This is a genomic window from Planctomycetota bacterium (genome assembly GCA_033763975.1).
Classification (GTDB): Bacteria; Planctomycetota; Phycisphaerae; order Phycisphaerales; family UBA1924; genus RI-211.
This window is the reverse complement of sequence record JANRJM010000013.1, coordinates 1-57,671: the sequence shown is the minus strand read 5'-3', so window position 1 is coordinate 57,671 and position 57,671 is coordinate 1. Positions and strand designations below refer to the sequence as shown.

Sequence of the window (57,671 nt, the reverse complement as noted above, 5' to 3'; positions counted from 1 at the left end):
GTGATCGTGCGGACCTCGCCCAGCAGCCCGAGCCCCGCGAGGCGCCCGGCCGCGAGCGTAACGATGAGCGCGCCGCCCTCGATCTCGGCGTGCAGCACGCGCACGCCCGCGCGGTCGGCCACGCTGCGGGCGCTGGCGAGCACCGTGCCCCGCACGCGTTCGTCGGCGAGCGCGGCCGCGTCGAGCGCGTGCATCAGCACCGTGCAGACCTCGCCCCCCGAGGCGATGACCTCGCCGATGTCGTGCGCACCGAGGACGATGTCGGCGGCCCCGGCCAGGTCCGGGGCGTCGGCGCCCTCGCCGATCCGCAGGCAGCGGTGGGGGGCCAGCCCCGCGCGACGCCCGGACTCGACGTCGCGGGGGGCGTCGCCGATGAGCCACGACCCGCCGAGGTCGAGTCCGAGTTCGCGGGCCGCCGCCAGGATCATGCCGGGCGCGGGCTTGCGCCAGTCGTGCTCGGCGTGGAAGCGTGCGACGGGCGCGGGCGCGTTCGTGCCGGCCTCCCCGGGGCCCGGGGCGTTCTTCGCGGAGCCGAACGGGTCGGGGTGGAAGGGGCAGACGTAGACGGCGTCGAGTTCGACGCCCGCGTCGGCCCGCACCAGGTCGCGGAGGCGGTCGTTGACGCGTTCAACGTCGGCGAGCGTGGCCCCGCCGCGGGCGACGCTGCCCTGGTTGGAGATCACGACCAACGCGAATCCGCCCGCCGCGAGGCGCGAGAGGCCCTCGCCCACGCCCGGGAGCAGGCGAACGCGTGCGGGGTCGACGAGGTCGCCGGGGCGCGCGGGCGGGGGCGGCGGCGGCAAGGCCGTGCACTCGACGAGCGTGTCGTCGCGATCGAGGAAGACGCACGGGCGCATTCCCAATGGTACGAAGAAGAGCACAGGGCCACAGGGCCGAAGCGCCGGAGGACCACAGCGCCACAGTGCCACAGGGCCGAAGCGCCGCTGCGCCAAAGCGCCACAGGGCCGGAGGGCCGGACGGCACAGGAGACTTGCGGGGCGTTGGCCCTCGGCCTGTCGATAATCACCCGATGCGCTCCCGCGCTCCTGCCTCCATCTCGACCACCGCTCCCGCGGCAGCCCCCACCTCCGCGCCGTCGCGCCCGGGTTCGCGTGTGGGCGGGCAAGCGGGCGCCCGCGCGGGCGGCGTGCTTGCGTTGGGGTGCCTCGCGCTGGCGTGCGTGCTGGTGCCCCTGTGGGGAAGCGTCGAGCGTGCGCGGGTGAGCGAGGCGGTCGCGCAGGCGCCCGTCGCGCCGCCGTCGCCCGCGCCGGCGGATGTCGCGCGCGCCATGCGGGCGATGAAGCTCGTCACGGTGGAGATTGACACGACGGTCTCGGTGCGCCGGGGCGATACGTCGTGGCGGGGTGACGTGGCGGCGAGCGTCGAGGTGCCGGTGCGTCTCGCGTACGGCACGGACTTGTCGGGGCTCGCGGGCGACGCGGTGGGCGTGTCGGTCTTCGACGGGCTGGTGGTGCGGATCCCACCGCCGCAACGCGTCGCGACGGAGGTCTTTCCCGAGCGCGAGCGCACCGAGGTGGAGACGGGCTGGCTGCGGATGCGATCGCGCGCGGGGGAGTATTACCTGGGGCTGGCGCGGCGCGACGCGGCCCAGGCCGCCCGCGAGATGACGCTGCGCCCGGAGGACCAGGCGCGGGTGGAGCGTGTCACCGTCGAGCAGGTGACGGCGCTGGTGAAGTCGATCGTGGGCGGCGCGGTGCCGGTGAAGGTGGTCGTTGACCGCGGCGGCACACTCGCAGCTGGCGAGGGCAACGCGCGCGGCACAGCCGCACCCGCGACGGAGGACCGATGACCATCGCACCTCCACGCCGCGTTGCGCAGGGGTTGTCGTTCGCGCGATCGCTGGGCGTGCTGCTGTGGCGGTCGCGCTGGGGGTTCGTGCGCCTCGGGCTGGCGGGGTTCGTGCTGTGGGTGGTGGCGGCGGACCTGTCGGCGCGGGTGGCGCGCCGGGCGCTGGCGGAACTGCCGGATTTCGACTACGCGGCCGAGGTACGGGCGCTTCGACTGGAAGGACGCTACGGCGAGGCGGTGTCGATCGCCGACGCCGGGCTCCGCCGCGTCGAGGGCGAGGAGCGCGACGCCCTGCTGGCCGAGAAGCAGGCGACGCTCGACGAGCAGTCGAGCTGGCTCCGACGCGCGAAGGACGTGGGCTGGGGCGCGCTCAGCGGCGAGGGCGAGACGCTCGAATCGCTCGTGGGCGCGGTGGCGGCGGATTTCTTCGTCGTCGGCGATGTGCGCGACATCGTCATCCAGGGCGGGCGGTACGTCGTCGAGGGCGAGACCGACGAGGTGATCCTCGCGCTGAGCGTCGTGGGCGTCGCGACGACGCTGGCGCCGCAGGTCGACTGGGCGCCGTCGATCCTGAAGGCCGCCCGCAGGATCGGCGCGCTGGGCGACGAACTGGGCGGGTTCATCGTGCGGGGTGTGCGCCGGGGCGAGATGTCGTCGCTGCGCCCGCTGCTCGAAGATTCGGCGACGATCGCGCGCCGGGCCTCGCCGGGCGGGGCGGCGCGGCTCATGCGACACGCCGATTCGCCAGAAGACGTCGCGCGACTGGCGCGGTTCATCGATTCCGCGGACGACGCGCACGCGGCCTTGCACATCGGGGGCAAGGCGGGCGCCGACCTGCTGAGGCAAGGCGCGAACGCCGGCCCGCAAGGCGAGGCGCTGGCGCGCCGGGCGCTGCTGCGGGCGGCGCCGAAAGGCCGGCGGGGCGTGGAGTTCGTCACGCACGGCGCGGGGCGGGCGCTCTTGAAGCCCCACCCGCTCGTGGGGCTCGCCAAGGCGCTCTACAAGGGCAACGCCGAGGACCTGATCACCCGCACCATGGACGCGCTTGATCGGCACGCGTGGTGGATGCTGCCCGCGGCGGCGTCGTGGGTGTTGTTCGAGTGCGGGCTCATCGCGCTGCGCTGGCGAGCGATCCGTCGCCGCGCCCTGGCGGCGTGTGCCGTCGCAGACGCCGACCCGGCCCGGGCCGCGGCGTGAGCGCGGGGAAGTGGCGGGTGCCTGCACCGCGTCGCGGTGCGCGGGGGGAGTGGGGCGCGGACGTCCGGGGGTGCCGCTACGCGGCGACCCCCGGCTATTGACCGTCGCCGCGTTGCGGCGTGGAAACGTCGAGTGCTGCGGTGGGGATGGGAAGCGGTGAGGGGGTGCGAGGGCGAGCGGGTGAGGGGGTGAGGACGTGAGGGGGTGAGGAGGTGAGGAGGTGAGGAGGTGAGGAGGTGAGGAGGTGGTGAACCGACGCGCTTTGGGCTGACGCCCCGCGCGTCCCGCCTGTTCAGCGCGTCCGGCCTCATCAGCGTCCGGCCCGTTCCGCGGTGTGCCCACGCCCGAGACCTGCAGTACCCTCCGCCATGCGCATCGGTGTCATCATTCCCGCGGCCGGGTCCTCGGCACGCTACGCCGCCGCCGGCGGGCTGCGGTCCAAGCTCGACGAAGACCTGGGCGGCAAGCCCGTGCTGCAGCGCACGGTCGAGCTGTTCACGAAGTTCGAGCCCCGCGAGGGCACGATCGGCGCGATCATCGTCGCTGGCCCGGGCAACCCCGACGACTTCGCCGAGTTCCGGGCTCGCCACGGCGACCGCCTGGGGTTCCTGGGCGCGACGCTCGTGCCGGGCGGGATCACGCACCGCTGGGAGACCGTGCGGGCGGCGCTCGGCGCGGTGCCCGACGACTGCACGCACGTGTGCGTGCACGACGCGGCCCGGCCTTGCGCGTCGCCCGAGCTCATCGACCGCGTGCTGCGCGCCGGGGCGATGTACCCGGGCGTGATCCCGGCCGTCGGCATCACCGACACCGTGAAGCGCGTGCGCGACACGGGCGAAGCGATGGGCGAGGACGACCCGACCGCCGCGATCCTCGGGGCGGCTCCCTCGCGCCCGCTGCGCGTGGTCGAGCAGACCGTCGATCGCGCGGGGCTCGGCTTGGTGCAGACGCCCCAGTTCTTCCGGGCCGACCTGCTGCGACGCGCGTACGCCCAGGCCGACCTCTCGAGCACCGATGACGCCGGGCTGGTTGAACGCCTGGGCGAGCGGGTCGTCGTGGTGGAGGGCGAGGCGCGGAACATCAAGGTGACGGTGCCCGACGATCTCGCGCTGGCGCGGCTCATCCTGGGGGTGCGGCCTCCCGAGGGCCGCCCCGTGCACAAGCGGTTCTGACGGGCGACGGCGCACCCGCGGGCGCGCGCGGCATTCGACTCGCCGAGGCCCCCCGGCGGGGTTCTGCGGCGTTGGCGGATCGTGTACATTGGGCGCATGCTCAAGCTGCTCCTCGCCGTCGTATCGGGTGTCTGCGGGCTCGTGTTTGCGCAGGGCCCGGGCCCGCTCCAGCCGCCCGCGAACGGCCCGCGACGCGCCGACCCCGCGTGGACGGCGCTCGCCAACTGCACGCTGCACCCGGCCCCGGGGCAGACGGTTCCCAACGCGACGGTCGTGTTCCGCGACGGCGTGGTCGTCGCGATCCTGCCCGGGGCTGACGGGCAGCCCGCGCGCGTGCCGCTGGGCCCGCGCGTGATCGATTCCACCGACCTGCACGTGTACGCGGCGTTCATCGACCCGTATGTCGAGGTCGACGCCCCGGCGCCGGCCCCGGGCTCGCCGGGCGTGCACTGGAACGCGGGCGTCACGCCGCAGCGGCGCGCGCTCGACGGCGCGGGCGCCGACGCCGCCACGGCCGAGGCGCTGCGCAAGCTGGGGTTCGGTGCGGCGGGGATCGCGCCGCGCGGCGGGACGTTCCGGGGCACGGGCGCGCTCGTGAGCCTGGCCAAGGCGCCCGACGACCCGAGCGTCGCGCGTCCGCCGGTGTACCGGGCCGACATCTACCAGGGCGTGTCGTTCGAGACCGCGCGCGGGGGCTACCCCAACAGCCTGATGGGCGCGATCGCGCTGGTGCGTCAGACCCTGGCCGACGCCGCGTGGCTCGACGCCCTGCCCGAGGGCGCGGCCCGCGCCGCGGCCCTCGAGAACGAGGCGTGCCTGGCGTTCCTGAGCCGCTCGTACGACGGCGTCACCCCGCTGCTCATGGATACCGCCGACGAGCTCGACGCGCTGCGAGCGGCGGGCGTCGCGAAGGAGTTTGACCGGCGCGCGATCCTGCTGGGCAGCGGGACCGAGTTCCGCCGGTTGGAGGCGATCGCGGCGGAGAAGGTGCCCCTGTTCCTGCCGCTGAACTTCCCGCGCACGCCCGATGTCGGCTCGCTGGCGAAGATCGACTCGACCGAGCTGCGCGACCTCATGACGTGGGAGCAGGCCCCGACGAACCCGCGTCGCCTGGCGAAGGCCGGCGTGCAGTTCGCGCTCACGACGGCGCGCCTGCGCGACCGCGCCCAGTTCACGGAGAACCTGCGCAAGGCGATCGGCGCGGGGCTCTCGCCCGATCAGGCGCTCGCGGCGCTGACGACCACGCCCGCGGCGATGCTGCTCGCCGATGGGCAGCTCGGCACGGTGGAGCCGGGGAAGCGTGCGAACCTGATCGTGGCCGACGGGCCGCTGTTCGAGAAGAAGACCCGCCTGCGTGCCGTGTGGATCGACGGGCGCCCGCACGAGCTCTACACGCCCGGCGACGACCTGTCGGGCGAATGGACTCTGGATGTTCCCGGTGCGCCCGAGGGCAAGCGAAAGCTCGTCATCGAGGGCACGTCGATCACGCTGCACCGCGACGACGCGAGCGTGAAGGCGTCGCGCGTGAGCATCGAGGGCGGGCGTGTGAACTTCACGTTCGACCACGCCCCGCTGGGCGGGCGCGAGGGCGTTTCCGCCGGCTCGGGCGTGATCGAGCGCGACGCCGCCCGGCGCCCGGTGCGGCTTGTTGGCCAGGGATTGCACGCCGACGGCACGTCGTTCGTCTGGAGCGCGGCGCGTCAGCCCCGCTCGCTCGCCGGGCTCTGGCCCCTCGTGTTCGAACGTGCCGACGCGGCCCGCCCGGCGCCGATGCTCGTCTTCGACGACGCCGGCGCGCTCACCATCGTCGGCGCCGACGGCTCCGAGACGCCCGCGCCCTGCCAGTGGGACGGCGCCACGCTGCGGTACGACGTGCCCGGGGTCGCGGGCACGCGCGTCGAGGCGACGCCGGACTTCACCGACACGCCCCCGACCATCGCCGGCGCGGTGGTGACGCCGAACGCCCGCTACCCCTTCACGGGCACGCGGGCCGGGGTGCAGGGGACGTGGCGCGTCACCAAGGCCGACGCCGAGATCCGCAACCCCGACGCCGAGGACGCGCTCTCGATCGAGATCGGCAAGGACAGCGTCACGCTCACGTTCACCAAGCCCAAGGGCGAGAACGCCCAGCGCCCCAAGCCCACGGTAATCAAGGGCGAGGACGTCAAGGTGGAGGGCCGCACCGTCCGGTTCACGCACGACCTCGCGCCCCTGGGCGGCGCGGGCAAGAGCACCGACGTGATGCGGATCTTCGGCGACACGCTGGCGGGCGAATCAACCCTGCCCGACGGCGCGACGCACACCTACGAGGCGGCCCGGCGAAAGAAGGACGACGCCGACGACGAAGACCCGATGCTCAAGGACATCCCCGAATCGCTGCCCACGCCCTTCGGGCCCTACGGCTCCACGCAGCGCCCGGCGCAGGGCACGTTCGTCCTGCGGAACGGCACGGTCTGGACCAACACCGACCGGGGCATCCTGAAAAACGCGACCGTGGTCGTGGCGGCGGGGAAGGTCGTGGGGATCGTCGAGGCCGGGGCGCCTCTCCCCGCCGTCCCCGCCGACGCCGTGCTTATCGACTGCGCGGGCAAGCACGTCACCGCCGGCATCATCGATGCGCACAGCCACACGGGCATCTCGCGCGGCGTGAACGAGAGCGGGCAGGCGATCACCGCCGAGGTCCGCATCCAGGACGTCACGAACCCGGACACGACGAACTGGTACTGGCAGCTCGCGGGCGGCGTGACGACCGTGCTGAACCTGCACGGGTCGGCCAACGCCATCGGCGGGCAGTCGCAGGTGAACAAGGTGCGCTGGGGCGCGGCTCGCCCGAACGACATGCACTTCGAGGGCGCGGTCGCCGGGATCAAGTTCGCGCTCGGCGAGAACCCGCGCGGCGCGAACAGCTCGTCGCCGCGCGAGGCCGGCGCCGGGGGCGGGGGCGCCCGCTACCCGCAGACGCGCATGGGCGTGGAGATGCTCATCCGCGACCGATTCACCGCCGCACGCGAGTACGCCGCCCTGCGCAAGAGCGCCCGCCCGCCGCGGCGCGACCTGGAGCTGGACGCCCTGGCGGAGATCCTGGAGGGCACGCGCCTGGTGCACTGCCACTCGTACCGCCAGGACGAGATCGTGATGCTGTGCCACGTCGCGAAGGAGTTCGGGTTCAAGATCGGCACGTTCCAGCACATCCTCGAGGGGTACAAGGTCGCGGACTACGTGCGCGACCACTCCGGGGGCGGGTCGGGGTTCGCCGACTGGTGGGCGTACAAGGTCGAAGTGCAGGACGCGATCCCGCAGGGCCTGCCGCTCATGCAGCTCGTGGGCGCCACGACGAGCTTCAATAGCGACAGCGACGAGCTGGCGCGCCGGCTGAACGTCGAGGCGGCCAAGGCCGTCAAGTACGTCGGGCTTCCAGAGGAAGAGGCCTGGAAGTTCGTGACGCTGCACCCGGCGCAGCAGTTGAAGATCGACTCGCGCGTGGGCGCGATCCGCCCGGGCATGGACGCGGACCTCGCCGTGTGGTCGGGCCCGCCGATGAGCACCCTCTCGCGCTGCGAGACGACGTTCGTCGATGGTCGACGCCTGTTCTCGCTCGAGAGCGACGCGGCCCACCGCGAGGTCATCCGCGCGGAGCGCTCGCGTCTCGTGCAGAAGATCCTGGCCGAGCGCAAGAAGGCCGGAGCCGACGACGCGCCCGCCGCCGGCGCGGGCGAGGGGCCGCGCCGACGCCAGCGCCCCGGCGGCCCGCCGACGGACGCGCTCTCCGACGAGGAGGCCGCCGCCATCCGCGAGTTCTACCTCGACCTCGAGATGCGCGGGAAGACGCCCAACCAGCCGGGGCTGTGCGGCTGCGGCTTCGACCACTGGGAATAGCCGCCCGGCAGTGTTCGACCACGAGACCAGACCGGCACGAGACCTGAACCCCACGAGTCACACGTACACGCGTTCGCATCGCGACACGCGCGTCGCCTCGGAGACAACCGTGAAGACCCACGCCCCTCTCGCCCGCCTCGCCCGACTGACGCCGCTCGCCGCGACCGTGCTGGCCGCGCTGCCGGCGTTCGCGCAGGACCTCACCGTCAAGGCCCCGCCCCAGACGCGTCCCATCGCGATCGTCAACGCCACGATCCACCCGGTGTCGGGCGAGCCCGTCGCCGACGGCGCGATTCTCTTCGCCGAGGGCCTCATCGTGGGTGTCTACGACAGGGCCTCGTGGCCCGACGCCCTGCGCGCGGCGGGGGGCGAGCAGCGCGTCGCGCTCATCGACGCGGGCGGGCAGCACGTCTACCCGGGGCTGATCTCGCCCTACTCGCAACTGGGCCTGACGGAGATCCAGGCCGTCCGCCAGACCAACGACACCGCCGAGACCGGCGATTTTTCGCCCGAGGTCGTCGCCGTGACGGCGGTGAACCCGGACTCGACGCTGCTGCCGGTGACGCGCTCCAACGGCGTGCTGGTGGCGGGCGTGTTCCCCACCGGGGGCATCGTGCCCGGGCGCGCGAGCGTGATCCGCCTGGACGGCTGGACGACCGGCGAGATGGCCGTCGCCGCGCAGGCCGGGCTCATCGTCCGCTGGCCCTCGACGCGCACCTTCACCGCGTGGTGGATGGATCGCAGCGAGGAAGATCAGCAGCGCGACGCCCAGCGGGCGCTGACGCGCATCCGCGAGATCTTCGACGCGGCCGAGGCGTACCACGCGCAGCGCACCGCCGACCCGGGCGCCCCGATCGACCTGCGCTGGGAGGCCATGCGCGCGGTCTTCGGGACGCGCCAGTCGGCGTCGGATTCCGGCGCGCAGCCGCCCTCCATGCCCGTGTACGTCCTGGCGAACGACCTCGACCAGATCAACGGCGCGGTCACGTTCTTCGCCGAGCGGGGCCTGCGCTGCGTGATCGTCGGCGGGCGCGACGCCGACCGCTGCGCCGAACTGCTGACCAAGCACGGCGTGCCGGTGATTCTGTCGTCGGGCACGTTCGTCATGCCCCGGCGCGCCGACAGCCCGTACGACGACGCGTTCTCGCTGCCCGCGCGCCTGCACGGCGCGGGCATCACGTTCGCCATCGCCGTGGGCGACGACACCGCGCACGAGCGCAACCTGCCGTACGCCGCCGCCATGGCCGCGGCGCACGGCCTGCCCGCCGACGCCGCTCTGCGCGCCATCACGCTCGACGCCGCCCGCGTGCTGGGCGTCGCCGACCGCTACGGCTCGCTGGACGCGGGCAAGTCGGCGACGCTCATCCTGACGACGGGCACGCCCCTGGAAGTGACGACGCAGGTCCGCCGCGCGTTCATCGACGGGCGCGAGATCGACCTCTCGAACAAGCAGACCAAGCTGTACGAGAAGTACCGCGAGCGCTACCGCCAGACGGGCGATCTGAAGGAGCCCTAATCCGCTGGTGTCGCACGCCGCGATCGTCACGCACCGGTACACTCCGCCCGCGTGACAGCAACCCGCGCAGGGCGAGTCTGGTGGAAGCTCGGCGCGCTGCTCGCCTGGGTGCTGCTGTCATTGATGTCGGGGGCGCTCGTCGCCCGCCTCTTCGTGGCGCGCGAAGTCGCGATCGATCTGTCGCTGCGCGACGCGGGCGCACGCTGGGAGATCGGCTGGACGCCCGTCGACGGGCTGCCGCCGAACGGGCACTGGATCGACCTCGCCGAGCGCCTCGGCCCGAACCAGCCCGGGCCGCCGTTCGACACGCGCACGCCTCTCGATCTGCGCTACCGCGTCTCCAACCAGGCGCTGTCCGAGGTGTTCCTCGCGTGGCACGATTCGCCCGGTGTTGAGATTTCGCTGGAGCGCGCGCAGGTGTCGCAGCACCTGCTGGGCGTGCACCTGGGCACGAGCGGCCTGCGCGTCCGCACGCTTGAGCACGTGGGCGAACGCCCGGGCGAAGCGGGGTCAGGAGGCGCGTATCGAGCGACGGCCCCCGCCGGGCGGCTGGTCTTCGAGCCGCCCCGCGTCCCGGCGTGGGCGTGGCTGCTCCCCGCGCCGGTGTGCGCCGCGGCGCTCGCGCTCGCGTTCCTGGTCGTCCGGTGGCTGGTCCGCGAGTTCCTGCGTCGTCCGGACGGGCATTCGGACGGGCCCGCCCCGCACCCCGCGCCCGCCCGTCGCACGAGCCTCGCGCTCCGCCTGCTCACGCTCGGCGTTGTCGTCGGCGTGCCCGTCTGGATGCACGCGTGGGCGCCGATGATCCACTCCGGCGACGGCACCGCCTACGTCCTGTTCGTCCGGTGGCTCCTCGAGACCGGCACGTTCGATCACTACGACGGCTGGCGCCTCCCCGGCTACGCCATCCTCATCCTGCCGTTCGTCGCGTGGAGCAACGACTTCTCCATCGGGCTGGGCTTCGCGCAGACCGGGATCGCCATCACGTCCAGCCTGCTCGCTTGGGGCATCGCGCGGCGCCGTCTGTCTCCGGCCCTGTCATCCCTCGCCGCGATCCTCGTCGCCTGCGACCCCGCGCTCATCGTGTGGCAGCGCAGCCTCCTCACCGAGCAGCTCACGATCTTCTGGATCATGCTCGGGGGCTTCCTGTTCGTGCACACCGCCGATCGCGTGGCGCGACGCGCCCCGCTGGCGCGGACCATCGCCCTCGCCGCGCTGCTCGGGCTCGCGCTCGCCGGGGGCTGCCTCACGCGGCCCAACCTGCAGGTCTTCGCGGCCATCGCGCCGCTGTGCCTGGGCCTGCTCGCCCTGCGCGCCCGCTCGCCCCGGATGCTCCTTGGCGCGGTGTCCTGCGCGGCGGCGATGCTCGTGGCGCTCGCGCCGATGCTCTCGCTCACGCACCGGCTCTACGGGCGATGGTCGCTGACCATCGGCAGCGACTGGAACCGCGCGATCTGGACGTGGGAGAACACCCTCTTCGACTGGAACCAGTCGGGCACGCTCTCGTTCGAGCAGTTCGACGATGTCCGCGCCCGATGCCGCGGCACCACCTTCGCCTCGTGGGATTTCCTCGACCTCTGCCACGCGTGGGGTGTCCCGGAAGTACCGACCCACGGGCACCCCCTCATCGTGCGCGACGCGCGGTGCCGTCTGCTCTGGCAGGAGACGTTCGTCCGTCGGGCGGACCGCATGGGCACGGTGACGGCCAAGGCCGTGCTGTCGCAACTGGGGGTGCGGTTCCGCCATCCGCCCTACTTCGCGGGCGATCCCGGCTTCTTGAGCGACGCGTTCATCGGTCGAACGCCCCACGTGATCGGCGGCACAAACTGGAAGGACCACATCGTTCGCTTCAGCCCGCCCGAGCAGGCCATCTTCAACCCCACCGTCCGCCCGCTGAACGACCTGCACCGCTCGCCCCACGCACGCGCGCTCGGGGCCGTGTACGACGCGGCCGAAGCGGGACGCCCCGTCGTCACCATCCTGCTCTTCGTCGGCCTCCTGCGCCTCGTGCGCCGCGCTGATTGGACGTTCGTCTTCCTGGGCGGGGTCTTTCTCGCCCACGCCCTGGCCGTCCCGCTCATGGTGTTCACCGGCAACCTGCGGTACACGATGCCCTGGTACGGGCTGGTGACGGTCGTGGCGCTGGTCGGCGTGTTCGGGAGGCCCCCGAAGCATGCGGCCCCGGCGCCCGACGTATAGTCGTCTTTCGGGGAATCACGCCATGTCTACCGCAACGAACGTCCGAGCCGTCCTGGGCGCGCAGGCCGACGCGCTGCTGAACTACGAGTCCAAGACCGTCCGGCGCGGGCAGTTGCACCTGCCCGGGCCCGACTTCGTCGACCGCGTCCTTGCGCTCTCCGACCGCTCGCCGGTCGTGCTGCGCAACTTCCAGACCATCATGAACCACGGGCGCCTCGGCGGCACGGGGTACATCTCGATCCTCCCGGTCGACCAGGGCATCGAGCACTCCGCCGGCGCGAGCTTCGCGCCCAACCCCGAGTTCTTCGACCCGGAGAACATCGTCCGCCTGGCGATCGAGGGCGGCTGCAACGCCGTCGCCTCGACCGTCGGCGTGCTGGCGTCGGTCTCCCGCAAGTACGCCCACAAAATCCCCTTCCTCGTGAAGTTCAACCACAACGAGATGCTGACGTACCCGAACATCTACAAGCAGTCGTACTTCGGCAGCGTCCGCCAGTGCTACGAGATGGGGGCGGTGGCGGTCGGCGCGACGGTGTACTTCGGCAACGACTCCTCGCGCGACGAGATCGCGTATGTCTCCGACATGTTCGAGGAGGCGCACGCGCTGGGCATGGTCACGGTGCTCTGGTGCTACACGCGCAACGCGAAGTTCAAGACGTTCCCCGCGCACCCCGCGGGAACCCCGCAGCCCGACAAGCCCGTGGACTTCCACGCGAGCGCCGACCTCACCGGGCAGGCCAACCACCTGGGCGCGACGATCAAGGCCGACATCATCAAGCAGAAGCTGCCCGTGAACAACGGCGGGTACGCCGCGCTCAACACCGGCGGCTCGTCCTACGGCAAGTGGGACAAGCGCGTGTACACGGAGCTGTGCGGGAGCGATGAGTGGGGCAACGGCGGGCACCCCATTGACCTCTGCCGCTACCAGATCCTGAACAACTACATGGGGCGCATCCCGCTGATCAACTCGGGCGGGGAGAGCAAGGGCGCCGCCGACCTGCAGGACGCGGTGCTGACCGCCGTCATCAACAAGCGCGCGGGCGGGATGGGGCTCATCTCCGGGCGCAAGGCCTTCCAGAAGACCATGGCCGACGGCGTCGCGCTCCTGCAGGCCGTGCAGGACGTGTACCTCGATCGCAGCATCACGGTTGCCTGACATCTCCTGAACGTCGGTCGAGCGAAGTTGGGTGCTCTCACCCGCGCCTCACGCAGGAGCGCGGTGGAGTGCGCATGCATTCACGCGCGGACCAAGCGCAAGACCCAAGGAAAAGTCTCGGGATTTTTACTGGGTTTGCGAGCATTCGTCGGCTGTGGGCTTGTCGCCAAGCCGCAGAATGCAACGCTTGGTTCAGCGGGGGAACGGAGGTCCGCATGTGCGGCGAGTTGTCCCTGCCTTCTCAACCTCGAGCCACCCCACACGAAGACAGCATGCCTTCAACAGCAGCTCCTACTGGCGACGTTACCTGGGACACACTGAACGCCGACGCCGGGGCGTTCATCCTTCTCTTGGACGACGCCGCGACCATCCTGCACGCCAGCCCGAGCGCCGCGGCGCTCCTTCGCGTCGACGCGGCCACGCTCGCCGGGCGGACGCTCGCGTCCATCTTCGGGCGTGAGTTCGCGCAGGAGCGCGTCGAGCTCATCAACCGGGCGTGCAACGGCGAGAACCGCGTCCGCGTCCGGGGCATGCTCATGGGCGTCCTGTGCACCGAGTCGTACCGCGCCGCCGCTCCGCGCCGGCGCGAGGCGCTGATGGTCGCGAGGCCCTGCGGCCTGGAGGCCGACGTCCCCGAGATCGCCGCCGATCCGCCCGCGCCCCTCGCCCACTCGAACCACCTGGGCCCGCTCGCGGCGCTCACGGAGCGCGAACTCGAACTGCTCCACCACCTCGGGCACGGACGCACCAGCGACGAGATTGCCGCGATGATGCACCGAAGCACGCGCACCGTCGAGTGGCACCGCGCCAGCCTCGGGCGAAAGCTCCACTGCGACAACCGCGTGCAGCTCGCACGACACGCCACGCGGGCCGGCCTGACGGCCCTCGAACTCTCGCTCATCCGCGCCCTGCACCGCTCCAACGCCCAGCCCGTGGCGAGCTGAACGTCCTGCGCCGCGTGACCTCCCCCGGACGGTCGCGCGTGCTCCGTAGAGCGCGGCAAGCGCCACGTCGCTGCGTCCCGAACGACCGCTCGCGCCGCGCGAGACGCTGCTACTCGCCGGGCTCCGGCGGCGGCTCTGCGCCGCTCGGCGGATCGCCATCGCCCGTGCCGGAGGGCGCGCGCGGGGTGTCCGCTTCCGCGGGCTCGGTCAACGGGTCGAACCGGCGCAGCGGCTGCCCGGGCCCCCGGAGCTTCGCCAGCAGATCCTCGACCTCCGCGTGCAGGCGCGCATCGCCGACGATCACCAGGCGCATGTGAACTGGCAACCAGTGGGCGCGGTCCCCGCCGTTGTCGATCCAGTCGTTGGGGCGTACGAACGACGAAAGCGCGTACCCCAGGTCGAGCATCGGGTCGACCGACGGCGGGTCGGGGCTCATTGAGCGCGCGAGCAGGTCGGTGACGTTGTAGACCCGTACCGCATGCCGCGCCTCCGGCCCTCGCCCGGTCGCCGCCGCATCGCTGGTCGCGAGCGTGCCGTCCGCGAAGGCCGTGCGGGGCGTCTCGGGCGTGGCCTGGTTGATCGCGTCGAGCAGGCGCCGGACCTTCTCGTGCACCGGCGCCGGCGCCGAGATGGCCATTCGCCCGCCGATCACGGACAGCGCGCTGGTGTCGCCGCCGTTGTCGAACCACCCGTCGGGCTCGATGACGTATGGGACTGTGCCGGCGAGAGATGTCAGTGGGGGCGAGACTAAGTACCACGAGGCGCTGTCGGATATGAGCGGGTTAGTTTCCTCCGGCTCCGGCCACTTGTCGCGCATCGCGTCAAGCACCGAGCGCTCGTCGGCGAGCGTGTCGGGCATGTCGTACGACGCGAAGACGCGGATCGGGGGCTCGTTGGCCGGGTGGACGACGATCCATCCATCGTGCACGGTCCACCGGGCCGCGGGAAGGCCGCCGGGGTGCGTGCACAGGCGGTCGAGCAACGCCGCGGCGGTGCCGCCCTTCCAACGCGGCGCGGCCGCGGATTCTGGGAGCCCGGATGCGCGCAGCCCCGCCCAGTCGGGGTTGACGTAGTGGATCCCCGAGCCGCGGATCGCGAGCAGCGCGTCTTCGAACGTCGCGCCCGCGGGCAGTTCACCGATGATCGTCGTGTGCAGTTGTTCGAGCAGTGCGCGGTCGCGCGCGGGCACGCCCAGGCGGCCGGCGTACGAGAACGACGCGCGCGTGCGCCACAGCCACACGCGCTCCCACACGGGCCCGAGCAGGCCGAGTTCTTTGTCGTTCACACGGCGCGCGAGTTCGAGGCGCAGCGGCCTGTCTTCCAGCGGGCGCGTGACCTGATCCCACGCCGGGCTCATCGCGGGGAACATCACGACGAGCGCGGGCGTGGGCACGGCGCCGGCCCAGCCCTCGCGGATCGTTCGGGGCGTGGCGGCGGCGGCGTAGGCGAGCAGCGCGAGCGCCAGGGCGAGCCAGAGGGCCCGCCACGGACGGCGTCGACGCGTCCAGACGCGCGCACTCGCGGCCTCGAGCCCGCATTCCGGACATTTCAGCAGATCCAGCCCGACCATGGCATACGCGCAGCGCGGGCAACGCGGCGAACGGGCGCGCCGGCCCCGCAGCACCCACGCTGTGAGCGCAAGCGCTGCGAATAGAAGCACATACGACGTCCACGAAGAAACATCGTTCGCCATATCTGTTCCGGTGTGACCCCGCGATCTCATCGGGGTTCCGAAAAGCGTCGCACAAGCAACGCGCAGTTCATGCGGTGTTCATCCGCGAGCGCGAGAAGTACCCGCACGACTGGCACGCTCGCAGGATGCCGTCATGCTCGAACTCATTGACAACCCCACACATGCGACAGAGAATCCTCCGCAACCCACAGCGTGGTGTTTTGCGAAGCCTGTCCGGCTCGCAGGGGTGACCGAACGGAGGGGTAGTGATCGGGGCCCGGCTGTCGCCGGGAGCATGAGTCCCGGTTTGGCCGGGCTGCGAGGTTGCGCCCGAGTTCAACCGCCCGGGTGCAGTAGTGATGAGGAGGCAGTTGTGAACATGAAGTCCTTGATCGGTGTTGGCGTCATGGCTCTGCTGGCCGGCGTCATCGGGTGCAGCCAGCAGCGGACCGGCGATCGCGGGTATCCGTACGACGGCACCGTCCGCGGCCCCGGCGAGCCGACGCGCACGCACGCCCCGCGCGGGCCCGAGTCGACGACGGCCGCGCAGCCCGCCCGCACCACCGAGGTGGCGCGGACGACGCCGGTCGCCTCGTCCGGCTCCGGGGTGTACTACCCGTCCGGCGTGCAGAACAACGCCGCCCTGTTCCTTGATCGCTCGTACCCCAGCGAAGTCATCGCGGGCGCACCCTTCGAGTACCTCATCAAGGTGACGAACGTCTCGCCCAGCACGCTCGAGGACGTGACGGTCGTCGAGTCGATGCCCAGCGGGTTCACCGTCGCCTCGACCACGCCGCAGGGCGCGTCGGCCGACGGCGGGCGGGCGTGGGCGTTCGACCTGGGGCGCATGACCCCCGGCGAGACCAAGACCATCCGCGTGAACGGCGCGGCGGGCAACGTCGGCACCGTGCAGTCGTGCGCCACGCTCAGCTACACCATCCCCGCGTGCATGACGATCCCGGTCGTGAAGCCCTCGCTGGCGCTCACGAAGACCGTCCCGGCCGAGGTGATGATGTGCGACCCGATCCCGGTCAAGCTCGTCGTGACGAACACGGGCACGGGCGTCGCGCGCAACGTGAAGGTGACCGACCCGCTCCCGGTGGGCCTCACCACCGCCGACGGGCGCTCGAGCGTCGAGTTCGACGCGGGCACGCTGAACGCGGGCCAGTCGCGTGAGTTCACGTTCAACGCCAAGGCGACCCGCAAGGGCTCGTTCCAGAACACCGGGCGTGCCGTCGCCGAGGGCAACCTCACGGCCAACTCGAACCAGACGACGACGGTGGTGCGCCAGCCCGAGCTGGCCATCAAGGCCGAGTGCCCCGAGGCGATCCTCATCGGTCGGCAGGCGACGTTCCGGTTCACCGTCTCGAACAAGGGTGACGGCAACTGCAACGCGACGGTGGTGACCGCGCCGCTGCCGCAGGGCGCGACGTTCGTGAGCGCCGACAACGGCGGCACGCTGCAGGGCTCGAACGTCGTGTGGAACCTGGCGACCCTGAACGCCAACGCCAGCCGCACGCTCAACATGACCGTTTCGGCCGGCGGCGCGGGCACCATGACCGCCTCCGCGACCGCGACGTGCACCTGCGCGAACGCGGTCACTGATTCGTGCACCACGGGCGTCCGTGGCACGCCCGACATGGCCACCCTGCTGGACGACAGCGAGGGCGTGGTCACCGTCGGCACCAACCAGGCCTACCGCTACGAGGTCACGAACCAGGGCCAGGTCGACCTGACGAACGTGCAGGTCAGCATCGTCCTGCCCGAGGGGATGGAGTTCGTCTCCTCCACGCTCGGCCAGCCGCAGCGCGCCGGCACCAAGTTCACCTGGCGCATCGCCGACCGCATCCCCCGCGGCGAGAAGCGCGCGGGCACCATCACCGTCCGGACCACCCGCGACGGTGAGTTCCTCGTCATCTCCGAGACCACCTGCGCCGAGCTGCGCCTCCCGGTCCGCGACGACGAGATCACCGTGTTCATCCCGGCGCCCGGCCAGCCCCGCGCGCCCCAGGGCGAGAACCAGCCCCGCTGAGTTCGCGCCACTCGTCTGACCCTCGCGCGGCGGGCCCTTCCGGGGCCCGCCGCTTTGTTTTTGCCCGCCACCGCTCTCGCCCCGGACGCTCGTCCGACTCTGTCTGGCGTCGGAGGGCCGACGCCGATACGATGGTGCCCCCCATGAAGCTGCCCGCCGACAAGGTGTCCAAGCTCCGGACGTTCTACCAAGGCCGAACGGTCTGCGTGACAGGCGGCACGGGGTTCATCGGCGGGCACCTGTGCGACACGCTGCTGGCGCTGGGCGCGTCGATCCGTGTGATCGACGATCTGTCGAACTCGACGCTCGACCACCTGTCCGGGCTGATCGAACTGGAACCCGACCGGGTCCGCTTCGTGCACGCGTCGATCCTGGACGATGACTCGCTGCGCGAGGCCGTCACCGGCGCCGAGACCATTTTTCACCTCGCGGCGCTGGGCAGCGTGCCCAAGAGCATCGAGCAGCCGCAGCGCACGTGGTCGGTGAACGCGACGGGCACGCTGCGCGTGCTCGAGGCGGCCCGCGCGGTGAAGGCCCAGCGGGTTGTCTTCGCCGCGTCGTCCTCGGCGTACGGCGATCAGCCCGAACTGCCCAAGGTCGAGACGCAGCCCGCCAAGCCGCTGTCGCCCTACGCCGCCAGCAAGCTCGCGGGCGAAGAACTGCTCGCCGTGTGGTCGCACTGCTACGGGCTGTCCACGGCGTCGGTGCGGTACTTCAACATCTTCGGGCCCCGCCAGAGCGCGGACAGCGCCTACGCCGCGGTCGTGGCGGCGTTCGCCAAGTGCCTGCTCGCGGGCGAGGCGCCGACGATCTTCGGCGACGGCACCGCGACCCGCGACATGACCTACGTCTCCAACGCCGTGCTCGCCACCCTGCTGGCCGGCTCGTGCCCCAGCCGCCTGACGGGCAACGTCATCAACGTCGGCACCGCCCGGCGGGTGAGCGTGCTGGAACTCGCGCAGGTCATGGCCCGGCAGTGCGGCGTGCCGCACATCCAGCCCGTCTTCCGTCCCGAGCGCGCGGGCGACGTCAAGCACAGCCTGGCGGACATCTCGGTCGCCCGCCAACTGCTGGGCTATGAGCCCGTCACCCCGCTCGAGGAAGGGCTCGGCGAGACGATCGAGTGGTACAAGCGCGTCCTCGCGGGGGCCTGACGCGTGCGGGCGATCCTCGAAACCCTCGGCGGCTTCTACGAACTCGCCCGCCTCGCGTGCATCACCCGCTTCCGCTTCCGGGGGGCCTACTGGACCTGGCGGTGGCACACCGCCTTCGGGCGCGGCACGCCTCCCGCGCGAGAGTTGGCTCACGGGCTCATCGACTATGCCCGATGGGTCTACCGTATGAGGCGGTCCGCCCGCCCCTGACCTCGACCACCCCCGCATACCCTCCCCGCTTCCCCCGGAGCCCCCGATGACCTCTGCCACCGGAACATCCCCCTCGTTCGTCAAGGCGTTCGTGCCCGGGCTGGTGCTCGGGCTCGCGGTCGGGCTGCTGGCCGGGGCCTACCTCAGCGGGCTGTTCGAGGGACGCGGGGCCGACTTCGACACCCAGCCCGCCACCGCCAAGGCCAACACCGACCCGATGCGCGATCCCCCGCCCTCGGCCATTCCGCCCGTTCCTCAGGGCGGCACCGAGCCCGGCGCGGCCGAGCCCGCTCCGCAGACCCCGGCGCCCGGCGAACCCGCCCCCACCGAGCCCGCGCCCGGCGAGCCCGCGCCCGGCGGCACGCCGCCTTCCGCGCCCACGACGCCTCCCACGCCTACGACGCCGCAGTGACCGGCGCAGCGTCCAACCCGCCGACGCCCGACCTCGCTCGTCTCGTGCGCTTGCACGCCGAGGCATCGCTCGCGAGCGGCGTGGACTTCCTTCCCGCGTACGCACGCCCGGCGGGGTCGCCCCTGGCGCCCGCCCCGCGGGGCGAGCCCACGCCTGTTCCGCGCCCGGCGATGGTTGCAAACCCGGCGGCTCCCCCGGGCCCGGCGGCCGTGCCGAGCCCGGCGCCTGCTGTTTCGCGGGCCCCTCGCCCCGCCGAGCCCCCGCCGCGCATGCCGGAAGCCCCCGCCGCGGCGCCCGAACCTGCGAACGAAGTGCCCGCTCGCGCGGGCGTACGCGATCGCGCGGGCGTCGTCCGCGCGATGAACGACCTGCGCGAGCGTTACGAGCGTGAGGCGCCCCACCGGTACTTCGTCACCGCGCACACGAGAATCGTGTGGGGCGACGGCGACCCGTGTGCGAGGCTCGTGTTCGTGGGCGAAGCGCCGGGCGAGGATGAGGACCGCCAGGGCGTGCCGTTCGTGGGGCGTTCCGGGCAGTTGCTCACGAAGATGATCACCGCGATGGGGCTCTCGCGCGACGAGGTCTACATCTGCAACGTCCTGAAGACCCGCCCGCCGAACAACGCCACGCCCACCGGACGCGAGATCGAGCTGTGCGAGCCATTCCTGCGCGCGCAGCTCTCGATCATTTCGCCGGAGGTGATCGTGACGCTGGGTTTGCCCGCCGCCCGGGCGCTGCTGCGGTCCGACGAGTCCATGACCCGGATGCGGGGCAAGTGGCGGACGTACGCGCTGGAGGACGGGCGGCAGGTGCGTCTGATGCCGACGTTCCACCCGGCGTACGTGCTCCGCAACTACACCCCGGAGACCCGCGGGCAGGTGTGGGGCGATCTGCGCCTGGTCATGGGCGAACTCGGCCTCGCCCCGGGTCAGGCCGACCTGCCCCAGTAGCCGCGTGTTTTCGCGGCACCGACGATTTTTTCTTGGACCTTCCGGAACCGGGGCCGCTCGGGCTGCGAATCGGGTGGTGCGTCACGCGACGCCGTTTCACAACGACCCCCACGAGACCCGGTGCTCGGTTTTTGTCCTGAGTGCCGGGTTTTTTTACGCGCCCGTCCGGCCGGAACCACGGCACGCCGGGCGCGCGCCGCGCGTCCGATGCGGAAGTGCTTATCCCGGACCGGGTTCGGCGGGTGCGGGGGGATCTGGAGTTGTCTCGGGTGCCTTCTCCGGGGAAGGCGTCGATCCGCCGGGCGGGGCTTCGCGCTCGCCGCCCAGTTCCAGCGTGGTGTCGTCGGGCAGCCGCACGATCCGCGTCACGCGGGCGCGGGGGTCGGACTTCCAGCGCACCTCGAAGGTGAACTCGATCGGATCGCCGGCCTTGAGGCCCTCGAGCGAGACTCCCGGGGCGAGATCGGGAAAATCCATCACCATCTCGCGCATCCCGACAACCTTGCCGGTGCGATCGAGGAACTCTGGGATCAACTCGTGGTGGATCGCCAGCGGCGCGGGCGGCTGGGGGAGCGCGTCGATCCGTCCGCGCACCGTATAGGTCTGGTCGGGCGGGGGGAGTTCTCGCGCACACGCCCCGAGGGCGAGGGCGGCGAACGACGCGAGCACGAGCACGACGCCGCGGACGAGGGAACAGCGCACGGCGGAACCTCCGGCCGGGGCTGCGTGGTCGAGCGGCGAAAGCAGTGTCCTCAGGCGGACTTCACGCTCAGGTACTCGCCCACGCTCTGCAGGTCGCGGGCGATGTCGAAGTCGAAGGACATCGACCACGTCGCGCCCTCGACGGGGCGGACGACGAGCGCGGGCTTCTCGCGGCTGACCCAGTCCCGGTTACCACGATTGTAGATGAGGATGCGCTGCTCGCGCATCCGCTGGGCGCGCTTCAGCGCCTTGCGGTTCACCGGGTCCAGGCGCATGAGCCGCTCGACGGTGTGGACGGCGTCCTCCCGGCGCGGAAGCTTGTTCAGCGTGAGAGTGATGGTCTGGCCGGGCTTGAATGACGCGAGATCGAGCATGACGCGGAACTCCGACTCCCCGGACGCACCCGGCGGGTGCTGGGCCCAGAGTCTAGGCGGATCTCCCGGCGGTTCCAAGTCTTGCGGCGTCCTCCCCGCATTGGCCTACGCTCCCCCTCCATGACACAGATGCCCGCGCAGCCCGCCTTCGATCCCAACGCCCCCCACCAGCAGCGTCCGCGCCTGCGCCAGGTCCGGGCGTTCCCCGCCCAGACCCAGGAAGGCCAGCCGATGCTCGGCCTGACCGACGCCAGACAGATCTCGGACAAGATCGTCTACTGCTCGCCCGCCGTGCAGCACGTGCTGCCCCTCATGGACGGCCAGCACGACCTCGACGCCATCGTGAAGCAGATCGGGCGCGGGCTCACGCGCCCGCTGCTGGAGAACCTGGTCGCCCAGCTTGAATCGGCCTTCCTGCTCGAGGGCCCCGCGTTCGACGCGCTCCTCCAGAAGACGCGTGCGGAGTTTGATTCCTCCGCCACGCTGCCCCCCGCGGCCAGCGCTGCCTTCGCCGAGGCGCTCGTGCAGCAGGGCGTGCAGCAGCAGAACGAGCCGATGCCCGCGTCGCCCGAGGAGACCGCCGCGCGCGGCGCCGAGAAGATGCGGGGCGTGTTCAACCAGTGGATCACGACGGTCGTGAAGGACGCGCCCGCGTTCACCGCGCTCCCGCGGGCGGTGGTCGCCCCGCACCTCGACTACGGGCGCGGCTGGATGAACTACGCCGCCACCTGGGGACGCCTCAAGGGCACGCCCCGTCCGGCGCGCGTGGTCATCCTGGGCACCAACCACTTCGGCTTCGCCACCGGCGTGTGCGGGTGCGACAAGGGCTACGAGACGCCCCTGGGCGTGTGCCACGCCGATCTCGACCTGATCGCCGCCCTGCGCCGTCGCCTGGGCGAGGAGCAGTCCCGGCGCCTCTTCGAGCACCGCTTCGACCACGAGCGCGAGCACTCCATCGAGCTGCAGATCCCCTGGATCCAGCACGTCTTCGGCGCCGACGACAAGGGCGAGTTCCCCAAGGTGATGGGCGTGCTGGTGCACGACCCCACCGCACTGGAAGGCAAGAGCTACGACGGCAAGGGCGTGGACCTCGACGCCTTCATCGAGGCCATCCGGGCCGCCATCAGCGAGGTCAGCGGGCCCACGCTCGTCGTGTCCTCGGCCGATCTCTCGCACTGCGGGCCGGCCTTCGGCGACCAGCAGAAGCTCGGCGGCGAGGACAAGCCCGCCGTCGACTTCCGCACGCGCGTGCTCTCGCACGATCGCGAGATGCTCGGGTTCCTCACGTCCAACAAGCCCGACGAGCTCCTGGCGTCCATGACCTGGCAGCAGAACCCGACGCGCTGGTGCAGCATCGGCAACCTCGTCGCGGCCCACCGCATCACCCAGCCCGCCAAGGTCGAGCTGCTCAACTACGCCGGCGCCATGGACCCCGAGGGCTTCACCTTCGTCAGCAGCGCCAGCATGGTGATGACGTGACCGGGCCCGGCGCGCCGGCGCTCGTGCCCGGCTCGCACCCGCCGCCCCACGCCGCGTTCTCGGGCGGCACGGGGCCCGACTGGCTGCTCATCGGCACGGTCGCGCCGCTCGCGGGCGTGCTGCTCGCCTTCGCGTTGTGGATGCTGTGGGGCGGGCGGCTCGCCCCCGTCGATCGCGATCCCGATGCGGCACGTTCGGCCGGCGCCCGCTGGCGAGACGGGCTCACCGAGGCGTCGCGCCTGTCGATCGGGCTGGCGGCCATGGGCATCGCGTACCACGCGCTCAGTTACGCCATGCCGGCGTCGTGGCTGCCGCTGCGGGTCCCGCCGGAGCGTTGGTACATCGTGCCGCTCGCCGCGGTTCTCTTCGTGGGCGGGTCGATGCTGGTGGACCGGCTGCTCGCCGATCCGGAGGCCGGACGCCCCGACGAACCCCGGGGCACGCGGGGTCGCGTGTAGTTCTCGGGCCGGATATCCCGAATACTCGGCAATACCCGACGCGCCCGTCCGTTTCGGCCCGCACGGGAGTACAGACTATGGAGATGCATCGTTCGGGCAGGACCTCGGCACGCCGCGGGGCGATCGCGGTGTTGGGCGTGGCGCCGGCGGCGCTGGGGACGGCGGCGGCGCTCAGCCTGCTCGCCCGCGCCGACCTTCCCCCGGTGCCGGTCCCGCCGCAGAACCCGCTGACCGAGGACAAGCGCGTGCTCGGGAAGGTCCTGTTCTGGGACGAGCAACTCTCGACGAGCAACATCGTGTCGTGCGGCACGTGCCACAGCCCCGCGCGGGGCGGCGCGGACCCGCGCATCGCCCGGCACCCGGGGCGCGACGGGATCATCAACACGCCCGACGACGTGCTGGGCTCGCCCGGCATCATCCGTTCCGACGCCGACAACGACTTCATGCGCGACGACGTCTTCGGGCTCAACCCGCAGATCACCACGCGTGCGGCGAACTCGATGATCAACGCGGCGTTCGCCCCGGAGCTCTTCTGGGACGGGCGCGCCCGCTCGCAGTTCGTCGACCCGCAGACGGGCCAGGTCGTGATCCCGGTCGGGGGCGCGCTCGAGAGCCAGGCCGCCGGCCCGCCCGTGAGCAGCGTCGAGATGGCGCACGACGGGTTCGACTGGGACTCGCTGGCGGACAAGCTCGCGGGCGTGAACCCGCTGGACCTCGCGACGAACGTGCCGGCGGATGTGCAGGCGGCGCTGGCCGATCGCCCGTCGTACCAGGACCTGTTCCGCCGGGCCTTCGGCGATGCGCAGATCACCGCGTCGCGCATCGCCATGGCGATCGCGACGTACGAGCGCACGCTGATCGCCGACCAGACGCCCTTCGACGCGTTCCGCGACGGCGTGCCGGGCGCGATGACGCCCGCGCAGGTGCGGGGCTTCAACGCGTTCACCAACGTGAACGCGGCACGCTGCTCGCTCTGTCACAGTGTTGCGACCGACCAGTTCACCGACCACACGTTCCGCAACATCGGGCTGCGTCCGATCGCCGAGGACCCGGGGCGGCAGAGCGTGACGGGCAACCCCGCCGACGCGGGGCGCTTCAAGGTGCCGAGCCTGCGCAACGTCGCGCTCAAGCCGACATTCATGCACAACGGGCAGTTCAACAACCTCGCGGACGTGATGCGGTTCTACGCGGGGGGGCCGCCGGCGCAGTTCCCGCAGAACCGCGACCCGATCATGCCGCTGATCCAGCTCCCGCCCAACGCCGCCGCCGACGTGCAGGCGTTCCTCACCGCGCTCACCGACCCCCGCGTCGCGAGCCAGACCTTCCCGTTTGATCGCCCCCTGCTGGCGGGCGATCGGCCCGCGCAGCTCCCCGCGCTCGTCGGGGGCGGCTCGCCGGGCACCGGCGGCATCGTGCCCCGCATCATCGCGCAGACCCCCGCGATGATCGGCATGCAACACTTCCGCATCGGCCTCGACGGCGCGCTCGGCGGCGCCAGCGCCACGCTGGTGCTCTCGTTCACGCCCCCGACCAACGGCCGCGTCTCGGCCGACATCGTCGCGGGGTCTACCACCGCGCAGGGCGTCGGCGCCGGGCTCGGGCTGGGCACCCTGCACTGGCCGATCTCGCCGCGGCTGTTCGACGCGGGCGACGTCGTGTACGCGCAGTGGATCGTGCAGGATCCCGCCGCCCCGGGCGGCGAGGCGCGGTCGGTCGTCGCACGCCTCCCGATGTTCTGCGGCCTGTACGGCTGCCCGCCGTCGTGCGTTCCGGACTTCAACGCGGACGGCAATGTCGACCAGGACGACATCGCGTGCCTGGCGCAGGCCGTCGCGGGCGATGCGTCGTGCTCGACCAGCGACCCGGATTTCAACGCGGACGGCAACGTCGACCAGGACGACCTCGCGGCGTTGGAGCAGGTTGTTGCCGGCGGGGCGTGCCCGTAGGCCGGGCATATCGGGGCACGCGGAACGGGTCATTCGAACCTGGCGTGCGGGGGCGTTGGTGCGCACGCCGCGCCGCGCGTGATCATCGCATGGGCTTCCCGCAACCCCATTGACTGTTTGGGTTTGTGTCATTCTGGGGATCTCATGCACAGCGGGAATCGCGATCGGACATACTCGACCGGAAGGCGGTGCGCCCGCACCCCTCCGAAGGAGAGCATCATGAAGAACCCCGCTCGCATCGCGATCGTGGCCGCGTCGCTCGCCGCGTCGATGGCCCAGGCCGAAATCGTCACCCGTGTCTGCCTGCTGACGGGCTTGCAGGAGGTGCCGGCGAACGCGTCGACGGCGCGCGGCGCCGGGCGGTTCGTCATCGACACCGACCAGAACACGATGACGTACGAGATCGTGTACTGGGGGCTGTCGAGCGCCGAGCAGGCGGCCCACATCCACGGGTTCTCTGCGCCCGGCTTCAACTCCGGCGTGGTTCACCCGCTCCCCAGCGGCACCGTCAAAGCCGGCACCTGGAACTTCACCGACGCGCAGGAGAGCGCGATCCTCGGCGGGCTGTGCTACGTCAACATCCACTCGGTGAACTTCCCCGGGGGCGAGATCCGCGGGCAGATCGTCTCGGCCGTCGCCGACCTCGACGGGGGGCAGGAGGTGCCCGCCAACGCCACCCCCGGCACCGGCTTCGGGCTGTTCAACATCAATCCCGTGACGAATGAACTGTCGTACTACATCTCGTTCGCCGGGCTCACCGGGCCCGACATCGCGGCCCACTTCCACGGCTTCGCCACGCACGGCGTGAACGCCGGCGTCGTGCACAACCTGCCGCTCGGCTCGCCCAAGGTCGGCGTCTGGAACTTCACCGAAGCCCAGGAGCAGGGCATCTTGGACGGGCTCAGCTACGTCAACATCCACACCAACGCCTTCCCCGGCGGGGAGATCCGCGGGCAGGTCGTCACCTGGGTCAGCCCGATCAACGGCGTGCAAGAGGTGCCGATGAACGCCTCGATCAGCACCGGCTACTCGCTCATCTCCGTCAATCAGGGCACCAACACGCTCGGCTACGACATTCGCCACAGCGGCCTGGCCAGCGGCGAGATCGCCGCCCACTTCCACGGCTTCGCCAACCCGGGGTCCAACGCCGGCGTCGTGCAGAATCTGCCTTTGGGCATGCGCAAGCAGGGCACGTGGGCCTTCGGGGCCGCCAACCTGACCAACGTGCTCACCTCGCGCTCGTACATCAACATCCACTCCAACGCGTTCCCGGGCGGCGAGATCCGTGGGCAGGTCTTCCGGGGCATGTCGGCCCCCTGCGAGCCCCTCGTCACCACCCAGCCCAGCCCCGTCACCGTCACCGCGCCCACGCCCGTCAGCCTCATGGTCGTCGCCGAGACCCGCGGCGGGGGCGCGCTGTCGTACCAGTGGCGCCGCAACGGCAACCCGCTGCCCAACGCCGCCCCGTACGCGGGCGTGACGACCGCGACGCTGACGATCGATCCGACCGATGCCACGCTGTCGGGCATGTACGACGTGGTGATCACGAACCTCTGCCGCACCATCGCGTCGGACATGGCGCAGGTGACGATCGAGGGCCCGACTACCTGCGAGCCGGACTTCAACCAGGACGGCAACGTCGACCAGGACGACATCGCGTGCCTGGCGCAGGTGGTCGCGGGCGACCCGTCGTGCTCGAGCATCGACCCCGACTTCAACCAGGACGGCAACGTCGACCAGGACGACATCGCCACGCTCGAGCAGGTCGTCGGCGGGCAGCCCTGCCCGTAACGGCGCCGGCGAGTCACCGGCGTAGCGAGGCGAGACAACACCGCGGCGTTCCACGAGCCCGTCGGCACAGCCGGCGGGCTTTTTCGTGGCGTCTAGAAGTCCGCCTGCTTGGGCGCGCGCGGGAAGGGGATGACGTCCCGCACGTTCTGCATGCCGGTGATGAACATCATCGCGCGTTCGAAGCCGAGCCCGAAGCCGGCGTGCGGCACGGTGCCGTAGCGGCGCAGGTCGCGGTACCACCAGTACTCGTGCTTGGGCAGGCTCATTTCGTCGATGCGCCGGTCGAGCACGTCGAGGCGTTCCTCGCGCTGCGAGCCACCGATGATCTCGCCGACGCTGGGGACGAGCACGTCCATGGCGGCGACGGTGGGGCCGGGGGCGCCGTCGGTGCCGGGGTCGTTCTCGCGCATGTAGAACGCCTTGATCTGCTTGGGGTAGTTCATGAGCACGACGGGCTGCTTGAAGTGCTGCTCGGTGAGGTAGCGCTCGTGCTCGGACTGGAGGTCCTTGCCCCACTCGACGGGGTATTCGAACTTCACGCCCGACGCCGCGGCGTCGCGGAGGATCTTGACGCCGTCGGTGTAGGGCAGGTGCCGGAACGGCTTGTCGAGCACGGCGCCGAGGCGCGCGAGCAGGCCCTTCTCGATGCGCTCGTCGAAGAACTTCATGTCGTCGGCGCGCTCGGAGAGGCAGGCCTGGATGAGGAAGCGGATGAAGTCTTCGGCGAGGCGCGCGTCGTCCTCGAGGTTCGCGAAGGCGATCTCGGGCTCGATCATCCAGAACTCGGCGAGGTGCCGGCTCGTGTTGCTGTTCTCGGCGCGGAAGGTCGGCCCGAAGGTGTACACCCGCGAGAGCGCGCAGCAGTAGGTCTCGACGTTGAGCTGGCCCGAGACCGTGAGGTGGGCCTCCTTGCCGAAGAAGTCGTCGGCGAACGGGTCGGCGGGTGCCGCCCCGCCCGACGGCGCCGGGTGCGCCCCGGGGCGATGCCGGCGCACGTCGATCTGGTCGAGCGTGCTGACGCGGAACATCTGCCCGGCGCCCTCGCAGTCGCTCGCGGTGATGATCGGCGTGTGCACGTAGAAGAAGCCCCGCTGGTCGAAGAAGCGGTGCATCGCCATGCTGAGGGTGTGGCGGACGCGTGCGACGGCCCCGAACGTGTTCGTGCGGGCGCGCAGGTGCGCGTTCTCGCGCAGGAACTCCATCGTGTGGGCCTTGGGCTGGATCGGGTAGTGGTCGGGGTCGTCGACCCAGCCCACGACGCGGACCGCGGTCGCCTGGATCTCGCGCCCGCCCTTGGGCGTCTGCACGATCGTGCCGTCGCACTCGAGCGCGCAGTGCGTCGTGAGCTTCGCGACCTCGGTCGCGTAGTTCGGCAGCGCACCGGTCGCGACGACCTGGATCGCGTCGAAGCACGTCCCGTCGTGGACGTTCAGGAACGACAGCCCGCCCTCGGCCTTGGAATCTCGGCGGGTGCGCAGCCAGCCTTTGACGGTGACGCTCGTCCCCACGGGCGCGGCGAGCGCCTCGGACACTCGGAGCCACGACATGCGATACCTCCAGCCCCCGACGCGCGGGGCGCCGGGCGGGATGGTAGGGATCCGACAGCACGCGTCCCCCGCGAGCACCCAATCATCGTCCGGGCCGCGGCGTAACGCCGCGGGGGAGGTGTCGCATGGGCTTTGCTGTCCTGGTGCTGTGCCTGGTGCTGGCGTTGGTGCTCGTCGGGGCGAGCTTTGGAGACAAGGCCCGCGTGCTCGCCAAGCCGATGCGCCTGGCGGCGCTCGTGCTGGTGATCTTCGGCATCTCGATGTCGTCGATCGTCTACGTCCCGGGCGATCGCGTGGGCATCGTGACGAAGAACATGCTGGGCTCGCCCCTGAAGGAAGGGAAGATCCTCGCGGTGAACGGCGAGATGGGCCCGCAGGCCGACATCCTGCGTTCGGGCGTCCACCTGTGGTACTGGCCCGTGCTGTACAGCGTTGACCTTGTGCCGCTGATCGAGGTGTCGTCGGGCCAGGTGGGGCTGATCGAGACGACCGACGGCCTGCCGCAGGACGAGGGGCAGCTGTTCGCGCCCGAATGGCCCCGCACCACGTTCCAGCAGATGCTCGACGCGCGGTACTTCCTCACGACCGGGAAGGGCCGCAAGGGCAAGCAGGTGTCGGTGCTGACGCCCGGGCGCTACCCGCTCAACCCGCGTCTGTTCAGCGTGCGGATGGTCGACCAGACCGAGATTCTGCAGGGCGAGGTGGGCGTGCTGAAGGCGAACTTCGGGACGCCCGCGAGCGAGGCCGTCGCGCTGCCGGGCGAGCAGACGTCGGGCGTGCCGCCGCTGCTGCTGGCGGGGCCCGACGAGATGGGCATCCGCAAGGACGTTCTGTTGCCGGGCAAGTACCCGCTGAACACCGAGGCGTTCACGCTGGTGGAGATCTGGACGACGGAGATGGTCGCGCAGTTCGCGGCGTTGCCGGTGGCGCGCATCGATGTCATGCAGTCGGCATCGCAGCGCCAGAACGAGAGCGGGCAGCAGAAGGTGCTGCACGCCTCGCCGATGGAAGAGCGTGAGATCACGGTGCGCACGAACGACGGGTTCACGTTCCCGGTGGACGTGCGGATCGAGTACGTCGTGAGTGCTGCGAGCGCGCCGATCGTGGTGGCGTCGCTGGGCGACGACGAGGGCGACCGCTTCCGCAACGCGCTGAACTCGGCGGTGCGCGCCATCTTCCGGAACAACGCCGAGAAGGTGAAGGCGCTGGACTACGTGCAGCAGCGTTCGCAGCAGGAATCGCAGTCGCTGCAGATGCTCGTGACGCAGATGGCCCGCTACGGGGTGCGGGTGACGGCGGTGCGCATCGGCAACGTCGGCGACGAGGAGACGCTTGGCGCGCTGCTCAAGACGCAGACGGACCGCGAACTGGCGAAGCAAGAGCAGCTCACGTTCCAGGAGCAGCAGAAGGCGGCGGAGCAGAAGAAGGAGCTCACGCGCACGACGCAGGAGGCCGAGGAGGAGAAGAAGCTGGCGACGGCGCAGTACTCGGTGAAGATCGCGGCGGAGGAGCAGCGTCGCCGGGTGACCGAGGCGCAGGCCGAGGCCGAGGCGACGACGATCAAGGCCGACGCGCAGGCGGAGGCGTACGAGAAGATCGCGCTGCAGATCGGGAAGTCGAACGCGGCGATGATCGAGGTGCTGAAGATCGTGGGCGAGCGGAACATCCAGATCACGCCGCGGATCATGGTGCTGGGCGAGCAGGGGCAGACGGGCGCGGGCACGGCGTTGATCGGCACGATGCTCGACCGGATGCTCCAGGCCGACGATGACACGCCGGTGCGCCAGGCACCCAAGCCGGCCCCGGCCCCCGGCGCGGCTTCGCCCCGCTGAACGCCGGCGACCCGCCCGCATACACAAGGCCGACCGAACGCGCTCTAGCGCGGGTGGTTCAGCCAGCCGTAGCCCTGCACGAACCCGTAGCGCCACTGGCGGTCGGAGATGGCGAGCCAGGTGGAGTTGAGCCCGCGGACGTTGATGTAGAAGTCGTTCGCGTTGACGTTCGCGTTGGTGTTGGTGCTCGTGTCGAGGCGGTCGTTGGCGAAGACGTGGTGCTTGGCGGAGCCGTCGAGGTACGCGATGTGCCCGCCCTTCTCGTGGCGCAGCGTCAGCCGGTCTTCGTTGCCGAACATGCCGTCCTTGTGCTGCGCGCCGTTGTGAAAGAACGAACTCTCCTCGAAAAAGACCGGCACCGAGTGGAGCTGCGTGAGCTGCGGGATCCATGCGGCGGCGAGCACCGACGACTGCGGCGCGTTGGGCGGCGCCACGCCGAAGAACCCCTGCCAGCCGAGCTTCACGCCCTCGGTCTCGTCCAGCATGGAGTAGTCAAAGTCGACGCCCGTGACGCTCGCCCACATGTTCGCACGCTCGGTGCCCGACACCGAGCGGCGCTTGTTGGTGGGGCACTCGCCCACGGCGTGCGCGTTCTGGACGTAGTCGTACAGGAACCCCGGGCGCGCGACGCCCGACGAATCCACGATCTTCGCCCACTGCGCGACGTTGGTGCCGGCCTCTCCGGGCGGGGGCGGGGGCACGGTCTGCGCGAACCACACGCGGTTGCCGTTGGGCCACGTCGGCGACCGGTCCGCTACGGGCCACACCCGGTCCTTGAAGTCCGCCGCGTAGAAACTCGTGGCCAGCGCGAACTGGCGCATGTTCGAGCGGCACTTGGTCGAGCGCCCCGCCTCGCGCGCCTTGCCCAGCGCGGGCAGCAGCAGCCCGATCAGCAGCGCGATGATCGCGATCACCACCAGCAACTCGATCAGCGTGAAGGCGCGCTTTGGCATGTGTACCTCGCGAGAGGGAACCTGGCTCCGGGCGAATGCCCGCGCGCCCCCCAGCCTACCGCGCTGGGGGGCAACGCGTAAGCCCCTTTCGCCTTCCCCGCCCTGTTTGGGCTGTTCCCGCCGCCGCCCCTACAGTCTGCTCGTGACCGAACCGACCCCGAAATCCCTCTCCTGCCTGGGGTTGCCGAGCGACCGTTTTATCGGCGCCGCGCGCCCGGCGGCGGGCGTGGCGCGTCCCGGCGCGCTGGCGGCGTACCGGGATTTCTTCCGCAAGGGGCAGGCCGCCGCGTGGCTCGACGGCACGGTGCCCCCGGTGGGGCGCGTGCTGCGCGAGGACTCTCCCGAGGGAGAGGTGGTGAAGTTCGTCACGCGCGTGCCGGGCGCCGGGGCCCTGCGGGGGGAAGCCGACGAACTCGACATCGAGTCGGTCCTCATCCCGATGATCAACTCGCGCCAGGAGCAGAACTACACCCTGTGCCTCTCGAGCCAGGTCGGGTGCGCGATGGGATGCCGCTTCTGCGAGACGGCCCAGATGGGGCTGGTTCGCTCGCTCTCGGCGGCGGAGATCGTGGCGCAGTGGTGGAACGCGGCCCATGTCATCGGCGTGCGTCCCAAGAACCTGGTGTTCATGGGCATGGGCGAGCCGATGGACAACCTCGACGCCGTCATCGACGCGATCGACGTGCTCCGCGACCACAACGGGCCCCACGTGCCCGCGAGCCAGATCACGGTCTCGACGGTGGGGCGGGTGGACGGCATCCGCCGCCTGGCGCAGAAGATCCGCGAGCCCGGCTGGCACCGCCTGGGCCTCGCGCTCTCCCTCAACGCCCCTAACGACGCCGACCGCGAGGCGATCATGCCGATCAACCGGCGGTGGAACCTCGCCGACGTGCAGCAGGCCCTGCTCGACTGGCCCCGCACCAGCGGGAACAAGGTGTGCATCGAGTACGTGCTGATTCCCGGCGTCAACGACTCGCCCAGGCACGCCCGCGAGATCGCCGAGTTCATGAAGCCCTTCGGCCTGCTTCAGGGCGGACGCATCGCCGGCGCCAAGGTCATGGCGATGCTCAACCTCATCCCCTACAACCCGCGGCGTAATTCGCCCTGGCCCGCACCGCCGGAGCACGAGGTCGCCCGGTTCCTCGGCTGGCTCATTGACCTGGGCGTGTTCGCCAAGCGACGCCGTACGAAGGGGCGCGACCTCATGGGCGCCTGCGGGCAGTTGGGGACTGATCGCATCCGCCAGCGACGCCTGGTGCAGGTGACCACCTCGGCGTGAGCGGCGTGCCCACCCAGACCGGCGAACTCGGCCCCGACGCGGGGCACGCGCGCGCGGCGCGCCTCCCGGCGCGCCCGGCGGGCGCGGGGCTGCTGGCCGGGCTGCACCACGAGTACTGGCCCGCCTGGCTCTTCTACGCCCCGCTCTTCCCGTATCTCGTCTGGCTGGCGATGCGCGAGCGCTCCTGCATGGCGTTCACCTGCGTGAACCCGGGGATGGACAACGCGGGCGGGTTCGTGGGCGAGCGCAAGTCGCGCATCCTGGGCGCGTTTCCCGCTTCGCCCCACGCGCTCCCCTTCCGACTCCTCGAGCCCGGCGACATCGAGGCCCGCCTCCGCACGCTCGACGACGCCATCCGCGACGAGCCCCGGCTTGGCTTTCCGCTCATCATCAAGCCCGAGTGCGGGCAGCGCGGCCTGGGCGTGCGCCTCGTGCGCTCGCGCGATGACGCCCGGCGCGCGCTCATCGAACTCGACACCGACGCCATCGCGCAGGCGTATCACCCCGGCCCGGAAGAATGCGGCGTGCTCTGGGTCCGGCGCCCGCCGGGCTCGCCCCCCGCCGACGACGGGTGCGCGGGCTTCATCTACTCGATCACGCGCAAGGAGTTCCCCGTCGTCATCGGCGACGGCGTCTCCACGCTCGGGGCGCTCATTCACGCCCACCCGCGCTACCGGCGCCAGGCGCGCGTCTTCCGCACGCGCCTGGGCGAGGGCTGGGGCCGCACGCCCGCCCGGGGCGAGGCGGTGCGCCTGGCCATGGCCGGGAACCACGCGCAGGGCACGCTCTTCCGCGACGGGGCCGACCTCGTGACGCCCGCGCTCACGCGCGCGATCGACGCGCTCGCGCGGTCGTTCGCGGGCGGGCTCGATGTCGGGCGGTTCGACCTGCGCTACGAGAGCGACGAGGCCCTGCGCCGGGGCGAGGGTTTCGGCGTGGTGGAGCTGAACGGCGCCTCCAGCGAGAGCACGAACCTGTACGATCCGGCGCGCGGGCCGCTCTGGGCCTACGGGGTCCTCTTCGGGCTCTGGAGCCGCATGTACGAACTGGGCGCGTGGCGTCTGCGGGGCGGCGGGTGCACGACGTGGTCGCTGGCGCGTCTCGTCCGCGAGTGGCGAGCGCACCTGCGGGACCGTCGCGGGAGCCTCGTGTCGGACTAGTCCCGCGGGTTCTTACGCCGCCCGCGCACGCAGGTACTCGTGCAGGCGGCGTTCTTCGTCGGGCGAGATGCGTTCGAGGCCGAGCGCGTCCACCACGCTCAGCGGCGTCGCCAATCCCGGGGGGAAGCGGTGGGCGACGAGCTGCGATCCGGCGCCGTCGAAGAGCACGAGCACGGAGGAGCCGTCCGCCTCGCGGGTCGCCTGGATCGAGTGCCCGCCGATCGAGACGACCTCCGACGCGCGGTGCTCGCGTTCGAGGCTGCCCAGGACCAGCGTGTCCGCCGCCTTCACCAGCCCCGCGTGGATGCACTCGATGAGGTCGGCGCCCTCGCCCAGCGCGCTGGCGACCTGCGAGAACATCCCGACGGTCGCGCCGTACTCGCGGGCGCTGCGGTCGACGATCGCGCGGACCGTGTCGCGCGGGAGGCCCAGGATGTGCGACGCGATCCCGGCGGCGCTCTCCACCGCGCCCGGGTCGCGCGCGGTCGCGGGGTCGATCTCCAGCGTGCCGGTCACGAAGGCCAGCGCGTGCAAGCGCGAGGGCACGTCGTCGCGCATCGGCGTGGGCGGGCGCGTGTGGTGCAGTTCCAGCGGGCGCGCCAGCAGTTCGGGCAGTTTCCAGGCCCGCGCCATCGCGCCCACCACGTCCACGTGCGTGAACGCCAGCGTCTCGCTCTCGACCCGGAACAGGCGCCCGGGCGTCATCGCCTCGGCCGCGATCGGGTCGTAGGGCTTGCCGATCAGGCGGGGCATCAGCGGGACGCCCGCGTCGGCCATCAGCCCGATGACGAACGCCTCCGCGACGTACCCGGGCGCCAGCACGCGCGCCAGCTCCGCCGCCACGCACGCGCGCATCACCGACTGCGACCACACCCGGCGCGTGAGATCTCCGCACGCGCCGGCCGTCGCGGCGCGGCTCAACTGGAAGCCCAGCGACACGGCCTTGAGCCGCTCCAGCCCCAGCACCACGCTGGCGCGTTCCAGGCTCGTCACCGGCGAGCGCTGCGCGAAGTACGACGAGTTCGCCAGCTTGAGCACGCGGCCCGACACCGCGTGGTCCGTCCGGATGACCTTCGCGTAGTCGCTCACCTGCGCGTCGACCTTGGACGACAGCTCCAGCAGGCGCAGCACCACCTCGGGCTGGCTCGCGACCCCGATCCCGATGAGGCGACGGTCGAGCGTCTCGCGGACCTGGGCCACTTCGATCGCCGTGAGTTGACTGCGGACTTTCATGCCGGCGTGCTTCCCCGCGCGACACGCGCCGGGCAGTCATCGACCGAATCGCCGCGCGCCTGAACCCCGTGAACAGGGGGTCAGGGCTGCAACCGCGTCGATCGCCAGCCGCCCGCGCGGATCACGCGGTCCGCGACGATTTCAACGTCGCGCGTCCACGACGCCCGGTCGTGCAGGCGCCCCGTGCCGCCCAGCCACAGCTCCACGCGCGTCGCGTGCAGCCGGTAGCCCCCCCAGTGCGCCGGACGGGGGATCGGCGCGCGCTCGCGCAGCGCCATCAGGTTCTCGGGCGTCAGCCCCAGCGACGCGATCACCCCGGCCATCCGAGCGAGCAACGCCCCGCGCCCGGGCGTGGGCTCGCTCTGGTTGCTCGTCCAGGCGCTCAGGCGGCTTTCCCACCGGCGCGACGCGAAGTACGCGTCGCTCTCGTCGTCCGGGCTCAGCGTCACGAGCCCTTCCAGGCGCGCCTGGCGGTCGCTCGCGTCCCAGTGAAAGCACGCCGCCGCCTTGCCCGTCTCCGCGAGCGCTCGACCCTTGGCCCCCTGCCGATTGGTGAAGAACGTCACGAACCCGCCCGCGACGTCCATGCCGCGGCACAGCACGATCCGGTTGCTCACCTCGCCCGCGGCGGTCACCGTCGCCAGGCTCATCGCGTCCGGGTTTGGCGTCCGCTTCGCGCGGCGCTCGTCGTCGAACCACTCGCGCAGCAGCCCGAACGGGTCGGCGGGGAGCGGGTCCGGCAGCTCGGGCGATGCGCAGAACGCCTCGATCAGTTCACGCGGCAGGCCCGGCACGTCGTAGAGCCGCCCCATCTACAGGTCTCCGAACGTCGTGTGCACCGCCCGCGCCGCCGCGATCAGCGGCTCGTCCTGCGTCACCAGGCGCTGGCGTCCCGCGGGCTCACGCAGGTCGATGTCCGTCAGCCGCCCGTTCTGCACCGCGACCATCCGCCCGGTCTTGCCCTCGCGGAGCAACTGCATCGCGTGGCTGCCCAGCAGCGTCGACAGCACCCGGTCCGCCGCCACCGGCGTCCCGCCCCGCTGCGTGTGCCCCAGCACCGCGAAGCGGCTCTCGACGCCCGTGGCCTCTTCGATCTGCTCGGCCAGCCACTTCCCCACACCGCCCAGCCGGATGGGGTCCGGGCTCAGGGGATCGACCCGGGCGATGACCTTTGCGCCCCCCAGCGGCGCGGCCCCTTCGCTCACGCACACCAGCGTGCTCTTGCGCCCGCGCTTGCTCCGGTGCATGATCTTCGTGTAGATCGGCTCCATCTTGAACGGGATCTCGGGCAGCAGGATCACGTCTGCACCCGCCGCCACGCCCGAGTGCAGCGCGATCCACCCCGCGTTGCGCCCCATCACCTCGACGATCATCGCCCGGTGGTGGCTGTCGGCGGTGGTGCGGCATCGATCCATCGCCTCGGTCGCCGTCGCGACCGCCGTCTGGAAGCCGAACGTGATCTCCGTGCCCTCGATGTCGTTGTCGATCGTCTTGGGCACGCCCACCACCGGCAGGCCCATCGACGCGAAGGTCGCGGCGGAGGTCATGGTGCCGTCGCCCCCGATGATGACCATCGCCTCGACGCCCCGCTCGCGCAGGTTCGCGAGGCACTGCCTGGTGACGTCGGCGTAGATCGTCTTGCCGTCGCCCGTGGGGGGCGGGGGGTTCTGCCCCACCGGGTAGCGCGAGGGGTTCGACTTGTTGTTCGAGCCCAGGATCGTGCCGCCGCGTGCGAGGATGCCGAGCATGTCGGTCTCGGTGAGCTCGCGCATGCGGTTCTCGATGAGGCCGAGGTAGCCGTCTTCGACCCCGACGACCGTCAGGCCGCAGGCGAGCGCGTCGAGCACCACCGCGCGGATGACGGCGTTCAGGCCGGGGCAATCGCCCCCGCCGGTGAGCACCGCGATCCGCCGGACCATCGGGCAGGAGACTGTCGACATGGTGCAGAGGGTAGACGCTGTGCTCGCCACGCGGCCCCCGCTCGGGCTCGAGGAGCGATGTGCATAGTCTCTGGACAACCGGTCGCAAGCGCGCGGTTGGACCTCCCGCGTCACGTCGTTCGGCGCGGGAACGATGCCCCGATGTCAGGACGACCCGACCGCGACCGGCGTTTCTCTTCCCCCCCGTTGTCCGCGAAGGAGCTCTTCGAGCGCCAGCCCCCGGCGAGCCCCGAGGCCGAGATGAGCCTGCTGGGCTCGATGATCCTTGATCCCAACGTCATCCCCGACGTGCTGGGGATGGTGCGTCGGCCCGAGGACTTCTTCACCGCCTCGCACGGGCACATCTACCAGGCGGTGGTGGATGTCTACGACCAGCGCCACAGCGGGGACCTCGTGCAGATCCTCGACCTGTTGCGCGACCGGGGCGTGCTCGAGCAGATCGGCGGGCCGAACTACCTCGCGGAGCTGGCCGCCGCCGTGCCGAGCGCGGTGAACGCGCCGCACTTTGCGCGCATCGTGGCCGAGAAGGCCAAGCTCCGGCGCCTCATCGACGCGGCCGGGCAGATCATCTACGAGGCGTACCACGCGGGCGAACTGGGGCCCGAGGGGGCGCGCGAGGTGCTCGACGCGGCGGAGATGCGGGTCTTCGAGATCGCCCAGGAGACCCACGCCGCCGACCCGCAGGCGCTGGCGGAACTGCTGGACATCGAGCTCGCGCGGATCGAAGCCGCGGACTTCGAGGGGGGCAGCCTGTCGGGCGTGCCCAGCGGGTACGACGACCTCGACGAGCTGCTCCGCGGGTTCCAGCCGGGGGAAATGGTGATCCTCGCCGCCCGTCCCAGCATGGGAAAGACCGCGCTGGCGCTGAACCTCGCCGAGCAGATGGCGATCGGGGGCGTGCCGGTGCCTGGGGCGCCCGCGGGGCGGCGCTCGCCCGTGGGGCTCTTCTCGCTGGAGATGAGCAAGAACGCGATCGTGCAGCGGTTGCTGAGCGCCCGCTCGGGCGTCAGCAGCCAGGCGCTGCGGGGCGGGCACAAGATCCCCGACGACGACTTCCGTCGCCTCATGATGGCGGCCGAAGACCTCAAGGCGGCCCCGGTGTACATCGACGACACCCCCAACCTGACGGTGCTGAACCTTCGGGCGCGGGCGCGTCGCATGGTGGCGCAGCACTCGGTGAAGGTGCTGATGATCGACTACCTGCAGCTCATGAGTTCGCCCAACGCCGCCCGCGAGAGCCGCCAGGTCGAGGTTTCGGCCATTTCGCGGGGCGTCAAGGCGCTGGCGCGCGAGCTCAACGTGCCGGTGATCTGCCTGAGCCAGCTCAACCGCGCGAGCGAGAGCCGCGAGGGCAACCGCCCCCGCATGAGCGACCTGCGCGAGTCGGGCTCGATCGAGCAGGACGCCGACGTCATCATGCTCCTGCACCGCGAGGAGTACTACCACGTGCACAACCCCGAGTGGGGAACCGAGAACCCCGACAAGGTCGGCATCGCCGAGATCATCATCGCCAAGCAGCGCAACGGCCCGACGGGCGTCATCAAGCTCGCCTGGGACAACCGCACCACGCGCTTCAAGTCCTACGACCCCGGCGCCCGCGCGCCCGCCGACATCGGCCCGCTCGGGCACGCCCCGCGCAGCAACGGCTACGACCGCCCGTCGCACGCCGCGTCGGGCTTCGGCGGGTCGGGTTTCGGCGGCGCGCCCGCCTCGGGCGCCAAGCCGTGGACCCACGCCGAGGTCAAGGACGCGCCGCCCTTCGCCCCCGGCGCGCCCGGCGGCGGGTTTGGCGGGCGGGCGAAGAGCGGCCCGATCGACGGGCACCGCGACGGCGGTGGCCCCGACCGCGACGAGCCGCCCTTCGACGAAGACGCGCCGTAGCCCGCGCCATCGTGAAGTTCGCGCCAAGGTCGCCCGTCGCCTCGCCGCCCGCCGCCGGTCGGCCCGTGCCTCGACCTAGGCTGCGCCTATGCGCACTCCTGCTTCTTCCGGACACTCGCGCGACGGGCTTGATGTCTCCACGGGCGTGACTCGGCGGACGCTGCTGGGCGCGTTGGCCGTCTCCGCCGCCGGGCTCGCCGTGCCCGCGCGGGCGGCGGTCCGCACCTCGCGGTCCCCTTCGTTCCCGCGGCGCGCGACGAACGTCATCTTCATGGTCTCCGACGGCATGAGCGCCGGCACGCTCACGCTCGCCGACTGGCACGCCAAGCTCACGCGCGGGCGAACGTCGCACTGGGTGTCGCTGCTCGGGGCGCCCGGCTGGCGGCGTTCGTTCCAGATGACCCACGCCGCCGACAGCCTGGTGACCGACTCGGCCGCCGCCGCCTCGGCATGGGGCATCGGCACGAAGGTCAACAACGGGTCGGTGAACATCACGCCCGACGGCGTGCAGCCCACGCCGCTGCTCGTGCACGCGGCCCAGAACGCCAAGCGCACCGGGATCGTCACGACCACCCGCGTCACGCACGCCACGCCCGCGGGCTTCATCGCGAACGTCCCCTCGCGCGACATGGAGGGCGAGATCGCCCGTCAGATCATGGAGCGCTCCGTCGACGTCGTGATGGGGGGCGGCGGGAACTACTTCCCCGACGCCACGCTCGCCATCGGCCCGACGCCGCTGCTCGTCCGCACGCGCGACGAGCTCGCCCGCCTCGACCCGGCGGCGGCGTCCACCCGCGTCCTGGGGCTCTTTGCCAAGGGGCATGTCCCGTTCGTCTGCGACCGCGAGCCCACGGTGCCCGGCCTCGCCGACATGACGTCGAAGGCGCTCGCCATCCTCTCGCGCGATCCCAACGGCTTCGTGCTGCAGGTCGAGGGCGGGCGCGTCGACCACGCCGCACATTCCTCCGACGCCCGCGCGCTCCTGCACGAGCAGGTCGAGTTCGACGACGCCATCGGCGCCGTGCTCGAGTTCGTCCGCGATCGCGACGACACCCTCGTCATCATCACCACCGACCACGGCAACGCCAACCCGGGTCTCACGACCTACGGCCCGCACGTCGAGAAGGGCTTCCGCTCGCTCTTCAAGGTGCGCGAGCCCGGCGGACGCTCGTTCGACTGGATCGAGTCGCAGGTCGACGCGATCAAGGACAAGGGCGAGCGTGTCGCGAAACTGCCGGAGATCGTCGAGCAGGCGACGGGCGTCGCGCTCGACGCCGACGAGGCCCGCCTGCTCGGCGCCGTGGCGCGGGGCGAGCGCGTGAACCCGTTCCGCGAGGGCAACTCGTGGACGTTCGTGCTGGGCGCCATCCTGGCCGACCACTGCGCCGTGTCGTTCATGAGCCCGCACCACACCGGCGACCTCGTGGAACTTGTCGCCACCGGCCCCGGCAGCGACGCCATCCCCGCGGTTGTTGACAACGCCGCGCTGCACCGGGTTGTCGTCGACGCGCTCGGACTCGCCGGCGCTTCGCCGGTCTCAAGGCCGGGTCAGACGCTCGCGCCCGTCGGCCGCTAGACACGCGCTCCGCAGCGCTCGCGAGACCGATGCGGCCCGCGCGGCGGCTTGTGGAGGTCGTGTCCCACTTCTTACGGGCAGGGCTGGCCGGCGACGACCTGCTCGAGCGCGAGCACGTCGTTCTGATCGACGTTCCCGTCGCGGTTGAAGTCCGGGTCGCTCGCCGCGCACGATGGATCGCCCGCGACCACCAGCGCGAGGCACGCGATGTCGAACTGGTCGACGCTGCCGTCCTGGTTGAAGTCGGGCTCGCAGGGCGGGGCGCCCGTCCCGGCCCATACGGCGAGGTCGTTGGGCGAGATCGCGCCCGTGTCGAGGCGCGTGGTGCGCAGGTTGATCTGCCCGTTGGGCGTGATCTCGGCGCTGAAGATCCCCCGGGGCGTGTTGTCGAAGGTCTCTTTGTCGGTGAAGAGCAGCAGGTCCAGCGGCGTCGGCCCGGGGAGGCGCAGCGTCGCCATGTCGCCCAGCGAGCCCTGGATCCCCACGTCGTACACCGGCCCGGACTCGCTCAGCGCGCCGTCGTTCCCGCGCAGTTGCAGGCGGATGCTCGAATCCGTCCCGTGCCCCACGTACACGAACCGCCCGTCGGGCGACACCACGCACTCCTTGGGCGACGTGCCGATCGACGTGTAGGGCGACCCGGGCAACGCCGCCAGCGAGCCGGACGAGATGTCGAGCGACAGCCCGCCCACGCGGTAGGGCGTCGACGCCCCGCCCCCGACATACAGCATGGTCCCGTCGGGCGTCAGGCCCATGCCCAGCGCGTACGTCGTTCCGGTGGGGGCGCTGCCGACCTCGTCGATGGTCTCGCCCTCGAAGTCCACCCGGAAGACGCGCAGCACCGCGCCCCCGCTCAGGGGCGAGTCGTTCACGATGACCAGCGAGCCCCCGTCCGCGATCGCCAGGCGGCTGGCGAACGAGCCCGCGCCCGCGCGGTCGACCTCTGTCAGCGTCACCGCCGTCTCGTCGAACCGGTACAGGATCACCTCGTTCGCGCCGCTCGACCGCGTCCGCGTCGCGACCAGGTACCGATCGGTCAGCCACTCCACGTCCAGCGGCGAGTCGGGCGTCGTCGCGTTCGCCGTGAGCGTGAGCGTCGCGTCCGGGTTCACGCGGATCAGCGTGATGCGCTCGGTGATCGTCGCGGCGGTCGCGTGCGACACCGCCAGGAAGCGCCCGTCGGGGCTGATCGAGATCGCGTACGCGTTCGTCCCCGGGTTGCTCTGCCCGCTGGGCACCTCGGCCGTCACCAGGTCCTGGACCATCGCGAGCGTGCCGTCCGCGTTGATCCGCAGCGACGTGACGCTCCCGCGCAGGTTGCCGTTGTTCGCGACGAACACGGCCGGCGACGTGGACTGGGCGAGCGCACCCGCGCTCGCCACGAGCAATGACACAACAGCCGGGGTTCGCATGAGTAATGCTCCGGATCGGAAAAACGCGCCCGCGCGCGGTGGCGCACGGGCGCGGTCAACTCTCTGCCCGCCCGCGTCGGCGGTCGGTCAGGGGCAGGGCGCGCCAGCGACCACCTGCTCGAGCGCCGCGATGTCGTCCTGGTCGACGTTGCCGTCCTGGTTGAAGTCCGGATCGATCCCCGCGCCCAGGCAGCCCGAGTCGCCCGCGACCGCCTGCGTCAGGCAGGCCACGTCGTCCTGGTCCACGTTCCCGTCGTTGTTGATGTCCGGCTCGCACGAGGGGCAGTTGCCCGCCGAGACGATCTTGAAGACCTCGCCCGCGCGGTCGCAGATGTAGAGTTCGCCGCTGGCGTCCTCGCCGAACGACGAGATGTTCGCGATCGACGGCGTGCCCGCGGGCTCCAGTTCGACGGTGCGGTTCACGACGTTCTCGAGCACGTTGCCCGCGCCCAGGCGGAACGACCAGATCTGCGGCGTGCAGAAGTCCGCGAAGATGTAATGCCCGCGGAAGCAGGGGATCGCCGACCCCCGGTAGACGTAGCCCCCGGTGATCGAGCACCCGGTCATCGTGATCGGTCCCGCCGAGCCCGAGTGCCGGTACTCCGCCACCGGCAGCGTCAGCGCCGGCGCGTTGCACGTGCACCCCGAGAGCCCCGTGCACCGCGTGCCCTCCATGCAGCGCCAGCCGAAGTTACGCCCCGCGAGCGTGCCCGCCGGCACCGCGTTGATCTCCTCGCGCTGGTCTTGCCCCACGTCGGCGATCCAGAAGTCGCCCGTCCCGCGATCGAACGCGTTCCGCCACGGGTTGCGCAGCCCGAACGCGAAGATCTCGTCGTCGCCGGTGACGCCCACGAAGGGGTTGTCGGACGGCACCGCGTAGTTCCTGGCCGTGTCGGCGGGGAAGCCGTCGTCGTCGGCGTTGCCAGGGATGTTGTCCGCCCCGTCCACGTCGATGCGCAGCATCTTGCCGAGCAGGTTGTCGGTGATGTCCTGCGCGTTCCCGCCCGCCGAGTGCGGGAAGGCGCTCGGCGGGTTCGGCGCGGTGCACGTGACGTCGTTGAAGCACCCGCCGTCGCCGGTCGCGATGTAGAGGTATCCGTCGGGCCCGAAGCCGATCCACCCGCCGTTGTGGTTGGCGTCCGGCTGCGGGATGCGGAGCACCAGGCTGGCGCTCGCCGCGTCGGCCGTCGCGGACATCGGGTTGCCCCCGGTCGCGCGGTACCGCGCGATCACGGTGGAGCCCGCGCTCACGCCGCTGACCGGCGGCTCGGTGTAGTTCACATAGAAGTACCCGTTCTGCATGAAGTTCGGATGGAAGGCCAGCCCGAGCAGGCCCTGCTCGCTCCCCGTGCTGACCGGCGAGATCGAGAGGTAGGGCGTGCCGTTGAGCGTGTTCGCGGGGATGTTGATGATCCGGATGCGCCCGGTGCTGCCCGAGCGCTGCTCGATCACGAAGATCCGCGACGTGTCGCCCGCCGGCGCCGTCACGTAGATGGGGGTCGCAAGGCCCGAGGCCACCAACTGCCCGTTGAGCAGGGGCTGCGCGAGCGCCGACCCCGCCGCCCCGCCGAGCACACTCACCGCCGCCGCCGTCACCGCGCGCGCGATACGCATGGGATCATTCTCCTCTGGATTCTCGGACCCGTCCTTCCCGTCGGAGCGTCCGAGAGACTGCAGTCTGAGACGTCCTGCGCACCGGTCAAGCAGACCCGCCGGTTTGTGCGCAGATTTCCGGCTTGCGCACAGGGGGTTCGGGACGCGTGCGGTATCTCAGGGCGCTTCTTCGCGCCGTGCGCCCGGCACCACCCGGTGAGACCCCTCGCCGTCGCCGTGCGCCTCGGCGATGGCCCGCAGCAGGCCGGTCGCGTCCTCGTTCAAGATCTGCACGGTCTTGATGACCGCGGCACGCTCGCCCGTGCGCGGATCGATCGGGTTCAGACGGTCCAGCGCCTCCAGCGTCGCCTCCACGCCGTCGCCCCACTGCGAGTTTTCCGATCGCGGGATGCTCGTGGTCAGCAGGAACACCAGGTCGGGCCGCAGTTCCAACGCGGCCCGCAGGCCCGCCAGCGGGTAGGACGAGCCGAGCGGCTGCACGCGTTCCACCCACGCCGCCGCTCGATCGCGGCTCGACGCGGAGGCCTCGAGAAAGCCGTCCTCGCCCGTCAGCCGGGCGACATCGTCGGTGTCGGCGCCGGGCGGTCGCCGGAACGCGATGATCTGGAACGACTGGCGCGCGTCCAGGCGCGCGAGCGACCGCGCGAGTTCCTGCTTCACGAAGCGCAGCGTCGGCACCATCGCCGCCGACGAATCGATGACGTACACGATCCGCCGGGCCCGCACGCCCTCTACCCCCGCGAACGACGCGGTAAAGGTCGGCGGGGGCGGCTCAACCTCGGGCGCCGTTGGCGGCGGGAGCGCCGGCTCGGGCGGGGCGGAGCGGGGCGACGGACGGTCGACCACCACCAGATCCGGCGTTCCCGCCGTCGGCGCCGGCTGAATGAACAGGCGCGGGGGCGTCGATGCGGGCTCGTCGGGTGCCGCTGCTCCAGTTACAGGCGGCTCGGGCGGCTCGGGAGCGGGCGCCGGCGCGTCTTCTTCCGGTGCCGGAAGGTCCGGCGGCTGCGGCGTCTCGGTCGGCGCCGTGTCGGTCGGCGCGGGGGGCGCGAGCGAGAGCGTCGTGGCGGGCGCGTCGGTCAGCCTCGCCGCCCGCGGGGAAGGAGTCTCTTCGAAGACCGTGACCCGCGCGATGGCCACCAGCAGCACCACGTGCAGGCACGCGGACGCCGCGATCGCGAGTGTTCGAACCCGCCAGTGCATGCGGCGCGCCTCCGGTGCGGGCATGCCTCATTCTAAGCGGACGGCGCGCGTCACTCGTGCGTCGGCGCGGGACGTGGCGCGGGCGGGCGCACCGGCGAGGAGCGCATCGCGTGGTCGAGCGCGAGCATTCCCGGGCCCAGCAGCACGATCGCGAGCGCCATCGCGAGCAACGCCGCCTGCCACAGCAGACTCACGTACCCGTCGGGCGACATCGCGGGCGTGTACAGCCCGGGCCGATCGGGCAGGAAGCCGAGGACCGTCTGCCCCTTCTGGATGGCCGGCCCGATCTCCGTCAGCCACATCGCGCCGAGCATCGAGCCCGCGATGCCCAGGGCGGCCAGGCGCGTGAGCAGCCCGATGAGCAGCATCCCGCCCCCGGCGAGCTCGGTGAGCGCCACGCCCCACGCGACATACACGGGCATGCGCCCCTGGGCCGCGAACCCGGGCCAGAGCGCCATCGGGGTCGACCCGTCCTCGCGTGCCTGCGGGAACGCCGCCGCGTGCACGAGCAGCGCCAGCCCGTTCACGCGCCGCGTGCGCACGGGTTCGGGAAAGTCTGACGCGTCGTACGTGTCCGCGAAGTACGCCGGCCGAACGCGCCCCTGCGTGGCGGGGGGCAATGGGTCCCGCGGCACGGGCCGCTCGTCCGGCTGGGCGTCGGGCCGCCCCTCGGGCCGCGCCTCGCCGGGAATCGCGTCGCCCTCTGGCGCGGGCGGAGTCTTGGCGGGCGCTTTCTCGAGCGAGCCCCAGTTCGCCAGCATGGCGGCCCGCTCGCCCTGCACGTCCATCTCGGCGAACAACTTGCCCATGCCCGCCCAGACGAACGTGACGCCGAGGGCGAGGCGCAAGAGCAGCGGCGCGAGCATCTGCGAACGGGACATGGCGGGCACGCGAACCTCCCTCGGCCGGTTGTTCGGCGTCGGCGCCCGCGGGTTCCGTTCATCCCGCGGCCCGGGCCGAACCCCGATACGTCGGCACGCCGCGGGTTCCCGCCGCACATTCAGCGCCAACGCGCTGCGGGCGGGGTCCGATCGGGTGCGAACCCGCCTCGAATACGATGGATGAGGAACGCGGGCGTGGCGAAATGGCAGACGCACGGGATTTAGGTTCCCGTGGCCGAAAGGCCGTGCAGGTTCAAGTCCTGTCGCCCGCACTTCAGACCCGGCGCAGCGCAGGAACCCGGGGGCCTTGGACCCCCGCGCGCGGCCGCAGATGGGCCGCCGGCGACGCGTCGTCGATCCTGTCGGTCTACGGGCACTCGGCGCCGGCGACGACCTGCTCGAGGCTCGAGATGTCGTCCTGGTCGACGTTGCCGTCGCGGTTGAAGTCGGGATCGACCCCGCCGCCGAGGCACTCCGGGCTACCCGCGACGGCCTGCGCCAGGCACGCGATGTCGTCCTGATCGACGTTGCCGTCCTGGTTGACGTCCGGGTCGCACGGCGCACCGAAGTCGACGAGGTCCACGCCGTCGGGCACGGGCTGCGAGATCGCCGCGATGTCGCCGGCGTGCACGATCATGAAGGGCGACGCCGCGAGCGGGACGATCTCCTCGACGCTGCTCGACGCGCCCGCGGCGTTCACGACGTACAGCTTGCCCCCCGTGGTGTCGGCCCCGGCGACGAGCAGCGTGCCGTCGGGCGTCAGCACCATGTCGCGCGGGTTGCCGCCCGAGAGCGTGAGCGACGTGAGCAGCGCGTTCGCCGCGACGTCAAAGATCGAGATGCGGGGCGACGTGCCCACGTTGTTGACATAGGCGTACTGCCCCGCCGCGTCGATGACGGTGGTGAAGGGGAAGTCGATGCCCGCGATCGTCGCGACGACCGAGGAGGCGGCGCCGTTCATCGCCAGGACTTGCACGGAGTCGCTGAACGCGTTGGTGACGAACGCCTTGGCGCCGTCGGGCGTGAAGGTGATGCGCATCGGGAAGTCGCCCACCGGCACGTCGGCGATCACCGCGCGCGTGCCGACGTCGATGAGTCGGATGAGGTCGTCGAAGCTGCGGCACACGGCCAGCGTGGCGCCGTCCGGGCTGAACTCGATCCCGCTCACGTCCGTGTAGGCGTACCCCTGCGCCGAGCCCGTCTGGCCGGCGATCGTCGAGCCGATGATGCTGCTCGCGGCGCCGTTGAGGTCGATGAAGACGATCGCGTCCGTTCCGGCGACGGTGAGCACCGCGGCCGTCGACCCGTCGGGCGAGATCTTGACATGCCACGGGCGCGTCACGACCGGCAGCGTGGCGACCACCGCGTCGGTGTTCAGGTCGATGATCGACACGGTGTTGCTGTCGGAGTTCACCGCGACCGCGGTCTGTCCGTCGGGCGTCACCGCCACGCCCCCGATGCGGTCGCCCGTGTCGATGGTCGCGCGGACGGTGCGCGAGCCCGTGTCGATGATCGAGACGTTGCGCGACACCGGGTTGCCCGCCACCAGCGTCGCGCCGTCGGGCGAGATGGCCAGGGGCTTGGTCGCGTCGGCCTCGGGCAAGGGCCCGCTGCGGATGAACCCGTCGGCCGTGCTCGTGGCGCCCGTGATGGTGTAGAAGTGCACGTCCTCGCGGAAGCGGCTGTTGACGGTGACGGCCCGGGCGGGCGAGATCCCGCGCGTCACCGCGGTCTCCACGCACGCCGCCAGCGGGAGCGTCGCGACGAGCGTGCGCGACGAGATGTCGATCACGCGCGAGTTGAAGTTCGAGACGAACGCGGTGGTCGAGTCGACGATCTCGATGTCGCCGACGCTGCCGGTCATGATCGTCGCGTCGACCACGCCGCTGGCGAGATCGACGAAGATCACGTTGTTGCTGATCGCGGCGATCGCGTGCGAGTTGTCGGGCGTGAGGCGGATCACCTGCTCCGACAGGTTCACGCCCGTCGGGTGGCTGGCCAGCAGCGTGTTGGTCGTGAGGTCGATCACGCTCACGCGCTGGGCGCTCCCCTCGTGCCCCACGACGGCCCGCGTGCCGTCCGCGCTGACGTCCACGCTGCGCGGGCTCGCCGCCACCGGGATGGACGCGAGTTCGACGCCGGTCGCGACGTCGTAGACGGCGAACCGAGGTGCCGCGGTCGTGCTCACGGGCAGCAGGATGCGCGTGCCGTCCGGGGTCAGCGTGAACTTGCTGTGCAGCGGGCCGCTCATCCCGAACTCGGGCGTGCCCCACGCGCCGATGGCCCCCTGCGAGCCCGCGGGGATCGACCGGACCTCCACGCCCGTCATGAGGTCGATCACGGCGAACGCGGTGGTCGTCGCGTTGTTCGTCACGGCCACGATCGCGAAGCGGCTGTCGCTGGTGATCTCGGCGCGGAAGGGCTGCGTTCCGGTGACGGGCACGGTGAACGCCACCGTCCGCGTCGTCAGGTCCACGATCGTCACGTCGTTCGAGAAGACGTTGGGCGTCACCGCGTATCGCCCGTCGGGCGATACCGCCACCTGCACCGGCAACTGCCCCAGCGGGACCGAGCCCGTCGTGGTCTGCGTCGCGATGTCAACAAAGCTCAGCAGCCCGCCCGAGAGCGGCAGCGTGCCCATGTGCACCACGAGCGCGGTGCGCCCGTCCGGCGTGATCGCGACCTCCTTGGGCAGGTCGCCCTCGGGGTCGACGTTCAGCGAGAGGAACTCCGCCGCCACGCGATCCGTGTACCCGCCACCCGGCAGCGCCAGAGGCCGGGGGGAGTCCCACAGCTCGACTACGACATCGTTCCCGTGCCCGTCGGGCTGGCAGGTGATGGTCTGGGCGGCGGCGCCGGCGGCGAGAGCGAGGGACAGAGCGGCGGACGTGCGCATGGTCGGGCTCCTCTTGGGTGCGTCGGGATGCGTAAGCGTGCGTGGTGTACGCGCGTTCGCCACGCATGCTACCGACGGTGCTCCAAACCTCAAGCCCAAAAAGGAACACGCCCCGTCTCCGGGGCGTGCTCGAACGATCGATGACCGGTTCACGTGAACCGGAGGCTTACGGGCAGGGCGCGCCGCCGACGACCTGCTCGAGCGAGGCGATGTCGTCCTGGTCGACGTTGCCGTCGCGGTTGAAGTCGGGGTCGACGCCGCCGCCGAGGCAGTCGGGCGTGCCGCCCACGGCCTGGGCGAGGCACGCGATGTCGTCCTGGTCGACGTTGCCGTCCTGGTTGACGTCGGGGTCGCAGGGCGGGGCGCACTCGGCGGGCGCGGGCGGGTTGGTGAAGTCAACATACATGAAGTAGAACGAGGAGTCGCGGTGGGGGTAGCTCTCGCCCCAGGTGTTCGCGCCGGTCGCGAGCACGCGCGAGTGGATCTCGAAGTAGGGGTCGGCGCCGGAGACGAAGTTCACGCTGTAGAACGTGTTGTCGGGGATGGTGGCGTCCGTCGGCGTGGCGCCGGCGTTGTGCACGAGCAGCGCGCCCGTCGAGGACGTCGCCCCGGCGATGCGCACCTGGTACACGCCCTCGCTCGCGCGGGTGAGCGTGAACGCGCCCGCGCCGCGGATCGTCGAGCCGTCTCCGGCGATGTGCGCGCCCACGAGCCCGCACGAGTTCCATGGCACGAACACAAAGGCGAAGCGCGCGTCGCCGTCGTTGAAGGCGAACGACGCCGTGCCCGCGGTGTCGATGACCTCGTCGTAGCGCTGGGCGATGTCCCAGCCCGTCGCGGTGGGGAGCACGCCCAGGATGCTGCTCTCGTTGGTGTCGTTCACGTTCTGCGCGAAGAGCATCCCGTCGGCGGGCGTGACCTCGGGCAGGGTGATCGTGTAGCGGGCGAACAGGAAGTCCGTAGAGGCGACCACGCTCGAGGACAGGTTCGGCGACGCGCACAGCAGCCCGTCGCGCGAGCGCCAGTTCGGCGCGCCCGTGCTGTCCACGGGCGTCCAGTACCCGCCGATCCAGCCCTGCTCGTAGGGGAAGTACGCCGCGGAAACGTCGACCACGGCCTCGTCCTGCTCGCCGGGGCGGCTGCCCACGACGTACGTCGAGACGTAGAGCCCCGTCCCGCGGAAGTCGCCCGTGATGGGGCTGTAGCCGCGGCCGGTGGAGTCGCCGCCGTCGTCGGTCACGTGGGCGTGGGCGTAGAACGTGCCCATCGCCGTCGTGCGGTCGAAGCGGTCGAAGTTCACGTTGTCACGCCCGTCCACGGCGGTCGTCGCGATGATCACGCCCCGGGCCGGGTGCACGCCCCAGGCGAAGTTCGGCAGCGCGTACTGCACGCTTCCCGTCAGGCGCAGGCGCCCCCAGTTCTCCGAGTCCGGCCACTGCGAGGCGGGCAGCGGGAAGACCGGCGAGAGCGGGTTGAGCGTGAGATTGGGGAAGCTCAGCCCGCCGCTCTCGCGGAAGGCGTCCCACCCGGCCCACGTGGGGTACGAGCGCTCGTCGCCCGGCTGCGCGGGGCCGATCACGAAGTCGATATCGCCCTCGTTCGTGTTGCCCGACGTCCACCGGAACGGGCCCGACACCAGGTTGTTCACGACCAGCGCGTTGCTGCCGAACCGGCCGTTCACCGTGTTCTGGGGCAGGCTCACGCGGATCGTCGCGGCGCTCAGCGACGCGGGCCACGCGCCCGGGCCCTGGATGGGATCGCCGAACACGTCGTTCCCCACCGGAACGTTCGGCGTGGGCTGGGGCGGAACGGGCTGCGCCACGGCGGCGCCGGCCATCGCAACGAGCACGAGCAGAGCGGTCGAACGGTTCATTCCTGTGTCTCCTTCCGAGCGGTCACACACATCCACCGACGCCCGCGGCGTCGGATCTCTCCACAGACATCACCATCAGGGACGCGGGTTGTTGATCCATCCCCACGGGCGGCCTCGGCGCCCGTCCAACTGGAACCACACCGGGTCGGCCGGCTTCAACTGCACGTACAGGTGGTTCGCGATGAAGTCGCCGTCGATGTCACGCTCCGACGGGCCCGACGGCGCGCGCCACAGGTCCGCCGAGCCGTCCAGGTACGTCGCGTGCCCGCCCTTCGCGTGGCGGATCGTCACCTGGTCCTCGTTCCCCCACAGCCCGTCCTCGATCGACGCGTTGTACCAGTACGAACTCTCCTCGACGAACACCGGCATCGCGCGCAGGTGCGTCAGCACCGCCGATGCCTCCGCGTTCAGCAGGAATCCGCGGGGCGTCATCGTCGGCGGGATGTACCCGATCCGCGTCTGCGTCGTCAGCCGGATGCCCCCGATCGTCGCGACCATCGTGTAGTCGAAGTCGAGGTCCGCGAGCGTGTTGTGCATGTTGTTCCCGTCGCCCCCGTTCGGGTTGCGACGCTTGTTCACCGGGCACTCCGTCACTGCGTCGACGTTGGACAGATAGTCGTACAGCAGCCCGCGCTCCGTCCCGCTGGGGTTGGGCAATCGCGCCCACTGCGAGGGCGGCCAGAGCTGCTCCTTGTAATCCTGGGCGTACCCCAGCGCCGCCTGCCCGATCTGCCGCACGTTCGACAGGCACTTCACCTGCCGTCCCGCGTCCCGCGCCTTGCCAAGCGCGGGCAGCAGGATGCCGATCAGCAGCGCGATGACCGCGATGACCACGAGCAGTTCGATCAGCGTGAACGCACGTCGCGCGCGCGACTTCATCCGTGTGCCTCCGCGACGTTCCCACGCCGCGCAGTCACACTAGCTCGGGGCCGGCGCGCCGCCAGCTTCCGACACAGACTTCACGCACTTGTAGCCCCGCCGACACGAGGCCTCAATCAGACGTGAACATCTCGCGCACGAACCGCCCGTCCATCACGGGCAGGGCTGCCCGGCCACGACCTGCGCGAGGGCGTCGATGTCGTCCTGATCGACGTTGCCGTCGCCGTTGAAGTCCGCGTCGAGCGGCGAGCACGAGGGGTCGCCCGCGACCACCTGCGCCAGGCACTCGATGTCGTCCTGGTCCACGTTCCCGTCCTGGTTGAAGTCCGGGTCGCACGTACGCGTCCCGTCGATGCGGAACTGGTACGGGTTGTCGGTGCCCTGCACCCCCCACGTCACGCCCATATCAAACGAATACGAGTACGCCGCGATGGCTTCCGTCCCCGAGTTCGCGTTCCCGTCGGCGTACGACCACCCGATCGCCCCGGCGCTCTGCACGCCTATCACGATCCAGTACTGCGTGTTCGGGAGGAGCGTGAACGGCGCGTCGGGGACCAGCGTCACGACCTCGGGCCCGCCCGGTGGGAGGGGCGGCAGCGTGAACGTCGCGACCGCCACGCCGCTCGGGTCCGCGCCCTCGCGCAGCTCGATCACCACGTCGCTCCCGGCCTGCGTGCCCGACAGGAGCATCTGCACCGAATCCAGGGTGTACCGGCGGCTCACCAAGAACGCCTGTGCGCCCCAGATGTCATCGGGCGCCACCGTCGAGAAGATGGTCGTGTCCCTCGTCGGCTCGCCGACATTGTCGATCAGCACGTCCGCGCGCGCCGACGAGGAGAACGACCCCGCCGCGAGCGCGCACGCGCACGCAACCCACACGCCGTTCCTGCTCATGCGTCTCTCTCCCTCGCTTCCGTGCCGCGATCCCGCACACCGGACCCGCGGCAACGTAATAACTCTATGCCGCCCTCGTGCGGCCCCGTCTTACGGGCACGGCTGCCCGGCCACGACCTGCGCGAGCGCGTCGATGTCGTCTTGATCCACGTTGCCGTCACGGTTGAAGTCCGGGTCCAGCGACGAGCACGACGGATCACCCGCCACCACCTGCGCGAGGCAGAAGATGTCGTCCTGATCGACGTTCCCGTCCTGCGTCACGTCCGGTTCGCACGCCGGCGCCACCGTGTACTCGACCACGAGCACCGGGCGCACGGCCGGGTCTGCGTTCTCGCGCGAGCCGAACTGCTTGGCGTTGAAGGTCGAGTCCTCGCCGCCCCGCAGCAGCCAGCCGAAGTTCGGCTCGTTCCCGCTGACCCAGGCCTGCACGTCGGCGACGAGCCCGGGGCCTGACCAGGTGAACGTCCCGAACCCGGTCACGACGGTCTGCGCGCTCGGGGCGCCCTCGAAGTCGCCCCCCGGGTTGTTCCACGAGTTGTCGGTTCCGAAGAACCGGAACACCCACGTCGCATCACCCGCCAGCGCCGGGGCCCCCTGCCCGCCGGGCTCGCCCGCGTTCGTCGGGCCCTCGCCCCACTCCGAGGTCAGCCGGTGCACCGTGACCAGCGGCTCTCCGATCAGGTGCCGCGTCACGGTCAGCGTCAGCGATGCGCCCGAGATCACCGCGTTGCCGGGGATCTGGCTCAGGTCAAACTGCACGAGCGCCCGGCGCGCGTACGCGTCCCGCGTCACGCCCACGAAGACGTGCGGCCCGGCCCCGTGCGCGTTGTTCTGGTCCAGCCCGTCGAACAGCGTCGCGTCGGCGATGGGTGACAGCGTCACCGTCTCCGCGAGCCCGAGCGACGACGCGAGCGCACACACAGCCGCAGTAATCATCTTCTTCATGCGCATCCCTCCACCCTTGGCTCCCGCGCCGGTGTGCCGCCGGCCCGAGAAAAAGGCCCGGCCGGGTGTCCCCGACCGAGCCTGCGTGAGTCTACCGGTTCCCTTCGTCAACGCAACCACTTAAGCGCGACGGCGACGGGCGGCGAACAGCCCGCCCAGGCCCAGCAGGGCGGCGGCGCCCGGCGCGGGGATGGTGGGATCGATGTACATCGCCAGCAGCTGGCCGCCCTCGACGAGTTCGCCGGGGATGCCGTAGTGGGCCTGAACGTTGATCAGGTACCAGCCGTCGCCGAGGATGTCCGAGGCGTCGATGACGCCGGAGGACTCTTCGTCGCGGGTGAGGAAGCCGGGCTCGCCGGGCGTGAAGCGGGCCGGGTCGTGCTGCGCGATCTGGAGGAACGAGCCGGAGTTGATGTCGTACATCCAGATCTTGCTCAGCGCGTCTTGGCCGCCGATGTCTTCCTGGATGATGATGCGGCCGAACTTGTCGACCGTCATGTTGTCCATCATCTGCGGGCCGGCCGCGGTGCTCAGCAGCTCGGTGACCTCGCCGCCGCCGGTGGGGTTGGTGATGTCATCGAAGCGCATGCGGTAGAGGCGGCTGCGCCCGACGGTCGTGCCGCCGGTGCTGGTGTTGTCGTAGCGGTCAGTGGTGACGAAGTAGAAGTCGTTCTGCTTGCCCGGGCGGGGGTCGAACTGGCCGTCCTCGGGGCGGAGGAAGTCCGTCACCCCGTTCGCCACCGACTCGGACTGCAGCGACGCGCCCGTGCGGTTCGAGACGTCGCCGTGGTTGAACAGGCTGAAGCGCCCCGAGGCGCCCGTCGCCCGCGGCTCGGCCGAGATCCCCGTCACCTGCACGCCGTAGAGGTTGCCGTTCGTCAGCCCCGCGCGCTCGATGTCGTTGCCGGCGGCCTGCTTCTGGCCGACGTACATGTACACCTGGCCGGGCGTGGAGTCATCGAGGCCGATCGAGATCGTCTTGTCCTGGGCGTAGGGGCTCGAAACGGCGTTCTCTCACGAGAACTTGCCCATGTGCGGGAGCTGCCACGACTGGTTCGTCGCGGCGCCCGTCACGATGTGGGCGTAAGCGCGGCCTTCCGCGCCGACTTCCTCGCCGTTCAGATAGATGCGGGCGTTGGTGCCCAGGCCCGTCGCCGGGTTGAAGTACGCGGTCGGCGCCGCGAGGTCAGCCGAGCAGAACCGACCCCAACGCTGGGAGGGGTGAGCCGCGTTGCTCCACGTGCCGGTCGCGGAGTAGTACTCGTACGCGTCGGCCGAGGACGTGGCGGTGTCGCGCCCCGAGGTCACCGCGAGCGTGCCGGGGTTGATCGTCCAGCGCGAAACGAACGCCCCGGTCTGGCCGTGAGCGCGGACGGCGCCCGAGGTGAAGCCGAGCTCGTGATTCATGAGCAGGGTGAAGTCGCCGCTGGACTGCTCGCGGAAGGCGCCCATGCCGTCCGGGATGCCCACCATGCGGTACCCGCCGACGTTGTCACCGACCGTCAGGATGCTCGTCGTCGTCACGCCGGGCACCGTCGGCAGAACGTACGGGCTCTGCGAGCTGCTCGGGCCCGTGAACTGCCCCATCGCCTGACCCGCCATCGCCGCGACCACGCACGCCGAAATCACCGTCATCTTGCGCATGTTCATGCTCCCTCTGAATCCGTCTCAACGCCCCCCGCGATGACTCTGCGAGCACCGCCCGGACGCGCGCCGTCGATATCAGTCGCGACTGCCAGCCGCGACGCGCGCGCCGCGCCCGCCCTGTCCGCGCGAGCGCCTGGCGCAAGCGCTGCGTTCAGATCGCTCGCGCCACCTTCACACTTCCGGGCATTGCCCGCCCGCCCGCCATCAGCAACACCCGACGCGCCAGTGGCTTGTGCCCGGTGCCCGGTGCCCCCTCGGGGCTCTCCCCCCGGCAGAAACGCGCCCCAAAACTTCGCCGAAACTTCACGGACAAAACCCCCGATCTTCGATCGGGGGTGTGCCGTTCTGTGCGTGTCACGCGTGTCCGTTACCGTCCGGTCACGGGCACAGCGCACCGCCGACGACCTGCTCGAGCGACGCGACGTCGTCCTGGTCCACGTTGCCGTCGCGGTTGAAGTCCGGGTCGTTGGTCGAGCAACTCGTGTCGCCCCCCACGACCTGCGCGAGGCACGCGATGTCGTCCTGGTCTACGTTGCCGTCGCCGTTGAAGTCCGGATCGCACGCCGGCGGCGTGGGCAGTCGCACCGACGCCACGTGCACCCCGCCCGTGAACGACGGGTCGTACGCAAAGAACGAATCGAGCACGCCCAGCGTCTGGCCATCGAACACGCGCACCCGAGGCCCGCCGCCCGCGCCCGCGCCCACGATGACGTCCGCGGCGCCGTCGCCGTTCACGTCTCCCGCGCCCACGCGCGCCCCGCCTCGGAAGTTCGCATCCTCGAAGGCGAAGAAGTCGGCGATCATCGTCATCCCGGGCGTTCCGAACTGGTTGGCGAACACCCGCACGCGCGGCGCCGCGGCCGTTGTCTCATCCTGGCCCACGAAGATCTCGTTGCCGCCGCCGAAGTTCAGGTCGCCCGACGCCACGAACACCCCGCCGGAATAGCCGGTGTCCTGGAAGGGGAACAGCGACTGGATGGGGTCGAGCGTCGGCCCGTCGAACACCCGCACGTGCCCGCCCGCCGATCCCGGCCCGGTGCCGACGATGATGTCGTCGATCCCGTCGCCGCTGACATCGCCGGTCGCGACGCGCACGCCGCCCGTGAAACTCGTGTCGTACGCGAAGAACGATGCACGCTCCGTCAGCGGCTGCCCGCCGTAGATCCGCACCCGAGGCTCGCCCGACGACAGCGACACGACCACTTCGCTGGCGCCGTCGCCGTCCAGGTCTCCCGCGGCGACAAAGACCCCGCCCGTGAAGTTGGGCGGCGCGGGGATGTTCACCGAACTGGGCAGCCCGCCGGCATCCGCCCGGAAGTTGCTCGTGATCCAGATCTTCGGGATACCCGCGCGAGAGCCCGAGATCAGGTCCGCCAGCTCGTCGCCGTCGACGTCTCCGACCGTGATCGTCGCCCCGCCCTGCTGCGAAGCGGGAACGATTGTCTGCGGGAAGGGCTGTGTGAACACCCGCACGACCGGATCGCCGCCCATCTCCGGCACCGCGAACACCGCGGGCACGCTCACGCCGTCGCGCTGCGTACCCCCCGCCGCGACCGACACCCCGCCCAGGAACGTCGGGTCGAACGCGAAGAAGGACGCGAGTTCGGCGCCGCTGCCGGAGAACACGCGCACCCGGGGCCCGCCGCCCGGTCCCCCACCGGCGATGATGTCGGACACCCCGTCGCCGTTCACGTCGCCCGTCGCGACGCGCACCCCGCCCAGGAACGACGGGAACGGCGTGAACTCCGCGAGCACCGCCCCGGTCAGCGCGTGCAGCACCCGCACCGGCGCGCCCGTGGTCGCGTCGCCCGTCACGCCGAGCTGCGACACGACGAGTTCGCCCGTGCCGTCGCCGTTCACATCGCCCGTCGCCACCGTCACCCCGCCCGTGAACCCGTTGCCGAACGGGAACAGGTTCGCGAGGATCTGCCCGGTGTCCGCCGCGTACACCCGCACCGGGCGCGTCGGGGACGCGACCGTCGGCGCCGCGATGATCTCCGCGCGGCCGTCGCCGGTCACATCGCCCGCCGCCACGCGCACGCCGCCCGTGTACCCGCTGTAGGGCGTGACGCCGAACTGCAGCACGCCCGTGTTGCTCAGCACCAGGAACTGCCCGCCGCCGGTCTCCTGGCCCAGCACGATCTCCGGCGCCGCGTCGCCCGCGTGGTTCCCGATGGCGACCGTGAAGCCGCCCGTGAACGACGGGTTCACGCTCACCGTCAGCGGCGGGCGCGTCCTGTCGCCGGAGAGGATCGCGATCTGCCCGGGCGACCCCGGCCCCGACGCGACCACGATGTCGTCGATCCCGTCGTTGTTCAGGTCGCGCACCGCCACGCGCTGCCCTGCGCCCAGCGGGCTCGACACGCTCCCGGGGCCCGGGCCGGTGAAGACCCGGTACGTCGGCGCCGCCCCGTCGCGGCTCACGATCATGATCTCCGGCTCGCCGATCGCCAGCCCGCACGCCGCCCACAGCACCAACGCCGACACCGCCCCGCGCGGTGCGCGTGAAACAACAGACATGCAACGCGTCGTGTTCATGAATGCCCCTCCGTGCCGTCTTCTCCGGACGGCCGCGTGCCCGCAGCCTACCGCGCGTCCGAACCCCGTCAACGAGACTGTTCATCGAGCGGCGGCGACCCCAAGAACCCCGAAACCGACAATCCGAGCGACGAAAAACCGTGATCGGTCACGCCGCCCAGTACTGACGCGGAAACTATGGAAAGAAAACGCCCCGGGCGCGGGGCCCGGGGCGTGGGTCACGTCAGCAGTGTGTTAACCAGAGAGGTCCGGTGGCCGCCGCGCCCCGTGTATCGGGCTCGGTCGGCCTCTGGCCGCCGTGTTACGGGCAGGGCGACCCGGCGACGACCTGCTCGAGGCTGGCGATGTCGTCCTGGTCGACGTTGCCGTCGCGGTTGAAGTCAGGATCAACCGGGGAGCAGCTCGGGTCGCCCGCGACGACCTGCGAGATGCAGGCGATGTC

42 protein-coding genes and 1 tRNA gene (1 of these 43 running past the window's edge) are annotated in these 57,671 nt (G+C 71.3%); 22 read left to right on the top strand and 21 right to left on the bottom strand.

Going from position 1 to position 57,671, the window contains the following annotated elements; translation table 11 throughout:
• On the bottom strand, positions 1-857 hold the 5' portion of the coding sequence (locus SFY69_07615; protein ID MDX2131902.1) for an HAD-IIIA family hydrolase. It extends 58 nt beyond the left edge of the window; 857 of the gene's 915 nt are visible here — the first part of the coding sequence; the start codon lies at positions 855-857; the stop codon falls past the left edge of the window.
• A 173-nt stretch (positions 858-1,030) separates the two neighbouring features.
• On the opposite strand from SFY69_07615, the gene SFY69_07610 reads away from it, so the two are divergent.
• The 8 genes from SFY69_07610 to SFY69_07575 all read left to right on the top strand — a co-directional run bounded on the left by SFY69_07610 (position 1,031) and on the right by SFY69_07575 (position 13,866).
• Positions 1,031-1,810: a DUF4230 domain-containing protein gene (locus tag SFY69_07610; protein MDX2131901.1), complete on the top strand. Its 780-nt coding sequence runs from the start codon at positions 1,031-1,033 to the stop codon at positions 1,808-1,810.
• Complete coding sequence (locus SFY69_07605; protein MDX2131900.1) at positions 1,807-3,006, top strand: hypothetical protein; 1,200 nt, start codon at positions 1,807-1,809, stop codon at positions 3,004-3,006. The genes SFY69_07610 and SFY69_07605 overlap by 4 nt, the downstream gene beginning before the upstream one ends.
• A 368-nt stretch (positions 3,007-3,374) precedes the next feature.
• On the top strand, positions 3,375-4,178 hold the full coding sequence (locus tag SFY69_07600; GenBank protein ID MDX2131899.1) for a 2-C-methyl-D-erythritol 4-phosphate cytidylyltransferase: 804 nt from the start codon (positions 3,375-3,377) through the stop codon (positions 4,176-4,178).
• A 96-nt stretch (positions 4,179-4,274) separates the two neighbouring features.
• Positions 4,275-8,054 (top strand): amidohydrolase family protein, encoded by a 3,780-nt coding sequence (locus SFY69_07595; protein MDX2131898.1) that lies wholly within the window; start codon positions 4,275-4,277, stop codon positions 8,052-8,054.
• Positions 8,055-8,163: 109 nt separating this feature from the next.
• Positions 8,164-9,570 carry an amidohydrolase family protein gene (locus SFY69_07590; GenBank protein MDX2131897.1) on the top strand — a complete coding sequence of 469 codons (1,407 nt, stop codon included), beginning with the start codon at positions 8,164-8,166 and terminating at the stop codon, positions 9,568-9,570.
• Positions 9,571-9,621: 51 nt separating this feature from the next.
• Positions 9,622-11,766 (top strand): hypothetical protein, encoded by a 2,145-nt coding sequence (locus SFY69_07585; protein ID MDX2131896.1) that lies wholly within the window; start codon positions 9,622-9,624, stop codon positions 11,764-11,766.
• Between the two features lie 22 nt (positions 11,767-11,788).
• Positions 11,789-12,922 (top strand): class I fructose-bisphosphate aldolase, encoded by a 1,134-nt coding sequence (locus SFY69_07580; protein ID MDX2131895.1) that lies wholly within the window; start codon positions 11,789-11,791, stop codon positions 12,920-12,922.
• A gap of 272 nt (positions 12,923-13,194) precedes the next feature.
• Positions 13,195-13,866 carry a helix-turn-helix transcriptional regulator gene (locus SFY69_07575; GenBank protein MDX2131894.1) on the top strand — a complete coding sequence of 224 codons (672 nt, stop codon included), beginning with the start codon at positions 13,195-13,197 and terminating at the stop codon, positions 13,864-13,866.
• Positions 13,867-13,975: 109 nt separating this feature from the next.
• On the opposite strand, the gene SFY69_07570 is transcribed toward SFY69_07575, so the two are convergent.
• Positions 13,976-15,436 (bottom strand): hypothetical protein, encoded by a 1,461-nt coding sequence (locus SFY69_07570; protein ID MDX2131893.1) that lies wholly within the window; start codon positions 15,434-15,436, stop codon positions 13,976-13,978.
• Between the two features lie 481 nt (positions 15,437-15,917).
• On the opposite strand from SFY69_07570, the gene SFY69_07565 reads away from it, so the two are divergent.
• The 4 genes from SFY69_07565 (at position 15,918) to SFY69_07550 (ending at position 20,296) form a co-directional block, all read left to right on the top strand.
• On the top strand, positions 15,918-17,570 hold the full coding sequence (locus SFY69_07565) for a hypothetical protein (protein ID MDX2131892.1): 1,653 nt from the start codon (positions 15,918-15,920) through the stop codon (positions 17,568-17,570).
• 143 nt (positions 17,571-17,713) lie between these two features.
• On the top strand, positions 17,714-18,724 hold the full coding sequence (locus tag SFY69_07560) for a GDP-mannose 4,6-dehydratase (GenBank protein ID MDX2131891.1): 1,011 nt from the start codon (positions 17,714-17,716) through the stop codon (positions 18,722-18,724).
• A 256-nt stretch (positions 18,725-18,980) separates the two neighbouring features.
• Positions 18,981-19,346, top strand: coding sequence for a hypothetical protein (locus SFY69_07555; protein ID MDX2131890.1), 366 nt, complete (start codon positions 18,981-18,983; stop codon positions 19,344-19,346).
• The gene (locus SFY69_07550; GenBank protein ID MDX2131889.1) at positions 19,343-20,296 is read left to right on the top strand and encodes a uracil-DNA glycosylase; all 954 of its coding nucleotides are present in this window, start codon (positions 19,343-19,345) and stop codon (positions 20,294-20,296) included. The genes SFY69_07555 and SFY69_07550 overlap by 4 nt, the downstream gene beginning before the upstream one ends.
• A 219-nt stretch (positions 20,297-20,515) precedes the next feature.
• Here the strand turns inward: SFY69_07550 and SFY69_07545 are convergent, their stop codons facing one another.
• Both SFY69_07545 and SFY69_07540 read right to left on the bottom strand, forming a co-directional pair.
• Entirely contained in the window at positions 20,516-20,998 is a 483-nt protein-coding gene (locus SFY69_07545; protein MDX2131888.1) for a copper-binding protein, read from the bottom strand.
• 50 nt (positions 20,999-21,048) lie between these two features.
• Entirely contained in the window at positions 21,049-21,372 is a 324-nt protein-coding gene (locus tag SFY69_07540) for a hypothetical protein (GenBank protein MDX2131887.1), read from the bottom strand.
• Between the two features lie 120 nt (positions 21,373-21,492).
• Here SFY69_07540 and amrB point away from each other — a divergent pair, with 120 nt between their 5' ends.
• The 4 genes from amrB to SFY69_07520 all read left to right on the top strand — a co-directional run bounded on the left by amrB (position 21,493) and on the right by SFY69_07520 (position 27,046).
• A complete protein-coding gene (gene amrB / locus SFY69_07535) occupies positions 21,493-22,851 on the top strand; it encodes an AmmeMemoRadiSam system protein B (protein ID MDX2131886.1) in 1,359 nt (452 codons plus the stop codon).
• Entirely contained in the window at positions 22,848-23,309 is a 462-nt protein-coding gene (locus SFY69_07530) for a hypothetical protein (GenBank protein MDX2131885.1), read from the top strand. Before amrB ends, SFY69_07530 begins: the two co-directional genes overlap by 4 nt.
• Before the next feature lie 77 nt (positions 23,310-23,386).
• Positions 23,387-25,255 carry a cytochrome c peroxidase gene (locus SFY69_07525; protein ID MDX2131884.1) on the top strand — a complete coding sequence of 623 codons (1,869 nt, stop codon included), beginning with the start codon at positions 23,387-23,389 and terminating at the stop codon, positions 25,253-25,255.
• Between the two features lie 219 nt (positions 25,256-25,474).
• Complete coding sequence (locus tag SFY69_07520) at positions 25,475-27,046, top strand: CHRD domain-containing protein (GenBank protein MDX2131883.1); 1,572 nt, start codon at positions 25,475-25,477, stop codon at positions 27,044-27,046.
• A 92-nt stretch (positions 27,047-27,138) separates the two neighbouring features.
• Here the strand turns inward: SFY69_07520 and asnS are convergent, their stop codons facing one another.
• Positions 27,139-28,593, bottom strand: coding sequence for an asparagine--tRNA ligase (gene asnS, locus SFY69_07515; GenBank protein ID MDX2131882.1), 1,455 nt, complete (start codon positions 28,591-28,593; stop codon positions 27,139-27,141).
• Between the two features lie 125 nt (positions 28,594-28,718).
• On the opposite strand from asnS, the gene SFY69_07510 reads away from it, so the two are divergent.
• On the top strand, positions 28,719-30,425 hold the full coding sequence (locus tag SFY69_07510; GenBank protein ID MDX2131881.1) for an SPFH domain-containing protein: 1,707 nt from the start codon (positions 28,719-28,721) through the stop codon (positions 30,423-30,425).
• Positions 30,426-30,469: 44 nt separating this feature from the next.
• Here the strand turns inward: SFY69_07510 and SFY69_07505 are convergent, their stop codons facing one another.
• Complete coding sequence (locus SFY69_07505; GenBank protein MDX2131880.1) at positions 30,470-31,378, bottom strand: DUF1559 domain-containing protein; 909 nt, start codon at positions 31,376-31,378, stop codon at positions 30,470-30,472.
• Between the two features lie 142 nt (positions 31,379-31,520).
• Between SFY69_07505 and rlmN the strand changes: the two genes are divergently transcribed.
• Together rlmN and SFY69_07495 are read left to right on the top strand one after the other, a co-directional pair.
• The gene (gene rlmN, locus SFY69_07500; protein MDX2131879.1) at positions 31,521-32,657 is read left to right on the top strand and encodes a 23S rRNA (adenine(2503)-C(2))-methyltransferase RlmN; all 1,137 of its coding nucleotides are present in this window, start codon (positions 31,521-31,523) and stop codon (positions 32,655-32,657) included.
• A complete protein-coding gene (locus SFY69_07495) occupies positions 32,654-33,817 on the top strand; it encodes a carboxylate--amine ligase (protein MDX2131878.1) in 1,164 nt (387 codons plus the stop codon). Before rlmN ends, SFY69_07495 begins: the two co-directional genes overlap by 4 nt.
• 12 nt (positions 33,818-33,829) lie before the next feature.
• Here SFY69_07495 and SFY69_07490 read toward each other — a convergent pair whose 3' ends face one another.
• The 3 genes from SFY69_07490 to SFY69_07480 form a co-directional block, all read right to left on the bottom strand.
• On the bottom strand, positions 33,830-35,050 hold the full coding sequence (locus tag SFY69_07490) for an HDOD domain-containing protein (protein ID MDX2131877.1): 1,221 nt from the start codon (positions 35,048-35,050) through the stop codon (positions 33,830-33,832).
• Positions 35,051-35,130: 80 nt separating this feature from the next.
• Positions 35,131-35,862, bottom strand: coding sequence for a pyridoxal 5'-phosphate synthase (locus SFY69_07485; protein MDX2131876.1), 732 nt, complete (start codon positions 35,860-35,862; stop codon positions 35,131-35,133).
• Positions 35,863-36,990 carry an ATP-dependent 6-phosphofructokinase gene (locus tag SFY69_07480; GenBank protein ID MDX2131875.1) on the bottom strand — a complete coding sequence of 376 codons (1,128 nt, stop codon included), beginning with the start codon at positions 36,988-36,990 and terminating at the stop codon, positions 35,863-35,865.
• Positions 36,991-37,131: 141 nt separating this feature from the next.
• On the opposite strand from SFY69_07480, the gene dnaB reads away from it, so the two are divergent.
• The gene (gene dnaB, locus SFY69_07475; GenBank protein ID MDX2131874.1) at positions 37,132-38,871 is read left to right on the top strand and encodes a replicative DNA helicase; all 1,740 of its coding nucleotides are present in this window, start codon (positions 37,132-37,134) and stop codon (positions 38,869-38,871) included.
• An 88-nt stretch (positions 38,872-38,959) separates the two neighbouring features.
• Positions 38,960-40,447 carry an alkaline phosphatase gene (locus SFY69_07470; GenBank protein MDX2131873.1) on the top strand — a complete coding sequence of 496 codons (1,488 nt, stop codon included), beginning with the start codon at positions 38,960-38,962 and terminating at the stop codon, positions 40,445-40,447.
• A 71-nt stretch (positions 40,448-40,518) separates the two neighbouring features.
• Here SFY69_07470 and SFY69_07465 read toward each other — a convergent pair whose 3' ends face one another.
• The 4 genes from SFY69_07465 to SFY69_07450 form a co-directional block, all read right to left on the bottom strand.
• Entirely contained in the window at positions 40,519-41,859 is a 1,341-nt protein-coding gene (locus tag SFY69_07465) for a beta-propeller fold lactonase family protein (protein MDX2131872.1), read from the bottom strand.
• An 87-nt stretch (positions 41,860-41,946) separates the two neighbouring features.
• On the bottom strand, positions 41,947-43,473 hold the full coding sequence (locus SFY69_07460; GenBank protein MDX2131871.1) for a PQQ-dependent sugar dehydrogenase: 1,527 nt from the start codon (positions 43,471-43,473) through the stop codon (positions 41,947-41,949).
• 156 nt (positions 43,474-43,629) lie between these two features.
• Positions 43,630-44,700: a hypothetical protein gene (locus SFY69_07455; GenBank protein ID MDX2131870.1), complete on the bottom strand. Its 1,071-nt coding sequence runs from the start codon at positions 44,698-44,700 to the stop codon at positions 43,630-43,632.
• A 26-nt stretch (positions 44,701-44,726) separates the two neighbouring features.
• The gene (locus SFY69_07450) at positions 44,727-45,557 is read right to left on the bottom strand and encodes a DoxX family membrane protein (protein ID MDX2131869.1); all 831 of its coding nucleotides are present in this window, start codon (positions 45,555-45,557) and stop codon (positions 44,727-44,729) included.
• Positions 45,558-45,746: 189 nt separating this feature from the next.
• Between SFY69_07450 and SFY69_07445 the strand changes: the two genes are divergently transcribed.
• Positions 45,747-45,829, top strand: a tRNA-Leu gene (locus SFY69_07445).
• A 95-nt stretch (positions 45,830-45,924) separates the two neighbouring features.
• Here SFY69_07445 and SFY69_07440 read toward each other — a convergent pair.
• From SFY69_07440 to SFY69_07405, 8 genes are all read right to left on the bottom strand, one after another.
• On the bottom strand, positions 45,925-48,453 hold the full coding sequence (locus tag SFY69_07440; GenBank protein MDX2131868.1) for a hypothetical protein: 2,529 nt from the start codon (positions 48,451-48,453) through the stop codon (positions 45,925-45,927).
• 166 nt (positions 48,454-48,619) lie between these two features.
• Positions 48,620-50,326 (bottom strand): hypothetical protein, encoded by a 1,707-nt coding sequence (locus tag SFY69_07435; protein ID MDX2131867.1) that lies wholly within the window; start codon positions 50,324-50,326, stop codon positions 48,620-48,622.
• 75 nt (positions 50,327-50,401) lie between these two features.
• Complete coding sequence (locus tag SFY69_07430; protein MDX2131866.1) at positions 50,402-51,205, bottom strand: type II secretion system protein; 804 nt, start codon at positions 51,203-51,205, stop codon at positions 50,402-50,404.
• Between the two features lie 153 nt (positions 51,206-51,358).
• The gene (locus SFY69_07425) at positions 51,359-52,099 is read right to left on the bottom strand and encodes a choice-of-anchor R domain-containing protein (GenBank protein MDX2131865.1); all 741 of its coding nucleotides are present in this window, start codon (positions 52,097-52,099) and stop codon (positions 51,359-51,361) included.
• 90 nt (positions 52,100-52,189) lie between these two features.
• On the bottom strand, positions 52,190-53,044 hold the full coding sequence (locus SFY69_07420; protein ID MDX2131864.1) for a DNRLRE domain-containing protein: 855 nt from the start codon (positions 53,042-53,044) through the stop codon (positions 52,190-52,192).
• A 120-nt stretch (positions 53,045-53,164) separates the two neighbouring features.
• Positions 53,165-53,983 (bottom strand): hypothetical protein, encoded by an 819-nt coding sequence (locus tag SFY69_07415; protein MDX2131863.1) that lies wholly within the window; start codon positions 53,981-53,983, stop codon positions 53,165-53,167.
• Between the two features lie 75 nt (positions 53,984-54,058).
• Positions 54,059-54,694 carry a hypothetical protein gene (locus SFY69_07410; protein MDX2131862.1) on the bottom strand — a complete coding sequence of 212 codons (636 nt, stop codon included), beginning with the start codon at positions 54,692-54,694 and terminating at the stop codon, positions 54,059-54,061.
• Between the two features lie 375 nt (positions 54,695-55,069).
• Entirely contained in the window at positions 55,070-57,229 is a 2,160-nt protein-coding gene (locus SFY69_07405) for a hypothetical protein (GenBank protein MDX2131861.1), read from the bottom strand.
• Positions 57,230-57,671 lie beyond the last annotated feature (442 nt).

What these genes read in the sequence shown, in the direction of transcription:
- SFY69_07510 (MDX2131881.1), top strand. Translation starts at nt 28,719, where the DNA reads ATGGGCTTTGCTGTCCTGGTGCTGTGCCTGGTGCTGGCGTTGGTGCTC.
- SFY69_07580 (MDX2131895.1), top strand. Translation starts at nt 11,789, where the DNA reads ATGTCTACCGCAACGAACGTCCGAGCCGTCCTGGGCGCGCAGGCCGAC.
- SFY69_07470 (MDX2131873.1), top strand. Translation starts at nt 38,960, where the DNA reads ATGCGCACTCCTGCTTCTTCCGGACACTCGCGCGACGGGCTTGATGTC.
- SFY69_07505 (MDX2131880.1), bottom strand. Translation starts at nt 31,378, where the DNA reads ATGCCAAAGCGCGCCTTCACGCTGATCGAGTTGCTGGTGGTGATCGCG.
- SFY69_07480 (MDX2131875.1), bottom strand. Translation starts at nt 36,990, where the DNA reads ATGTCGACAGTCTCCTGCCCGATGGTCCGGCGGATCGCGGTGCTCACC.
- SFY69_07555 (MDX2131890.1), top strand. Translation starts at nt 18,981, where the DNA reads ATGACCTCTGCCACCGGAACATCCCCCTCGTTCGTCAAGGCGTTCGTG.
- SFY69_07595 (MDX2131898.1), top strand. Translation starts at nt 4,275, where the DNA reads ATGCTCAAGCTGCTCCTCGCCGTCGTATCGGGTGTCTGCGGGCTCGTG.
- SFY69_07525 (MDX2131884.1), top strand. Translation starts at nt 23,387, where the DNA reads ATGGAGATGCATCGTTCGGGCAGGACCTCGGCACGCCGCGGGGCGATC.
- SFY69_07490 (MDX2131877.1), bottom strand. Translation starts at nt 35,050, where the DNA reads ATGAAAGTCCGCAGTCAACTCACGGCGATCGAAGTGGCCCAGGTCCGC.
- SFY69_07540 (MDX2131887.1), bottom strand. Translation starts at nt 21,372, where the DNA reads ATGCTCGATCTCGCGTCATTCAAGCCCGGCCAGACCATCACTCTCACG.
- SFY69_07465 (MDX2131872.1), bottom strand. Translation starts at nt 41,859, where the DNA reads ATGCGAACCCCGGCTGTTGTGTCATTGCTCGTGGCGAGCGCGGGTGCG.
- SFY69_07405 (MDX2131861.1), bottom strand. Translation starts at nt 57,229, where the DNA reads ATGAACACGACGCGTTGCATGTCTGTTGTTTCACGCGCACCGCGCGGG.
- SFY69_07460 (MDX2131871.1), bottom strand. Translation starts at nt 43,473, where the DNA reads ATGCGTATCGCGCGCGCGGTGACGGCGGCGGCGGTGAGTGTGCTCGGC.
- SFY69_07485 (MDX2131876.1), bottom strand. Translation starts at nt 35,862, where the DNA reads ATGGGGCGGCTCTACGACGTGCCGGGCCTGCCGCGTGAACTGATCGAG.
- SFY69_07560 (MDX2131891.1), top strand. Translation starts at nt 17,714, where the DNA reads ATGAAGCTGCCCGCCGACAAGGTGTCCAAGCTCCGGACGTTCTACCAA.
- dnaB (MDX2131874.1), top strand. Translation starts at nt 37,132, where the DNA reads ATGTCAGGACGACCCGACCGCGACCGGCGTTTCTCTTCCCCCCCGTTG.
- SFY69_07605 (MDX2131900.1), top strand. Translation starts at nt 1,807, where the DNA reads ATGACCATCGCACCTCCACGCCGCGTTGCGCAGGGGTTGTCGTTCGCG.
- SFY69_07565 (MDX2131892.1), top strand. Translation starts at nt 15,918, where the DNA reads ATGAAGTCCTTGATCGGTGTTGGCGTCATGGCTCTGCTGGCCGGCGTC.
- SFY69_07435 (MDX2131867.1), bottom strand. Translation starts at nt 50,326, where the DNA reads ATGAACCGTTCGACCGCTCTGCTCGTGCTCGTTGCGATGGCCGGCGCC.
- SFY69_07410 (MDX2131862.1), bottom strand. Translation starts at nt 54,694, where the DNA reads ATGAACATGCGCAAGATGACGGTGATTTCGGCGTGCGTGGTCGCGGCG.
- SFY69_07520 (MDX2131883.1), top strand. Translation starts at nt 25,475, where the DNA reads ATGAAGAACCCCGCTCGCATCGCGATCGTGGCCGCGTCGCTCGCCGCG.
- SFY69_07600 (MDX2131899.1), top strand. Translation starts at nt 3,375, where the DNA reads ATGCGCATCGGTGTCATCATTCCCGCGGCCGGGTCCTCGGCACGCTAC.
- SFY69_07425 (MDX2131865.1), bottom strand. Translation starts at nt 52,099, where the DNA reads ATGAGCAGGAACGGCGTGTGGGTTGCGTGCGCGTGCGCGCTCGCGGCG.
- amrB (MDX2131886.1), top strand. Translation starts at nt 21,493, where the DNA reads ATGACACAGATGCCCGCGCAGCCCGCCTTCGATCCCAACGCCCCCCAC.
- SFY69_07440 (MDX2131868.1), bottom strand. Translation starts at nt 48,453, where the DNA reads ATGCGCACGTCCGCCGCTCTGTCCCTCGCTCTCGCCGCCGGCGCCGCC.
- SFY69_07570 (MDX2131893.1), bottom strand. Translation starts at nt 15,436, where the DNA reads ATGGTCGGGCTGGATCTGCTGAAATGTCCGGAATGCGGGCTCGAGGCC.
- SFY69_07450 (MDX2131869.1), bottom strand. Translation starts at nt 45,557, where the DNA reads ATGTCCCGTTCGCAGATGCTCGCGCCGCTGCTCTTGCGCCTCGCCCTC.
- SFY69_07420 (MDX2131864.1), bottom strand. Translation starts at nt 53,044, where the DNA reads ATGAAGAAGATGATTACTGCGGCTGTGTGTGCGCTCGCGTCGTCGCTC.
- asnS (MDX2131882.1), bottom strand. Translation starts at nt 28,593, where the DNA reads ATGTCGTGGCTCCGAGTGTCCGAGGCGCTCGCCGCGCCCGTGGGGACG.
- SFY69_07455 (MDX2131870.1), bottom strand. Translation starts at nt 44,700, where the DNA reads ATGCCCGCACCGGAGGCGCGCCGCATGCACTGGCGGGTTCGAACACTC.
- SFY69_07430 (MDX2131866.1), bottom strand. Translation starts at nt 51,205, where the DNA reads ATGAAGTCGCGCGCGCGACGTGCGTTCACGCTGATCGAACTGCTCGTG.
- SFY69_07610 (MDX2131901.1), top strand. Translation starts at nt 1,031, where the DNA reads ATGCGCTCCCGCGCTCCTGCCTCCATCTCGACCACCGCTCCCGCGGCA.
- SFY69_07575 (MDX2131894.1), top strand. Translation starts at nt 13,195, where the DNA reads ATGCCTTCAACAGCAGCTCCTACTGGCGACGTTACCTGGGACACACTG.